This window comes from Nostoc sp., assembly GCF_036917355.1.
GTDB lineage: Bacteria > Cyanobacteriota > Cyanobacteriia > Cyanobacteriales > Nostocaceae > Nostoc.
The window spans coordinates 1-57,671 of the sequence record NZ_JBALDP010000102.1 but is presented as its reverse complement, the minus strand read 5'-3'; the positions used below and the strand labels follow the sequence as shown (position 1 = coordinate 57,671).

General features: G+C 40.5%; 49 protein-coding genes, 1 tRNA gene and 2 pseudogenes (1 of these 52 running past the window's edge). 22 read left to right on the top strand and 30 right to left on the bottom strand.

The features are described from left to right. On the top strand, positions 1 to 113 hold the 3' portion of the coding sequence (locus tag V7K53_RS30275; RefSeq protein ID WP_335201181.1) for a hypothetical protein. The gene continues 82 nt to the left of window position 1, outside the view; only the last 113 of its 195 coding nucleotides appear in the window; its start codon lies off the left edge, out of view; it ends in the stop codon at positions 111 to 113. A gap of 117 nt (positions 114 to 230) precedes the next feature. On the opposite strand, the gene V7K53_RS30270 is transcribed toward V7K53_RS30275, so the two are convergent. After that, positions 231 to 470, bottom strand: coding sequence for a hypothetical protein (locus V7K53_RS30270; RefSeq protein WP_104909601.1), 240 nt, complete (start codon positions 468 to 470; stop codon positions 231 to 233). Positions 471 to 996: 526 nt separating this feature from the next. Then, positions 997 to 1,179: pseudogene (locus tag V7K53_RS34160) on the bottom strand (signal peptide peptidase SppA); the annotation flags it as partial. Positions 1,180 to 1,380: 201 nt separating this feature from the next. Between V7K53_RS34160 and V7K53_RS30265 the strand changes: the two are divergent. Beyond that, the gene (locus V7K53_RS30265; protein ID WP_289799537.1) at positions 1,381 to 1,938 is read left to right on the top strand and encodes an HPP family protein; all 558 of its coding nucleotides are present in this window, start codon (positions 1,381 to 1,383) and stop codon (positions 1,936 to 1,938) included. Between the two features lie 76 nt (positions 1,939 to 2,014). Here the strand turns inward: V7K53_RS30265 and sppA are convergent, their stop codons facing one another. Both sppA and fni read right to left on the bottom strand, forming a co-directional pair. After that, positions 2,015 to 3,850 (bottom strand): signal peptide peptidase SppA, encoded by a 1,836-nt coding sequence (sppA, locus tag V7K53_RS30260; protein ID WP_335194346.1) that lies wholly within the window; start codon positions 3,848 to 3,850, stop codon positions 2,015 to 2,017. Positions 3,851 to 3,976: 126 nt separating this feature from the next. Further along, the gene (gene fni, locus V7K53_RS30255; protein WP_335201179.1) at positions 3,977 to 5,026 is read right to left on the bottom strand and encodes a type 2 isopentenyl-diphosphate Delta-isomerase; all 1,050 of its coding nucleotides are present in this window, start codon (positions 5,024 to 5,026) and stop codon (positions 3,977 to 3,979) included. Between the two features lie 153 nt (positions 5,027 to 5,179). On the opposite strand from fni, the gene V7K53_RS30250 reads away from it, so the two are divergent. Next, positions 5,180 to 5,767 carry a Uma2 family endonuclease gene (locus tag V7K53_RS30250; RefSeq protein ID WP_335201177.1) on the top strand — a complete coding sequence of 196 codons (588 nt, stop codon included), beginning with the start codon at positions 5,180 to 5,182 and terminating at the stop codon, positions 5,765 to 5,767. A gap of 148 nt (positions 5,768 to 5,915) precedes the next feature. Further along, complete coding sequence (locus V7K53_RS30245) at positions 5,916 to 6,092, top strand: hypothetical protein (RefSeq protein WP_335201176.1); 177 nt, start codon at positions 5,916 to 5,918, stop codon at positions 6,090 to 6,092. A gap of 113 nt (positions 6,093 to 6,205) precedes the next feature. On the opposite strand, the gene V7K53_RS30240 is transcribed toward V7K53_RS30245, so the two are convergent. The 3 genes from V7K53_RS30240 to V7K53_RS30230 all read right to left on the bottom strand — a co-directional run bounded on the left by V7K53_RS30240 (position 6,206) and on the right by V7K53_RS30230 (position 8,685). Next, positions 6,206 to 7,057 (bottom strand): abortive infection family protein, encoded by an 852-nt coding sequence (locus V7K53_RS30240; protein ID WP_335201175.1) that lies wholly within the window; start codon positions 7,055 to 7,057, stop codon positions 6,206 to 6,208. A 387-nt stretch (positions 7,058 to 7,444) separates the two neighbouring features. Beyond that, the gene (locus tag V7K53_RS30235; protein WP_335201173.1) at positions 7,445 to 7,837 is read right to left on the bottom strand and encodes a hypothetical protein; all 393 of its coding nucleotides are present in this window, start codon (positions 7,835 to 7,837) and stop codon (positions 7,445 to 7,447) included. 593 nt (positions 7,838 to 8,430) lie between these two features. Beyond that, entirely contained in the window at positions 8,431 to 8,685 is a 255-nt protein-coding gene (locus V7K53_RS30230; RefSeq protein WP_335201172.1) for a hypothetical protein, read from the bottom strand. A 143-nt stretch (positions 8,686 to 8,828) separates the two neighbouring features. Between V7K53_RS30230 and V7K53_RS30225 the strand changes: the two genes are divergently transcribed. Next, positions 8,829 to 11,891, top strand: coding sequence for an NACHT domain-containing protein (locus V7K53_RS30225; RefSeq protein ID WP_335201171.1), 3,063 nt, complete (start codon positions 8,829 to 8,831; stop codon positions 11,889 to 11,891). A 39-nt stretch (positions 11,892 to 11,930) separates the two neighbouring features. Here V7K53_RS30225 and V7K53_RS30220 read toward each other — a convergent pair whose 3' ends face one another. From V7K53_RS30220 to V7K53_RS30210, 3 genes are read right to left on the bottom strand one after another with little or no spacing between them, the layout of a single operon-like run. After that, positions 11,931 to 12,104: a hypothetical protein gene (locus V7K53_RS30220; RefSeq protein ID WP_335201170.1), complete on the bottom strand. Its 174-nt coding sequence runs from the start codon at positions 12,102 to 12,104 to the stop codon at positions 11,931 to 11,933. After that, positions 12,101 to 12,256: a type II toxin-antitoxin system RelE family toxin gene (locus tag V7K53_RS30215; RefSeq protein ID WP_335201168.1), complete on the bottom strand. Its 156-nt coding sequence runs from the start codon at positions 12,254 to 12,256 to the stop codon at positions 12,101 to 12,103. The genes V7K53_RS30220 and V7K53_RS30215 overlap by 4 nt, the downstream gene beginning before the upstream one ends. Then, complete coding sequence (locus V7K53_RS30210) at positions 12,249 to 12,527, bottom strand: hypothetical protein (protein WP_335201167.1); 279 nt, start codon at positions 12,525 to 12,527, stop codon at positions 12,249 to 12,251. The genes V7K53_RS30215 and V7K53_RS30210 overlap by 8 nt, the downstream gene beginning before the upstream one ends. Before the next feature lie 19 nt (positions 12,528 to 12,546). On the opposite strand from V7K53_RS30210, the gene V7K53_RS30205 reads away from it, so the two are divergent. Together V7K53_RS30205 and V7K53_RS30200 are read left to right on the top strand one after the other, a co-directional pair. Beyond that, positions 12,547 to 12,795 (top strand): hypothetical protein, encoded by a 249-nt coding sequence (locus V7K53_RS30205; protein WP_335201166.1) that lies wholly within the window; start codon positions 12,547 to 12,549, stop codon positions 12,793 to 12,795. Positions 12,796 to 12,818: 23 nt separating this feature from the next. Beyond that, complete coding sequence (locus V7K53_RS30200) at positions 12,819 to 13,448, top strand: transposase (protein WP_335201165.1); 630 nt, start codon at positions 12,819 to 12,821, stop codon at positions 13,446 to 13,448. Positions 13,449 to 13,499: 51 nt separating this feature from the next. Here V7K53_RS30200 and V7K53_RS30195 read toward each other — a convergent pair whose 3' ends face one another. Further along, positions 13,500 to 15,014 carry a phenylacetate--CoA ligase family protein gene (locus tag V7K53_RS30195; protein ID WP_335201164.1) on the bottom strand — a complete coding sequence of 505 codons (1,515 nt, stop codon included), beginning with the start codon at positions 15,012 to 15,014 and terminating at the stop codon, positions 13,500 to 13,502. A 135-nt stretch (positions 15,015 to 15,149) separates the two neighbouring features. Between V7K53_RS30195 and V7K53_RS30190 the strand changes: the two genes are divergently transcribed. The 3 genes from V7K53_RS30190 (at position 15,150) to V7K53_RS30180 (ending at position 20,935) form a co-directional block, all read left to right on the top strand. Next, a complete protein-coding gene (locus V7K53_RS30190) occupies positions 15,150 to 16,841 on the top strand; it encodes a serine/threonine-protein kinase (protein WP_335201163.1) in 1,692 nt (563 codons plus the stop codon). 88 nt (positions 16,842 to 16,929) lie between these two features. Beyond that, positions 16,930 to 19,116: a serine/threonine-protein kinase gene (locus tag V7K53_RS30185; RefSeq protein ID WP_335201162.1), complete on the top strand. Its 2,187-nt coding sequence runs from the start codon at positions 16,930 to 16,932 to the stop codon at positions 19,114 to 19,116. Between the two features lie 883 nt (positions 19,117 to 19,999). Next, positions 20,000 to 20,935 carry a DVUA0089 family protein gene (locus V7K53_RS30180; protein ID WP_335201161.1) on the top strand — a complete coding sequence of 312 codons (936 nt, stop codon included), beginning with the start codon at positions 20,000 to 20,002 and terminating at the stop codon, positions 20,933 to 20,935. Between the two features lie 7 nt (positions 20,936 to 20,942). Here V7K53_RS30180 and V7K53_RS30175 read toward each other — a convergent pair. Both V7K53_RS30175 and V7K53_RS30170 read right to left on the bottom strand, forming a co-directional pair. Further along, positions 20,943 to 21,068, bottom strand: a pseudogene (locus V7K53_RS30175) (NUDIX hydrolase N-terminal domain-containing protein); the annotation flags it as partial. An 87-nt stretch (positions 21,069 to 21,155) separates the two neighbouring features. Next, the gene (locus V7K53_RS30170) at positions 21,156 to 22,358 is read right to left on the bottom strand and encodes a phosphoglycerate kinase (protein WP_193948422.1); all 1,203 of its coding nucleotides are present in this window, start codon (positions 22,356 to 22,358) and stop codon (positions 21,156 to 21,158) included. 89 nt (positions 22,359 to 22,447) lie between these two features. Here V7K53_RS30170 and V7K53_RS30165 point away from each other — a divergent pair, with 89 nt between their 5' ends. After that, positions 22,448 to 22,858 (top strand): universal stress protein, encoded by a 411-nt coding sequence (locus V7K53_RS30165; protein ID WP_335201221.1) that lies wholly within the window; start codon positions 22,448 to 22,450, stop codon positions 22,856 to 22,858. A gap of 168 nt (positions 22,859 to 23,026) precedes the next feature. On the opposite strand, the gene V7K53_RS30160 is transcribed toward V7K53_RS30165, so the two are convergent. The 4 genes from V7K53_RS30160 to V7K53_RS30145 all read right to left on the bottom strand — a co-directional run bounded on the left by V7K53_RS30160 (position 23,027) and on the right by V7K53_RS30145 (position 30,576). Next, on the bottom strand, positions 23,027 to 25,567 hold the full coding sequence (locus V7K53_RS30160; RefSeq protein WP_335201160.1) for a CPBP family glutamic-type intramembrane protease: 2,541 nt from the start codon (positions 25,565 to 25,567) through the stop codon (positions 23,027 to 23,029). A gap of 493 nt (positions 25,568 to 26,060) precedes the next feature. Continuing rightward, positions 26,061 to 27,404: a calcium-binding protein gene (locus V7K53_RS30155; RefSeq protein WP_335201159.1), complete on the bottom strand. Its 1,344-nt coding sequence runs from the start codon at positions 27,402 to 27,404 to the stop codon at positions 26,061 to 26,063. 832 nt (positions 27,405 to 28,236) lie between these two features. Next, on the bottom strand, positions 28,237 to 28,947 hold the full coding sequence (locus V7K53_RS30150) for a GDYXXLXY domain-containing protein (RefSeq protein WP_335201158.1): 711 nt from the start codon (positions 28,945 to 28,947) through the stop codon (positions 28,237 to 28,239). A 210-nt stretch (positions 28,948 to 29,157) separates the two neighbouring features. After that, positions 29,158 to 30,576 (bottom strand): DUF2157 domain-containing protein, encoded by a 1,419-nt coding sequence (locus V7K53_RS30145; protein WP_335201156.1) that lies wholly within the window; start codon positions 30,574 to 30,576, stop codon positions 29,158 to 29,160. 163 nt (positions 30,577 to 30,739) lie between these two features. On the opposite strand from V7K53_RS30145, the gene V7K53_RS30140 reads away from it, so the two are divergent. Next, entirely contained in the window at positions 30,740 to 31,726 is a 987-nt protein-coding gene (locus V7K53_RS30140; protein ID WP_335201155.1) for an RsmB/NOP family class I SAM-dependent RNA methyltransferase, read from the top strand. A 4-nt stretch (positions 31,727 to 31,730) separates the two neighbouring features. Here the strand turns inward: V7K53_RS30140 and V7K53_RS30135 are convergent, their stop codons facing one another. The 6 genes from V7K53_RS30135 to V7K53_RS30110 form a co-directional block, all read right to left on the bottom strand. Beyond that, a complete protein-coding gene (locus V7K53_RS30135) occupies positions 31,731 to 33,068 on the bottom strand; it encodes a radical SAM/SPASM domain-containing protein (RefSeq protein ID WP_335201154.1) in 1,338 nt (445 codons plus the stop codon). A gap of 163 nt (positions 33,069 to 33,231) precedes the next feature. After that, a complete protein-coding gene (locus V7K53_RS30130; RefSeq protein ID WP_335201153.1) occupies positions 33,232 to 36,024 on the bottom strand; it encodes a tetratricopeptide repeat protein in 2,793 nt (930 codons plus the stop codon). A gap of 20 nt (positions 36,025 to 36,044) precedes the next feature. After that, the gene (locus tag V7K53_RS30125) at positions 36,045 to 37,703 is read right to left on the bottom strand and encodes a hypothetical protein (RefSeq protein ID WP_335201152.1); all 1,659 of its coding nucleotides are present in this window, start codon (positions 37,701 to 37,703) and stop codon (positions 36,045 to 36,047) included. Positions 37,704 to 37,720: 17 nt separating this feature from the next. After that, positions 37,721 to 38,614: a trypsin-like peptidase domain-containing protein gene (locus V7K53_RS30120; RefSeq protein ID WP_335201151.1), complete on the bottom strand. Its 894-nt coding sequence runs from the start codon at positions 38,612 to 38,614 to the stop codon at positions 37,721 to 37,723. A gap of 1 nt (position 38,615) precedes the next feature. Further along, positions 38,616 to 38,957, bottom strand: a complete 342-nt coding sequence (locus V7K53_RS30115) for a CU044_2847 family protein (RefSeq protein WP_094352373.1) — start codon at positions 38,955 to 38,957, stop codon at positions 38,616 to 38,618. Positions 38,958 to 39,931: 974 nt separating this feature from the next. Further along, entirely contained in the window at positions 39,932 to 40,177 is a 246-nt protein-coding gene (locus tag V7K53_RS30110) for a hypothetical protein (RefSeq protein ID WP_335201150.1), read from the bottom strand. A gap of 229 nt (positions 40,178 to 40,406) precedes the next feature. On the opposite strand from V7K53_RS30110, the gene V7K53_RS30105 reads away from it, so the two are divergent. Both V7K53_RS30105 and V7K53_RS30100 read left to right on the top strand, forming a co-directional pair. Then, positions 40,407 to 42,383, top strand: coding sequence for an AMP-dependent synthetase/ligase (locus V7K53_RS30105; RefSeq protein ID WP_335201149.1), 1,977 nt, complete (start codon positions 40,407 to 40,409; stop codon positions 42,381 to 42,383). 42 nt (positions 42,384 to 42,425) lie between these two features. Then, complete coding sequence (locus V7K53_RS30100) at positions 42,426 to 42,875, top strand: YlqD family protein (RefSeq protein ID WP_012412623.1); 450 nt, start codon at positions 42,426 to 42,428, stop codon at positions 42,873 to 42,875. Between the two features lie 69 nt (positions 42,876 to 42,944). Here the strand turns inward: V7K53_RS30100 and V7K53_RS30095 are convergent, their stop codons facing one another. Next, positions 42,945 to 43,466 (bottom strand): hypothetical protein, encoded by a 522-nt coding sequence (locus tag V7K53_RS30095; protein ID WP_335201147.1) that lies wholly within the window; start codon positions 43,464 to 43,466, stop codon positions 42,945 to 42,947. A 536-nt stretch (positions 43,467 to 44,002) separates the two neighbouring features. Here V7K53_RS30095 and V7K53_RS30090 point away from each other — a divergent pair. Both V7K53_RS30090 and V7K53_RS30085 read left to right on the top strand, forming a co-directional pair. Further along, entirely contained in the window at positions 44,003 to 45,304 is a 1,302-nt protein-coding gene (locus V7K53_RS30090; RefSeq protein WP_335201146.1) for a dihydrolipoamide acetyltransferase family protein, read from the top strand. 161 nt (positions 45,305 to 45,465) lie between these two features. Beyond that, positions 45,466 to 46,380, top strand: a complete 915-nt coding sequence (locus V7K53_RS30085) for a DUF4351 domain-containing protein (RefSeq protein WP_335201144.1) — start codon at positions 45,466 to 45,468, stop codon at positions 46,378 to 46,380. An 8-nt stretch (positions 46,381 to 46,388) separates the two neighbouring features. Here the strand turns inward: V7K53_RS30085 and V7K53_RS30080 are convergent, their stop codons facing one another. Further along, the gene (locus tag V7K53_RS30080; RefSeq protein ID WP_335201142.1) at positions 46,389 to 46,514 is read right to left on the bottom strand and encodes a hypothetical protein; all 126 of its coding nucleotides are present in this window, start codon (positions 46,512 to 46,514) and stop codon (positions 46,389 to 46,391) included. A gap of 193 nt (positions 46,515 to 46,707) precedes the next feature. Here V7K53_RS30080 and V7K53_RS30075 point away from each other — a divergent pair, with 193 nt between their 5' ends. Then, positions 46,708 to 46,902: a hypothetical protein gene (locus V7K53_RS30075; protein WP_335201141.1), complete on the top strand. Its 195-nt coding sequence runs from the start codon at positions 46,708 to 46,710 to the stop codon at positions 46,900 to 46,902. Positions 46,903 to 46,917: 15 nt separating this feature from the next. After that, complete coding sequence (locus V7K53_RS30070) at positions 46,918 to 47,328, top strand: hypothetical protein (protein ID WP_335201140.1); 411 nt, start codon at positions 46,918 to 46,920, stop codon at positions 47,326 to 47,328. Between the two features lie 304 nt (positions 47,329 to 47,632). Here the strand turns inward: V7K53_RS30070 and V7K53_RS30065 are convergent, their stop codons facing one another. Beyond that, the gene (locus V7K53_RS30065; RefSeq protein WP_322670201.1) at positions 47,633 to 48,814 is read right to left on the bottom strand and encodes an RtcB family protein; all 1,182 of its coding nucleotides are present in this window, start codon (positions 48,812 to 48,814) and stop codon (positions 47,633 to 47,635) included. Positions 48,815 to 49,070: 256 nt separating this feature from the next. Between V7K53_RS30065 and V7K53_RS30060 the strand changes: the two genes are divergently transcribed. The 3 genes from V7K53_RS30060 to V7K53_RS30050 all read left to right on the top strand — a co-directional run bounded on the left by V7K53_RS30060 (position 49,071) and on the right by V7K53_RS30050 (position 50,821). Next, a complete protein-coding gene (locus tag V7K53_RS30060) occupies positions 49,071 to 49,958 on the top strand; it encodes a class I SAM-dependent methyltransferase (protein WP_335201139.1) in 888 nt (295 codons plus the stop codon). Further along, a complete protein-coding gene (locus tag V7K53_RS30055) occupies positions 49,955 to 50,683 on the top strand; it encodes an HAD family hydrolase (protein WP_335201138.1) in 729 nt (242 codons plus the stop codon). The genes V7K53_RS30060 and V7K53_RS30055 overlap by 4 nt, the downstream gene beginning before the upstream one ends. Positions 50,684 to 50,748: 65 nt before the next feature. Continuing rightward, positions 50,749 to 50,821 (top strand) — tRNA-Ala (locus V7K53_RS30050). A gap of 1,534 nt (positions 50,822 to 52,355) precedes the next feature. Here the strand turns inward: V7K53_RS30050 and cas12k are convergent. Further along, the gene (gene cas12k / locus V7K53_RS30045; protein WP_335201137.1) at positions 52,356 to 54,500 is read right to left on the bottom strand and encodes a type V CRISPR-associated protein Cas12k; all 2,145 of its coding nucleotides are present in this window, start codon (positions 54,498 to 54,500) and stop codon (positions 52,356 to 52,358) included. 51 nt (positions 54,501 to 54,551) lie between these two features. Next, entirely contained in the window at positions 54,552 to 54,686 is a 135-nt protein-coding gene (locus tag V7K53_RS30040) for a hypothetical protein (RefSeq protein ID WP_334916545.1), read from the bottom strand. A 30-nt stretch (positions 54,687 to 54,716) separates the two neighbouring features. Here V7K53_RS30040 and V7K53_RS30035 point away from each other — a divergent pair, with 30 nt between their 5' ends. Next, positions 54,717 to 54,920: a ribbon-helix-helix domain-containing protein gene (locus V7K53_RS30035; protein WP_208766708.1), complete on the top strand. Its 204-nt coding sequence runs from the start codon at positions 54,717 to 54,719 to the stop codon at positions 54,918 to 54,920. A 53-nt stretch (positions 54,921 to 54,973) separates the two neighbouring features. Here V7K53_RS30035 and V7K53_RS30030 read toward each other — a convergent pair whose 3' ends face one another. Both V7K53_RS30030 and V7K53_RS30025 read right to left on the bottom strand, forming a co-directional pair. Continuing rightward, the gene (locus tag V7K53_RS30030; RefSeq protein ID WP_335201135.1) at positions 54,974 to 55,666 is read right to left on the bottom strand and encodes a M48 family metallopeptidase; all 693 of its coding nucleotides are present in this window, start codon (positions 55,664 to 55,666) and stop codon (positions 54,974 to 54,976) included. 66 nt (positions 55,667 to 55,732) lie between these two features. Beyond that, positions 55,733 to 57,671: type I restriction enzyme subunit R domain-containing protein (locus V7K53_RS30025; RefSeq protein WP_335201134.1), on the bottom strand; the 1,939-nt coding region annotated here is incomplete at its 5' end.

The following is a 57,671-nucleotide window of genomic DNA, read 5'->3' as shown; positions in this document are numbered from 1 at the left end:
GGGTGTACCGCTTCATGGGCAATGCTCAGTTCATCTCTCCTGAATATCTAGCTGAACAACACCAGAAATTTGCTCGTGCATTAATAGATCGCTATTCTTCTAAAGCCATATAAATTAAGATAATTGACCCACATGACTTTAATGCTGGGCGAAAGTCAAAGTGAAGGCACTGGCTAATTAGTACAGAAACCTAATCTAACCCGGAGTTCCGGGTTAGTGGTAGTTCATGCTCAATCTTCATTCCGTAACTGCCAGACTGCACCGAAAGCGGCGCCAGCGCCAGCTAACAATCCAGTACTCATCCCTTGGATAGTTTTTTGGAATGGATCTTGAGTTAGGCACTCACTTGTAACCTTACTGTCTTCCAGGCAGAGACTACTTTCTGCCCAGCCAGCAGTACCTCCTAAAATTACACCAGTGATACTACAAGAAACAATTAGCAGCAAAAGACGTTGTGTTTTTCTAGCCATAGATGGATGTTTTACTCAATTTTGTATTTTAGACTTTAAATTGGGTTGCTATGTAAATACACTTGCTTTGGATAAAAAATTTTAGATTTTTCCATACTTGAGCCACTGTTTAATCGGGCTGCTTCAGCAAAATTCCAAATCCAAAATTCTGTCAAAGGTTGGAAATTGTAGTTGACTTTCAACTACTTTACACATCTGAGCAGCAAATGTCAGCTGGTTTATGGCTGGCGAGGCAAACTCATGGGCTTCGCCGTACTGGTCTGTCTTTAAATTATGGGTAAAGAATTTCGTAGTAAGGACTTTGGTCTTTATTTTCTCAGCACTAAAATACTGACTACAAAGCCTCAAAGCTAGTTTCACAAATTCATTAAATCGCAAAGTTTTGCCTAATACGCTTGGGTAAAGGGCTATTGGTGTAGGTAATTGGTCTTTCAAGACGCGATAAATCGCGTCTCTACAATCTGCGTTTTGGGTTTATCTAAACTGTATTGAGTTTTTGACTACTGATTGATGCTCAAAAAAATATCTACTCAATCTTCAAGTTGAAAGGCAAGCGGGCGTAGACTCCTGTGGATCGTTTATCTTTTGCAGAATCTCTACTTCCTGTTGTAATTTCTGAAATTCAGCGGCGAGGGGATTGTTTGAGTTGCGTCCCCTCAATTCCGAAAGCAGTCCGCGCTTCTTGTGTTGCCAGCCCAAAAAAGCGTTCTCCTGATTACGACCTTGGCAAGGTCAACTCATCCGTCTCGCTATTCAAATTAGCCTATTTAGACAAGAATCCAATAAAACAAAAAAATCTGTGTATTTAGATACTTTTTAGAGATTTTTTTCCTAAATGTCATGTTATTGTAACTTAAGCAAAGCCTTGCTCTGTCAATTCAAGGAGTCATGAGTATCGAGTGGTTGATTCATGATCGATAGTAAAAAAGTTCGGTTGAAGTGGCAAAATTATTGGTTTAAAACCTTTGGTAGATGGCGCTCGTGTCCGCTAACCTGTCCAATAGAAAGACCTCATCATCGGCATGTTTTTTGGAGTTGGATCGGTAGTTTTTTAGCCATCACAGCAACGTCCTACCTTGCTGTCAAAACTAATTCTCCTTTGCTGATGGCTCCTTTTGGTGCTACAAGTGTCTTGATCTTTGGTGTCCCTGACAGCCCTTTGGCTCAACCTCGTAATGTCATTGGGGGTAATCTTTTAGCTGCTATAGTGAGTCTGATAATTCTACATTTTTTCGGTTCCTCTCCCTTGGCAATGGGAATGGCTGTTTCTAGTGCGATCGCAATTATGCAGTTTACCGGAACTGTACACCCACCTTCAGGTGCTGTTGCATTAGTCGTTATGATGACGAAACCGGACTGGCAATTTCTGCTAACACCTGCCTTTGAGGGATCGATGATTCTAGTGCTATGCGCTGTGATCTTTAATAATTTAGCAGCAGAAAGGACGTATCCAAAGCACTGGTTATAACATTAATCTCTAGAGCAAAATTAATCGTATCAAGTACAAAATGTAGGGGCAATTCATGAGTTACCCCTACAAAAAATTACTCAATCTTCAAGTTAAAAGGCAAACGGGCGTAAACTCCTTGCGGATCGTTCATCTTTTGCAGAATCTCTACTTCCTGTTGTAATTTCTGAAATTCAGCGGTGAGGGGATTGGCTGATTTGAGTTGCGCCCCCTCAATTCCGAAAGCAGTCCGCGCCTCTTCTGTTGCACGCCCAAAAAAGCGTTCTCCGAAGCTGCTAGTGCGAGGATATTCTTGCACTTCCCAGTCTTCTCCTAGTTTCGCCTCCTTGGCAGTGTATGCGATCGCAGTATTCAAACCACCAATTTCATCCACCAAACCAATTTCTTTGGCCGCTTCACCCGACCAAACCCTTCCTTGGGCAATTTCTGCTACTTTTTGTTCTGGGAGTTTCCGACCTTGAGAAACTTTATTCAGAAACATATTATAAATTCGGTTAACACTGCGCTGATAAATTTCCAACTCTTGAGGCGATTTCGGACGCGAAACTGTTTGACTATCAGCATAGCGTGCGGTTTTCACTGAATCCCAAGTAATACCATTATTACTGGCCAGCTTTTCTCCATTGAATAAGAGTCCAAACACCCCTATAGAACCTGTAATGGTATTTGGTTCTGCAAAAATGCGATTAGAGTCGCTAGCAATCCAATAACCACCAGAGGCGGCGACATCACCCATTGACACTACAACTGGTTTTACCTCACGAGTTAGTTTCACTTCTCGCTGCATGACTTCGGCTGCGGTAGCACTACCACCAGGACTATTAATTCGTAATACAACAGCCTTCACATCTTTATCTTGTCGCAGCTTGTTGAAGATTTTCGCAAAGCGATCGCCTCCTACTTGCCCATCTTCTCCTTTACCATCGACAATCTCGCCCTCAGCATAAACAACGGCAATTTGATTTTTGGAGTTACGTTCTACACCCAAAGATTTACCAGAAACTTGTGCGTAGCTATTCAGGCTAATTTGTCGGAATGTTTTGTCTTCTTTATCGCTATTTGTCAACTTTTTCAAGTCAGCGACAACTTCATCGGGGTATTGTACTAAATCGACTAAACCGTTAGTTTTAGCTTGTGTGGCTTCTAGTAAAGACTGATTATCTGCGATCGCTTGCAACTTGTTGGGTTCAATTTTCCGACTTGCGCCTATAGCAGTACGCCACTCTCCCCAAACATCATCCAACAATTTCTGAGTTTGTTCGCGGTTTTCTGGACTTAACTTGTTGAGAATAAATGGTTCAACGGCTCCTTTAAATTTGCCGACTCGCACAACTTGAACGCCAATGCCATACTTCTGTAATGCTCCCGCTAAGAACATTGGTTGTGAACTCAAACCGTTGACTTCCATCATTCCTAGAGGATTAAGGACAATGGAATCTGCCACTGAACTAACGTAATATTCCTTTTCACTCCAATCACTGCCATAGGCGACAATCTTTTTCCCCGCAGCGCGAAACTCCTCTAGCGCTTTCCGAATTTCTTTTAGAGAGGCATAACCGACGTTACCAGCTTGGCTAGCATTTGTTGCATCTATATAGATCCCGACAATGCGCGGATCGCGCCGCGCCTTTTCCAAAGTTTCCACAACTTTGCGGAGTGCCATTCTATCTTCATCCACACCTGATATTGTGTTTTGAAACAGTTGCCCTGAACTAGGCTCGCCATCAGTAATTTTCATTGACAAGTCAAAAACCAACACTGACTTATTTTTCACATTTGGCCCAGTATCTTTAGACGAGCTAGCAGCCAATATCAGCAAGAACAGTCCAGTGGTTCCCAGACCAGCGAAAATAATTAGTCCTAGTAAAGTGCCAACTAAACTAGCAAAAGTTTGTTTGATAAAATTACGCATTAGTTATTAGTCATTGGGCATTGGGCATGGGGCATGGGGCATTGGGCATTGGGCATTGGGCATTTATAAATGACAAAGGACAAATGACTAATGACTAATGACCTATTTACCTATTTACCTATTTACCTATTCTATGCGCTGTAAACTGCCAGAGTGCTTTAACTGATACAAGGTAGCATTGCCAGTACAAAATAAGACTGTGGTGATTTCAGCGATTAATACCTCAGCGAGTTCCGCAACTGCTGTCTCTGATATTGCTGCGGCTTGCAAGAAAGGCATTGCTAAACCAGCTATATCTGCTCCCAAAGCGATCGCCGCTGCAACATCCAATCCATGACGCAAACCTCCTGAAGCAATTAAGGGCACATTTGGAGCGATCGCTCTAATAGTTGTAATGCACTCTGCTGTCGGTAAACCCCAATCAGCAAATGTCCTCCCTAAACGACGCTGCAAGGGATTTTCTGCCCGTTCGCTTTCTACTTTTGCCCAAGAAGTACCGCCCGCACCAGCGACATCAATTGCTGCTACCCCAGCGGCGAGAAGTTTCTGTGCGATCGCTGCTGAAATGCCGTTACCAACTTCCTTCGCAATCACTGGTACTGGCAATTTTGAGCATAATATAGAAATCTTGTCAAGCAAACCCCGAAAATTAGTATCACCTTTGGGTTGAATGCACTCTTGTAAAGGGTTAATGTGTAAAATCAAGGCATCAGCTTCTAAAATATCAACTACCCGCAAACATTCATCTAAGCCGTACTTATAGTTAAGTTGCACAGCCCCTAAGTTTGCAAGTAGCAGAACGTCGGGGGCATACTTGCGGACAGCAAAAGTATCAGCCACTTGGGGTTTTTCTACCGCCACTCGCTGGGAACCGACACCCATTGCAATTTTGTAGTGTTGTGCGACTTGAGCCAAACGTTGGTTAATGATTGCGGCTTGTTCTGTTCCGCCAGTCATGGAAGAAATTAACAAGGGTGCGTCAAGGTTTTTTCCCAAGAAAGTTGTACTGATATCAATATCGTCGTGGTTGAGTTCGGGTAAGCAAGAATGGGTGAAACGATAACGTTCCAGTCCATTGGTGATGCGATCGCACTGAACATCTTCTTCTAAGCAGATGCGAATGTGATCGGCTTTGCGATTCTGAGTTTGCGCAGAGATATTGGTAGGGGCGTTCACTGGTGGGTATGGCTAAAAGTATTGGCTTGCGATCGCTATTGTTACATTGTCTGCAACCGTATTTGTATAACAAAAATATTTATTTTCGCTATCTTTCGGGTACGTTACGCTATTGATAACAGAACCATTCCCCCATTTGGTGAGTTAATTAATATGGTTTTACAAACAGAAAAGCGCTACTACACCCCAGAAGAATATTTGGAATTAGAAGAAAAAGCTGAATATAAAAATGAATACAGAGATGGAGAAATTATACCTATGACAGGGGGAACAACCAACCACAACAAAATTGCACTTAATTTTTGTCGCAAGTTTCCCCTGACAGTACAAGGACAAGATTATGAAATTTACATAGGGGATGTGAAATTATCAATCCCCCGTTATCGCCTCTATACTTATCCTGATATTATCGTCATCAAAGGTAAACCTATTTATGAGGGAACAGGTACAACAATTATTACTAATCCCTTATTAATTGTTGAAGTCTTATCAAATTCAACTAAAAATTATGACAAAACAGATAAGTTTAAATATTATCGTTCCATTCCTGGCTTTCAAGAATATATTATGATTGACCAGTATAGTTTTGCTGTAGAACAATTTGCCAAACAAGCAGAAGGTCAATGGATTTTTAAGGAATATGAAGGTGAAGATGCAGTTTTAGTCTTAGATTCTATCGATTTTCAAATTGCCTTGCGTGATATTTACGAGCGAGTTGATTTTGAGTTGATTGAAGAATAAAATTGCGACAACATGGGCATCATTCACTGTGAATGATGCCTACTTGTTGCTCATTATGCCGTCTGTGTAGAAGCCGCTTTTGAGTCTGCGGTGGATTTTAACCGTGTAATGGTAGCTTTGCGAATGCAATCGCTGCCAATGTCAAGGTTTGGGAACCGAGTTACTCAAGAGATTGCTGCAAGTAGGGCGTGATGAACATTTAACGCTAATTAGTGCCAAAATCCTGATTGAAAATTTTGCAATACAAAAACTCTATGAAACATTGGGCTTCTGCCTCTATCCCACTACTGAGACATCAGTTGTGAAAGCAGAAATTATAACTTGACGTGAAGCATAACGAATTCCATTTTTCTTCCAAGCGATAGGGTTACTCGTCAGCTTATAACGTTCTTGGTCGGCGATGGCCGACAACCTTTGCAACACCACAGGCAGCTTCAATCAGTCCGCTGCACTAGGGGTGGTGTTATCTTCCTGCTTTTGCATTTGATACTCCTTCGTTTCAAATAAAAAGTCGCACAGTGTTTTAGCCGAATTAACTGCTAATCTTGCGTGATGCTCCAATGGTTTATACGAAATGACATGAGAATCACTCATCGTATTTCGTAGAGTAGCCAAACCAGAAACTATGCTTGTTAACCCAGAGAGGATTTGCCTCAGACATTCTGCAAGACTTTCTTGCCCTGGAGAAAGATTAAGATGTTTTTGAACCCTTTTATAAAGTTTCGGGAGGTTCCCATCAGACTCCGGTGGATTATGATCAAATTCTTTTTCAATTGCAGACAAAACTGCCTCAACGAGAGATCGTGCGTTAGTAATTGCTCCATCAAAATCGCCTTCAGCAAGTTTCTTGTCACATTTTTTGATTTGCTCATCGATAAAAATGTGTGTTATCTCAACCGAATTTTCATAAGGATGTGACAACTCGATTTGAGAACGGCCTAATTTATAAACTTCCCATTTCTTTCCCGCAGGACGTAATTCATAATTATCAAATTCGAGAAATTGGTTGAGATGTTCAATTGCAACATTAATATCGAGTTCCTTTCCAAGAAAATGACGAGGATCAAGAGCCGAAACCAAGATGTCTTTCATGGTTGGCATATCATTGAATTCACGTAACTTCTCCTCCGCATAATACCAACGTGAAGGAAAACCATTACCGTATGTATCCTCCGAACCAAATTGATTAAAAAATGAAACCAGTTGTAGACCAGTTCGATAAGGTGAACGCTTTCCATCACCTGTAATAACAGAGCCAAGAGCTGATATTGTTTGTTCCGATAATTTCACACTTCAACCAACCTTTATTACCCGACTAACAATTCTAAAGTACTTCCCCCACCAAAGACTAAGCCACCTAACTATTTAGTATACGGAAAGTTTTCATACAATCTTTTTCATAATAAGCGCCATTTTAAAGACATGGAAAGCGCAGAAATTGAAGCATTGATGCGATCGCCAGTCATTTAGTTTCGGGTAAGGCATACACGCAAGCTCCCAAGTAAAGCATTTGATCGCGCTATTTATTATAGTGTATGGTGTGCAATTTATTGTTAGATAACAAGGAAACAAGCAGCAATCGCATCCTGTTTGCTGGTGAGCTAACTACTAAGGTGTGATCGTGCGATCCCCAAACATGGGCATCATTCACAGTGAATGATGCCTACTTGTTGCTCATTACGCCGTCTGTGTAGCAGCCGCTTTTGAGTCTGCGGTCGATTTTAACCGAGTGATAGTGGCTTTACGAATGCGATCGCTCTTGCGTACCCCGCCTATCATCTCGTATTCCCGGCTATCTTTGCCATACTTCAACACTACACCACTAACCAAGCGCTCTGAAGTTTCCCGAATGGTCTTTTCAAGGGTTTCTATTTGTTCCTTTGCTGAGTCAATGGCAGTTAGCATCATATTATACTGGTCAATCTGGTTGCGGAGTTGCCCGGTTAACTCGGTTAAATGGTTTAAGCTGATCGAATCACCAAAGTCGAGGCTGGAATTAATCGATTTAAATCCGATTACTCTCTGTTCGGTTTTTTCTAGCACGGTAGAGCTTCTTTTTTGGCGTGGCATCAATGCACTCTTTTTACTAAACTTATCTTTCTAGAGTGTCTCAATGGAGCAATGTAGTGGTTCAGTAAAGCTTGCAAAAAAACGTGTTTTTTGCAATAAGATTGGAATGCTAGCTCAGTGATTACACAACAATAAACTTGTATTCTGAACGAATAAGCTCGTGTTCTGGACGAATAAGCTCGTGTTCTGGATGAATAAGCTCGTGTTCTGGACAAATAAGCTCGTGATTCTGGACAAATAAGCTCGTGTTCTGGACAAATAAGCTCGTGTTCTGGACGAATAAGCTCGTGTTCTGGACGAATAAGCTCGTGTTCTGGACGAACGAGAGAGACGCGATAAATCGCCGTCTCTACAAGGCGTTTTTGTTATCTAGTCATCTATTATAATTTTTATGAAAAAACCCGATCTCAACCTTGTAGAGACGCGATTCATCGCGTCTTCATGCCACGATTCATCGCGTCTTGAACCAAAGATGTGTTGCAATCATTAATTAAATTGTTATTAGATTTTTTCACGCAATTAAACCGGATTTTTATATAAATCAACCAATATAGCCACAGCCCCTCTTAGCTTGCAGAGAGGGGCTTGTGATATTATTGAGCCTCAGATCGGCGATGTTTGGGTAACAAGCTTTTTTTCTGCTTTTCTTGCAAACTGCTGGCTTGTTTCAGGACTGGGATACACTGGTTAATCATCCAGATTAAAACCTCAATTGTTGAGTCTCCTTGCTGAAGGCGGTTTTCGGCATTTACGCCAATTAGCATTGTTTGCAGAATTAGCAACACTGTAATGATTTGGCGATAAAGCTTTTGACGTGTGTTTTGGGTTTGCTTGCGTTGAGTTTTCATTTACTTGCCTCACCTAGATTACAAATCGAGGTTAAGGTTGGGATTAATTGACAAGTAAATTTCCCAAGCGTTGATTAAAAGCCGTTTAGAATCTACATAAGGTGCTTGGGAAAGATGTCTGGCTTGGGAAAGCACAGAACTTTTTGGAAAATTTTTTTCTTTTCGATGACGGTACTTACATGGAGCGGAAGGGGCGGAATCTTAGCTACGATGCTGGTAAAAAACAAGCAAAGATATTGCTGTCTGCTTTGCTGTCGTTTGTGGAAAATTTGGAAGAATCAAAAGACTGTAAAGCCGATTGGCAAGCGGGTACTGAGTTATGGGTAACGCACTCTACATTAGAAGGACTGGCAGAACTGACGAAGAATTATAACGACAGCCTAGACACTGAAGCAATTAGGAATGCGCTTAACTGTCTGATAAGTCTGAAAATTATTAAGGATAAACGCGGACAAACCAACGCCAAAACTAGAACAAACTCAAAAGTTTGGCTTTTCGCGCTCAAGTTTCCCAGCATCGATAAAAAAGAAAACCTCAATTGGTTGTTTAAGCAAGGCGGGGAATGGGATAAATGCCGAGAAGCTCAAAAAAACAACTCTGCTAAAGTTCCCAAGACTCCGAAAGAAAAATCTCAGGGTGTTGACTGGCAAGAAATCTGCAACGCTATGCTGGAAAAGCACAAGCGTCTCACCACAAATGAGTTGCTGTTTGCTGATGATGAGATGAAATTTGAGCTAGAGGCAATTCATGTCCCTTTAGCATTGGTGGAACGTAAAAAACCGCAGAAGTACAGCGAGGATATTTCCGCAGAGCAAGGTTCGCAACTTTACGAACCGAGTTATGAAGAGAAGCAGCGATTTGAACATGAGGCTTTTTTAGAGAAAATTATCCGTGATGGTGTTGGTAAAACTCAAGGACACCGCATCGCTTTAATTGGAGAACCGGGTGCGGGAAAAACTACTCAGTTGCAAACTATAGCTTTTTGGATATTAAACAACAATCTGGGTTTACCAATTTGGATTTCTTTGGCAGACTTGCAAGGAAAGAGTGTAGAAAATTATCTGCTGCAAGATTGGCTGAAGAATGCTTTAGAAGTGGTGCGTGTAAAAGAAGAACAGGAAAATGCTTTCGCAGATTTATTCAAGAATAATCGTGTGTGGTTGTTGTTGGATGCAGCAGATGAAATGTCTTCACCCCAACCATTAACTGAGATTTCTCAGCAGTTGACGGGATGGGTGAAAAATGCGCGGGTTGTGCTTACTTGTCGGGTGAATGTTTGGGAAGCAAACGCCAACGCTTTAGAAAATTTTGAGACGTATCGGTTACTCAATTTTGAATATCCGCAACAAGTGCGAGAGTTTATTGGGCGTTGGTTTCACAACAAGGATGCAGACAAAGGGGAAAGATTATGGCAGGAATTAGATAAAGCTGAACGTCAGCGCATCCAAGATTTAGTTAAAAATCCTTTGCGGTTAGCGCTGTTGTGTAGCACTTGGCAAGGTTCCGATAAAGGTTTACCGGAAACTAAAGCCGGACTTTATCAGCAGTTTGTGGAAGAGGTTTACAAGTGGAAAGAAAACCGCTTCCCTACCACCGAACAGCAGCAAGAAGAATTAAACGCTGCGCTGGGAAGTTTGGCAAAACGGGCAATCGACCAAGAAACGTCACGGTTTCGGCTACGACATAAGTTTGTGCGTGAGGAATTAGGTGATGCAAAACAGCAAAATTCTTTATTTTGGTTAGTGTTAAAGTTGGGATGGCTAAATGAAGTTGGACTGGCTGCGGAATCACCAAAAGAGAAAGTTTACGCTTTCTACCATCCCACATTTGAGGAATATTTTGCAGCGTTGGCGATCGCAGATTGGCGCGAGTTTTTGAATCATGTTCCCGACAACCCCGCGCAAGGGGTTTATCGCATTTTTGCCCCGCAGTGGAAGGAGTTGATTTTGCTGTGGTTGGGACGTGAGGATGTGGAGAGGAAGGAAAAGGAAGAGTTTATTCAGGCGTTGGTGGAATTTGATGATGGTTTCTGCAAACTTTATTGGTTTCAAGCCTACTTTTTGGCAGCCAATGGTATTGTAGAATTTAGGGATTGTAGTCGTGCTGATGAAATAGTAGCACAGATAGTTCAATGGGCTTTTGGTTGCTTTGATAGTACTAAACAAGGGTGGCAGTCTTTCTTTCCACTTGATAAAAAAGCTCGAACAATAATTCGAGATACTGACCGCAGTAAAGTTGTTATTGAACTTACTAAATTGTTGCATTTATGTCAAGATAAAAAAATTCGCAGACAACTTACTGATAAAAATGGTAATAAATTCGATGAAATAATTCTTGGACAAGTTGCATTAACTTTATTAGATTTTTCTCCTGATAACTTTGAAGCTTGCGAAGTTCTGAAGGAACTAATTAATAATAGCGATGATTACTTTGTTCCACCTTTTTGGTTGAATAAGCTTCAATTTGATGAACAAGTTGAAGCTATAAGACGGCGTGTATTTTCGGATTCACGACCTATTGAGGTATCCTCTGAGACACTTGAAGAAGAGAATCATAGTAGTAGAGAAGAAATAATAGATTTGATTTACTCTCTCAACAATATTGATGATGCTAATCCTCAAAAGGTTGAGACCATGTTGAGATTAGAAAAAATCATTACTGGCAATCCAGAGGCTATTGCTCCCATTATTGATGTTATTAAGCGATCGCTGCATTCCAACGAAGATTGTGATCGCTACCTTTTGTTTAAGACTCTTAAATATGTCCAGAGAATTGGAAGCGGTAATCTAGAATTAATAAATCTTCTAATATCAATAATCAATAATCATACATATTATGAAAACTATGCAATTAAAGAACATGCTATCTCGGCTTTAACAGCTATTGGTATTGGCAATGAGAATGTATTTAATTTTATTATTAATTTAATAGACAATGATGGTTTAGTTGGATTTGTTAGTCCTGTTGCATGTTTAGGAATAATCCTTAGAGATAATCTATTTTATTTAGCAGTTGCCAAGTTAAGTTGCTACTTACAAGATTCAGTTTGTCAAAATAATCGTGCTTTCTACTTTGATTGCTATTGGACACTCTACTATTGCGCCGAAAATATGATCTATCCAGCTTTTTATCAAGCTTGGCATCAACCAGAGAAAGTGAAAGATGGAGAGAAGGAAAGAAAAATACTTCCTCCAGCCAAAACATAAGCGAAATGTAGAAGCAGTAATCCCTTGTAAAGACGCGATTCATCGCATCTCGTCAGCCTCTTGTAAATCTATCGTGTCCGATCTTTCCGCAATCCAGGGAATGCGATCGCACCTAATAAAACAGATATTGTAAACAGAATGGGAATGCGATCGTTTTTGCGATCGCTGCGATGAATTGATTAAGCGATCGCCTTTACAGTTTATATACCTCACTGCGATGAGCGATCCTTCAGGGCTTTAATGTTGGAGTGCGATCGAGGAGTTTGTTCTAGCTGCTGCAAACATCGGGCAATTTTTTTAGCAAAAGCTTTGTCAGCATTGACATAAACTTCTTGGACATCGGGATGAAGAATAACTTCATACATCAGAGCGAAGAGTTCTCCAGGCGGTGTATTCGGCTTTAGGCGTTGCTTGATTTTGCTTAACTCGCTCTAACAATCCAGGAATTGCCAAAAGTTCTTGGGTTGCAGCTTCGCTTTCAGCATTTGCCAAATAAGCAGCAAAATCAGTCAGCACCTGTAATCGTTCTGGAGATAATTGCTGGAGTAAGTCATTAAGCTGTTGCTGTAACTCTGCGACAGAAATCAAATCTGCTGATGACCCATCATCCATCGGAGAATTATCGGTAGTATTCATTGCCTACTTCAGAATTTCAATGTTTAGTTTTTATTATGCATCAAATTTTCCAAGTGCTTTGGTTATTTTAGGGGAAACTGTGGCAGACGCGATCGCACCTAATAAAACAGACATTGTACACAGAATGGGAATGCGATTGTTTTTGCGATCGCCCCTTGTAGAGACGCGATTCATCGCGTCTTCTTCCTATCCCATCATTTACATAGCGCGAATAATTCCGAGTTTTTTGGGTTGGCAATTACATCAATGCAAAGCAATAATTGCATAAATTTTTGTATCAAAGATGTAATCATGAATAATCATGAGCCTCAACCAGAAAACAAGCAACCCAAATACAAAGGTAAATATCGAGTTGATTCAATCCGTTTGCCAGCATGGAGTTATGCTAGCAATGCCGGATATTTCGTTACTATTTGTACCTACGGTAAAAAATGCTTTTTTGGTGAGATTGTGCAGGGTGAAATGCAGCGATCGCCAATTGGGGAAATTGCTCAGAAATTGTGGTACGAAATTCCTAATCATTTTTCTAATTGCCAGATAGATTCGTTTTGCGTTATGCCTAATCATATTCATGGGATTTTGGTTATTAATCAAACACAAGAAGACGCGATGAATCCACGAACACGGGAAGAAGACGCGATTCATCGCGTCTCTACAAGGGGGGACGAGCAACGGGGTGGGGTTACTGGGTTATTTAATCCGATGTTGTCTAAAAATTCCCTTTCTAAAATTATTAGATGGTACAAAGGACGATGTTCATTTGAAATTAATCAAATATATGAAGGTTTTGGATGGCAAGAAAGGTTTCATGACAACATAATTCGTAATGAATTCGCCCGCGATAAAATTAGACAATATATTATCAATAACCCAATCAATTGGGAATGCGATTGTGAACAACCACCCCATCCCCCCTTGTAGAGACGCGATGAATCGCGTCTTCTTCCTGTGTTTGATTCATCGCGTCGTGTACTATTGACGCGTATAACGATGTTTCACCCCTATAGGAAAATATTCAAAATCACCCATAGGTGCTAATGTAACCTGTGGTGTTTGATATTCTGCGGGAACATAATTAGCAAACTCGCTATTTAAACGTAGCAGTTGTGAAAGAATAGAAAATGCGATCGCTTCTCTTCGATCTTCACTACCCTCTACCCCTACTGCTAATTCCACAACTACAGATAAAAATCGATTTTTGTCAGCATCTTCCTTCACCTGCAATACGAATTTACCCGTCACCCATTCTTGAATTCCTGGTTGTTCTAATCCCACCGTCACATTTTCGGGATAGATATTCGCACCAAAGTAAGAAACTGTAAAATTAGAACGACCGAAGACATACACAAAAGGTAGCTGATGAATACCTCTTGGTAATTCTTGAGTATCAGAACGGAGATTTTCAAGCGGGTTAAATCCCCATTCAGCTAAAAATTGCAACATGGCGTCATAACTAATTATCCCGCCAGTATCTAAAATGTCATAACGTACTAAGGGAATACCGTTATCTCCCGAAAACAGCAATCCGCCATCGTGAACTTCAAAAAAGCGAGTGAAGGGATCGTATTGTACTAGTGTGGGTAAACGCGATTCCCCAAATAAAGCTCTCGCTGCATCGGGATTTATTGCCAAAAAGCGGCGGATACAAATACTTAACGGTGTTTCATTACCCAAAACTCCTGCATCCGCAGTACCGTAGAGTGATGCAAAATCATAGCAAGGATTTCGCGAACCAACTCTTTCGCCAACTAAACTCCGCCATTCTTCACTAAATACTTCTCCCGCCATCACTAATTTAATCTGATATTGCTGCCACTCCACACCACGAGCGATACCAGTATCAATCACATCTTTTAAAAATGGCGGGTATCCCAGTAACACCACTTGTTCAAATGCTGAACCTAATTCTTCGACAACTCGCAAGATTTCTTCTTTGTTGTTACCAGGAGTAATTACAGTGATGAGATAACCTTTGCTAGCAAGATAACGACAGCAATTAGTTGTAAACATTCCACCTACCCAAGTGCCTAAAGTGAAACAAATCACTGCTAGGGTACGTCTGCTATCTGTATAGAAACTATCGTGAAAAATCTGTTCAAAGCGTGTGGCGATTTGGAGTTCATCTGTGAAAAAACGAGGCCAAAATGTCGGTTTACCACTAGAACCTGATGAAGCAGCTATCATGTCGCACTCTTGGAGTTGTCCGTTACGGCACAAGTCAGCTAGAGGATAACGCAGTATATAATTTTGTTTAGCGATCGCTGGTAGTTTTTGAAACTCCTCTAAGGTTTGAATAGTCGCGGGATTAATTTCCCTTTCTGCTAAAAACGCCTTGTAGGCAGGTACATTCGCCGCCACATCGTGAAATAAACTCAAAGCTGCCGAAGTTTGAGTGTTGAGATGCCTTTGCAGTATAGTTTCTAGGGGGGTAGACAAAAAGTCTTCAAATGCTTTAATTACTTGCTGATGTCGTGATTTGCCGTTCATGACGCTTGTTGTTTATCTTGAAGTAGAATCAACACCGTTTAAAATAATTCGTAATTCGTAATTCGTAGAATATCCGAAAATGAGGGTATGCGCGTTGTAGTCATTCAATAAAACCTTAATTTATCCTTCAGCACCATGCAGCTCTATTGCAGTAAACAACACACAAATAATGGTAGTAACCGCTTTTGCACCCATTGTGGTGAACCATTACCTCTTGCTGTGGGACAGGTTGTGGATAATCGCTATCAAATTATCCGTCATCTAGGACAAGGCGGCTTTGGACGCACCTATTTGGCGGAAGATATCAATAAATCCCATCAAACCTGTGTGCTGAAGGAATTTGCACCCCAAGTACAAGAAAATCAAGATTTACAAAAAGCTAAAGAGTTATTTGAGAGAGAAGCGAATGTCCTAAAAAAACTCCAGCATCCACAGATTCCGCGTTTTCACGCCTCGCTACAAGTGAAAATAGGCGCTAAAGATTTTTTCTTTTTAGTGCAAGATTATGTGGATGGTGATAATTACTACCAGTTATTAGAACAGCGTGAAAGTCAAGGAAAAACCTTTAGTGAAGAGGAAGTAATCACCCTTCTACAACAGATTTTACCTGTGTTATCCTACATCCACTCACGAGATGTAATTCACCGGGATATTTCTCCCGATAATCTAATCTGGCGGCGTTCTGATAATTTGCCAGTGCTAATTGATTTTGGTGGTGTCAAACAATTGCCAGCTTCTCAAGGTTTTTGGCGCACCAAGTTGGTTGGAAATAACACTTTGCTGGGTAAAAAAGGTTACGCTCCAGAAGAACAGCTACGGCAGGGAAAGGCATTTTTTAGTAGCGATCTATACTCTTTGGCGGTGACAACATTAGTGTTGCTCACAGGTCAAGAACCACAAAAATTATACGACAGCTATCAGGGAATTTGGGGATGGGGTAAGGAAATCCAAGTTAGCCCCCAACTGGAAACAGTGTTAAAAAAGATGCTGGCTTATCGACCGAGCGATCGCTACCAACGAGCCGAGCAAATTCTTAGAGATTTACCATCGCCAACTGCAACTAAATCTCCAGGTAATTATATTACTACCAAGATTAAAACAATGGTAGTTGCTCCGGGAAGACAACGCGCTAGCGCTGTTATAAGCAGATTTCAGAGGCAAACGCAAGCAATTGCTAAACCAGCATCTTTCCCTGTTTGGATTCGCCCTTTTGTGATGAGTTTAGGGGGGACGGCTTTAGTTGGATTAACTATAGCGGCGGGAAATGCAGCCATTCGGGCCGTCACTTCAATCACTATCCCATCAATTTCATTACCTTCATTACCGCAAATCCCACACTTTCCAACTGGAAAACCAGCCGGCGACAAAGGAAAAAATAGCGACCTCCAGAAAATTATCAGTCGTCGTCAAGAGTTAGAAATTACTGAAGGATTTTTTATTCGCACAGTAGACGATTTATTTTATACAAAAAAACCAGAATTAAAGGGACGTAGCCTGACATCTAAACCTGAAGATGCTGGTTTACGAGATGAATGGTCTGATATCGCCGATAATTTATTGGATAAACTAGAACAGGCTGACCTCAGTACAGCAGCTCGTCGGAAACTGGGGAACTATAGTCAAAAAGATTACGATACATGGAGACAACAAGCACGATCGGGACAGTTTGGGAACTATACAATCGATCAATTGACCAAAGACACCAATGAAAAATTCGATCGCTTGTTTCCCGATCAGCAGCGTAGGAAACTCAATCAACAGACTTTTGGTCAAATTTGGTATGCGATCGCAGCCGAGCAAGTCAGTAAAGTACAATCTGGCAAATAAGGCGACTGGGGACACTTCGACAAGCTCAGTGCATCGCTGGGGAAGAGTAATTAATAACAAATAACAAATGACAAATGACAAATGACAAATGACAAAAATATATTGTTCTAAAGGACATGAAAATTCCCCAGGTAGCCGCTTTTGTCTCCAGTGTGGCGAAAATTTGTTGGATACACCTATGAGTTATAGTATCCAACCAGGAATGACTTTAGGCGATCGCTATGCGATCGTGCGTCAAATTGGCCAAGGTGGCTTCGGACGCACTTATTTAGCTGAAGATGTCAACCGTTTCCGCGAACTTTGCGTTTTAAAAGAATTTTCTCCCCAAGTTCAAACCGCTTACGTTGTCCAAAAAGCTGAAGAACTTTTCGAGAGAGAAGCGAGTGTTCTTTATAAATTGCAACATCCCCAAATTCCCCGCTTCCGAGAACTGCTGCGGCTAAATTTAGGGGGCAAAGAATATCTATTTTTGGTGCAAGATTATGTAGAAGGGGAAACTTACAATTCTTTGTTAAATGCCCGAATAAAACAGAGTTTGCGCTTTACAGAAGTAGAAATACGCCAATTATTCCAGCAAATTTTGCCAGTGTTGGAATACATCCACTCATTAGGAGTAATTCATCGAGATATTTCTCCAGATAATTTAATGCTTCGCACTGTTGACAAACTGCCAGTTTTAATTGATTTTGGCGGTGTCAAACAAGTAGTAGCAACTGTGGCTTCCGAATATTACCAACCCGGTATGGCTGCACCTCCGCCAGCACCAACCTTATTAGGTAAAATCGGATTTGCGCCCCCAGAACAAATGCAAACTGGGTTAGTATCTCCCCACAGCGACTTGTATGCTTTGGCTGCAACAATGTTGGTTTTACTGACAGGGAAACAACCCCAAGAATTAATTGATACCTATACTCTCAGTTGGCAATGGCGACGGGAAGTTAATCTGAGTCAAGATTTGGCACAGGTATTAGATAAAATGCTATCTGCTAGACCAAGCGATCGCTATCAATCAGCCCGTCAAGTACTCCAAGCCCTCAACTCACCCCCAGCGAACTATCCGCCAACTCAATATCCCACTCCACCACAACCCACATCCGCCACCGTCGCCGTCTCCCCACCTCCTCCATCTTCTCCAACCCCTCCATATCCCTCATATCCCTCATCTTCCCCCTCTTCCCCCTCTTCCTCTTGGTGGACACCAACAAAAACCTTCATTGTGGCGGCGCTAGTTGTTGGTAGTGTGGGATTAATTTGGTGGGGATTGAATGGCAGACGAGATGTCGGGCAAGTCGACCCTAATCCTACAGCCAGCCCTATTCCAACTAGCGAACAACCAACCGATCCTTTAGCGCAATATTCGCCAGCAGAACGAGAACGCAAAGAAAGATTAAGCGATCGCCGTCAACAATTGGGTATTGACTCTAACTTCTACGTGAACTTGGTAAATCAAGTTTTTTGGGACAGAAATCCCAGTTTACGGGGACGCACTCTCAGCAATGGCCCTGAAGATGAGAGTTTGCGCGCAGAGTGGGATAAAACAGCCTCGGAATTACTAGAAAAGCTTGCACCACTGAGTAATAATGCACGCCAAAAACTAGGAACTTATACAACTGCTGAACGCGATCGCTGGAAAGTGGCAGTCAACAAAATCAACGTTGGTAGTCGTTCTTTGTATGATTTGGGAGATACTGCATTCTTACGTGTATTTCCTGAGCAGCGTGGTAAAAGTTTTCAAGGCCAGCCCATTGGACAAGTTTGGTACGGATTTGTTAGCGATCGACTCAGTGCAATCCTTGACGGTAGCGCTTTCCAGAAACTTGTCTTCGATCCTGGGGCTACTGGCAAAACAGTCAGCAGTACTCTCCAACCTGGTGGTGGTAAAGTATTCATCGCTGGACTTGCGAAAGACCAATCTCTGGACTTGAAGCTAGAAGCAAATTCCCAAGTCTTATTATCAGTCTATTCACCCTCTGGCAAAATTAGATTTTTAGAAGATTCTACCAAGCGTAGTTTGTCAACTAAATTACCAGAAAATGGATTTTATGAGTTTGTTGTAGTTTCCACAGCAACGAAACCAGTAGATTATCAACTCACTATTACAGCGGAAAATCCCACCGCTCCCCCATTACCAATACCAACGCCCACGGAAACATCCACGCCTACACCAACTCCCACGCCCACGCCCACGCCAACTCCTACACCAACTCCTACACCAACTCCCACAGAAACCGCCACTCCTACACCGACACCAACGCAGGAGACAACGCCTCAGTAGAGAGTCGTCCTCTGCGTCTATCTGGAGTGGAGTGTCTCTACGTGAATTGAAGAAGAATGGAGAATTCAGCAATCTTTGAGTGAGGGATTCAGACCCGCCACTCAATTGTTGCACCACCAAATCGTAGATTTGGTGGGGGTCTTAAACCCATCTATTCAGCGTTCGATTGAGCGCTCACGCCGAAGTCCGCTAGTCGCACAGAATTCATGCTGTTAGCGGTAGCGGGGCGTTTAGCCCATTCTGACTTCTGACTCCTGAATTCTGTTTCGATAAAATTTATGGGAAGCATCCCAATACAAGCAAAAATACACAGGACTGGCACAAAAACCTAATTTTCCGATCCCAAATAACTATATAAAATCTGATGTTGAAATTTAACTTAACAACGATACCACCTTAAAATCTCGCAACGTTCACCAAAAAGAACAGTAGTTTTAAACAATATTTAATTAAGTTTTACACCTATTTTTTCATGTCTTAATCAATCGCATTTATTGCCTTTTTAAGATTTGTTAAAGATATTGATGTAACCTTGTACTTCATGATATGCATGTAAGTACAACGTGGGTTCAAAAAGATTAAAAAAAAGAACCAAAATATTTCAGCTAATTACTTTACCATTTGGGTAATCATCAATTAAGGAATTTTCAGGAAATTGATTATCTAATTTTGTGGAGTAAGCGTCTCGTTCGCCCACAACCAAAGATGGGCTTTTCGGGTCAGCCTACAACAAATAGTTGGATATTTTTTTCTTTAGAAGTTCCTAACCAAATAATTAATGTTTTCTAACTTAGAGATTACTTAAATGGCAAGTAATCTACAATGAATAGTTCTTTGACTGAGGCTGAACTTACGTATTAGTGAGAAACTCAGGAGAGATAATATGGCATTTAAATTCGGCACTCCAGGTTCTGAAACGATAAATGGGACTCCGGCAAATGACACGCTAGACGGTGGTTTCGGCAATGATATCCTCAATGGTGGCAACGGCGATGATAGTCTACAAGGCGGACCCGGCAATGACGTACTCAATGGCGGGTCTGGAAACGATATCCTCATCGGTGTTTGGCCTGGTAGTCCGCTTCCACCTGGATTAGGGGAAACCGATCAGTTGGCTGGCGGGGCTGGGGTAGATAGATTTATCCTGGGCGACGCTGAAAATGTTTTCTACGACGATACCAACAATACAAGTCCTGGTTTTGGGGACTTGGCTACTATTATTGACTTCGACTCTAGCCAAGATCGAATTGAACTCAAAGGACCTCCACAGGACTACCGCCTGCAAGTTGCTGGAAGCAGCACACGAATATTCTTAGACAAACCGACAGGAGAGCAAGATGAGATCATAGGTGTTGTGCAAGGGAGAAAAAATCTCAGACTTGATAGTGATGACTTCTTGTTCTATGAGCGGGAAAATGCTGGAGAAGGTACAAACAACACACTGGGCAGCGCTGAAGGGTTAGGTTCCTTATCATCAGGCTCAAACGTTAATCTTTCAGCCCAGTTAACAACAGTTCAACCGGGGGATAATCCTGATTTCGACTTTTTTACATTTTCTTTAGCAAATCCAGGAACTGTCACTATCAGGACAGTGACATCGGGAGATACGGTTCTCGGACTGTTTAACGGTGCTGGGAAGTTAGTGACCAGTAACGACGATGGTGGCGGTGGCAATTCGTCATTAATCACCAGTTCTCTGGGTGCAGGTACGTACTCCATCTCAGTGAGTGACTTTGCTTTCTTGCCTCAAGATGGCGGAAGTTTCTCTGGTAGCGGCTTTAACCCTCTTTCTTATACGTTACAAGTCAGTTTGGCATAAGAACATTGATTTCCGTGGCGATCGCTCGTAATTGTTTGTAACGTTCTATATCATAGACACCCTCAGAATAAGTCAAACCATTTTGAGCGATCGCTTGTAACTTCTGTGCCCATTCCAGCCATTTGGTTTCCACAGTTTTTTCTCTTATCTACAGTAGAGGCGCACATCTGTGCGCCCCTAACGATGGTTTAATTAACTGAAAATTGCTGTAACGTCTGTATTAAGCATCATCTAAAGCTGCAATTCCAGGCAACACCTTGCCTTCAAGTAACTCCAAGCTAGCGCCGCCGCCGGTGGAGATGTGGCTCATTTGGTCGGCTAAACCAACTTTTTCCACAGCCGCTACTGAGTCACCACCGCCGATAATGGTAGTTGTGCCAGTTTTGCCAATTTCAGCGAGAGTATGAGCGATCGCTTCCGTACCTGCTGCAAACTTATCAAACTCAAACACACCCATTGGCCCGTTCCAAATTACCGTTTTGGTGTCTGCAAGAGCTTCTTGGAAAAATTTCACCGAGTCTGGCCCAATATCCAAACCCATCCAACCATCGGGGATGTTTTCAATGCTAACGGTTTGAGAATTGGCATCTGGGGCAAAGTTATCTGCCAATACCACATCTGTGGGAAGCAATAAAGCAACGCCACGTTCTTTAGCCTTAGCTTCCAAAGATTTCGCTAGTTCCAGCTTGTCTTCTTCCACCAACGACTTACCAACATTCAAACCACGGGCTTTGTAGAAGGTGAAGATCATCCCACCGCCAATGATCAGCTTGTCGCACTTCTCCAGCAGTGTTTCAATTACGCCAATTTTGCTAGAAACTTTGGAACCGCCAATAATTGCCGCTAAAGGACGTTGGGGATTTTCAATGGCGTTTTGCAGATATTGCAATTCCTTCTCAACCAAATATCCAGCCACAGAAGGGCTGAGGAATTTAGTCACACCTTCAGTAGAAGCATGGGCGCGGTGTGCTGTACCAAAAGCATCATTTACATAAAAATCAGCATTAGCTGCCAATTTTTTCGCAAATTCTGGGTCGTTTTTCTCTTCTTCTTTGTAAAAACGGACATTTTCGAGTAACAGCACTTGGCCATTTTGCAATGCGCCAACTTTAGCTGCAACTTCATCACCAATGGAATCATCAGTTTTAATGACTTCTTGCCCCAGTAACTCAGACAGACGCTTGGCAACGGGAGTTAGGCGTAATTTGTCATCCACACCCTTGGGACGGCCAAAATGGCTGGCGAGAATGACCTTAGCTCCCTTCTGCGTCAAATCTTGGATGGTTGGTAGAGCGGCGCGAATGCGAGTATCGTCAGTAATGTTGCCTTGGTCGTCCACAGGCACATTAAAGTCAACCCGCACTAAGGCACGTTTCCCAGAGATATCAGCCGAAGATAAACTTGCTAAACTTTTTTTGGACACACCAAACTCTCCTGATTGCCTTTTTGTTATTGTTTTGAAAGTAGAACCATCAAGATTTTACCGGAGTCAGGGGTACCCAAGTGACAGATATATTTAAGACGGTATTATTTCCTATCGATCAAAGCCGGGAAACGCGGGAAGCTGCTGATGTTGTCACCAACGTAGTCAAAAAGTACGGCAGTCGCTTGGTGCTGCTGTCTGTGGTCGAAGAACCACCTCCAGACGCGCCTAGCGCCGACGATCCGATGGTGTCACCAGAGGTAGTTGCGAAACTGCTGGAAAATGCCCAATCTTTATTTTCTGGGCAAGGAATTCAATCTGAAACCTTAGAAAGGAAAGGCAAACCAGCTTTTACGATCTGCGATGTCGCTGATGAAATTGGGGCAGATTTAATTATCATGGGCTGTCGGGGGCTAGGCTTGACTGAAGAGGGAGCGGATGATAGCGTTACCACTCGCGTAATTAACCTTTCCCCTTGCCCAGTGTTGATTGTGCCTTAGCAGTGTGTTGCTTAATACTAGTTGTAGTGCGATCGCTAATAAAAAGTTCTGCGGTTGCTATAAAAAGGGGGCTGAGGAAGGTTGTCCTAGATTTATTGGTGCTAAATAAAGGCATCAAATTTTAGCCTTAACCAAGCATTATTCTCCTACATCCTGCCCCCTGCCTCCTTAAACCTTAGCGTTCTGAATTTTTTGATTATTATCTAATTTTCTGATTCCTCCAAAAACAATTAACCAAACTACTACAACGATCCAGTGAATTAAAACAATCGCAAATAAAGATCCTGTTAGGGTATATGCAACAGTACATATAATTCCTAAAAATGCAGCTAAAGCCAGAAAAACAGGATTATAAAATGTGGGAATTCCAGCTTTAAAAAATGTTTTAGCATTCAATGGATGATACAAAATAAATAATAATAAACTCACTATTGCCCAGAAAGCCCATTGGAACCAATTGATGATTTCGCTAGGATGAGGAAGCAAAAAAACGCGAAACAAAAGTTCTTCAATAATTGCAGGTAAAAATAAACAACGCAATATTAACAAGCATTTATCAATCCAACTTGCAGACCAAATTCTTATCTCTAAAAATCCAAACTTCCAACCATAAGGTAGAGCAAGAATACTATAAATTATCAGCAGTACAACAACAACTAACCAATCTTTGAACCTCGGAAATACTAAGGACGCTAAAGTGCGATTTAAAAGAATTGAAAGTAGTGAAATATTTGTAAAAGGAATCTTGATTTGCCCTAAAAGTACTGTTGGGGCAATGGGTGTAATATTAGATTCCCAACCACCGACTTGATTGGTTCGCAATACTTGCATAGTTGCACCATGTTTTAAAAATATTGCAGCAAGGTCGTCGTGTGCAAGTCTAGGCATGATTGTTCGCCATGTTGTCAAACCAGCCCAAATACTACGATCTTGAAATGGTTGCGTCGTTTTTCCTATGCCCGTACCTGCGAGTATACCTGCTTGACTTTGCCAATCAGCGCGAACTATACCCAAGGGTGCTAATTGTTGTTCTAAAGATTGACCTAATTTAACTAGCTGCTGAAAGCGTAATGTTTGCGGGTGATTGGGGTTGGCGCGTATCCAAGTTTGAATTTGAGGAGTTGTAGTAACTTGGTTTTTAATTGCCAGTATTGCCGCATAAAGTGCTTGGCTTGCGTCTTGGATGCATGAGGTAGCAGGTGATACCATTGCGCCACCAGTTCCATCACCAACTCGATAACGTGCCATTGTTACCTGTAATTGTTGCTGAAATTGTTCTAAAGGCGAAAGTTTGACACCATCAAAATCATAATCCTGCGTTACAGGGTCGAATTTAATTAGAATATCTGATACTGGACGTGTTGCTAGCCAGCCACGTTGTAAATTCCCCATATAATCAGCCCATGTATGCGTTCCGGCAATAATTCCATCGGGGTTATGGGCATAAATTTGGTGGTATTTAGTCTCGAAGCGTAATTCCTTAGTAAACTCGTCGCGGACAACTTCTGCAATTCCAAAAGCGAAATGTCCGGTGATAGTATAAGGTACTCCCAATGGTTCAGCTTTACGTCCGCCAATTCCACCAAATAGGTGTAGGACAATAGCTTTATTGCCTTCTTGCCATGTTGATATAGATTGATTAAGTGAATTTTGTATTTCTCCAGGTGTTAATAATACAGTATTGAATTTACCTTTATTTTTCTCAGTATTTTGCCAATTTACCTCTTGGATGTAATTTAGACCTAATTCCTTACCAGTAATAATTTGACGGGGTTGAATTTGCAACAGAGAACGAGGTGCAAGTGCGCGTACCGTAAATACGCTCTTTGCATCGGCAGCGCCATAAATATACCACCCATCTTCACCCGCAGGCGATCGCTCGATTTGCTGCGAACTTGAAGGAGCAAAATTTCGCGAATCTATTACTTGTTGGGGAATGCGAATAGTTTCTTCAATACCATCAAAGTTATTTGAATTAGGATTATAATGCTGTACCAAAAAATAATCGTTATATTGCTTTTCCTTTAAAAATAAACTAGTTTTATATTGAGATTTAATCGGTTTAATTATTTTTACCAACCCATAAAATCTACCAGTTGCCAAAACAGGTTCGCGTTCAATTTGCAAAATAGATTTTTCTTGACTAGCATCAATGATTGTAGTTGAATCTAAAACAACAATTGTTTCATCATCAGGATTTGCACCAGCCAAAGAGCGTAAAATGCCTACATGACGAACTCCATTTAGTCGAAAAGGATGAATATTTCCTTGTTTCCGACTTTCAATCACTTCAGGAGTAAAGTTCACATCTCGCGTTACGCTTCGTTCTAAAGCAAACAATTTTTTATTATTTTTCCACTCCAAACGCACAATATTCCCTACCAATTCTTGTGCGTTGGGTGGTGCATATTGCACTTCCATCAATACCCAATCCAAACCATCTTGTAATTGCTGTTTTGTAGGTAAAATTAACCTTCCTACCCAATCGCTAATAGGTTTATAAAGGTTTGTAGATGGAATTTTTGAAATAGGGTAAAAACTAGATTGATTAAAGTTTTGTTGAATATGGCTCGCGTAATTACTTTCTTGTTGTACTAACTGGGTTTGACTTGGGAAGAGTTGCCACACTGCAATTACTACTACGATCGCTAGCAGTAAAAATCTCGTAAATAGTAGCCTTGCTTTTTGACTCAATCCACCAAAAATCATATATTACCAGTAAGTTTTAGTTGCCGATCATCTTACTATAAATACACTGTTTTGAGTCTCTGCTGTAATCCAGGGCTATTTTATTTCATTCTAAATGTAGGCGATATATAAGATATCTGGTGAAATTAAATATGCTTTACCTAGAACCTTTTTAGAGACATAATAATGCTATGTCTCTATATTCTTTTTCACTAAATATCTAATAAAAGATTGCTATTTACTCGTAACAGTCTTCAAGCTCTAGGAACACCGTGACTAGAGGATAGTTGCTCTTGTAAAATCACGTAGATGTTACTTTCTTCAGGCAATCTTTTGCCCCCCGCCTTAAAATCCGTAGCTTTATGCAAAATAAAAATGCTGTATTTTAGCCATGAGCGTAGTCGTAAAAAGCAGAGGTCTAAAGTAACGAGAATAAGACTTCTGTGTAGCTATAGGTTTTTTGTTCTAGATGCCTCTCCCTAGCTTTTTCAATCAGGTAATTACCAAACACAGTTTACAGTGGAGCAGTGCCAAAAAAGACGATTTCCTCAACATTCAAGACATTAAGGGTGAACTCATCACGTTTAATGGTGTAATTATTGGAGCTGCCTAGAATGGTGTAATCAGTTTTTAAATCAGACAGAATTAGTTTGTCCCATCCCGATCCACCATCAATCTTGGCATTACCGTAACCAACATCAAATGTGTCGGCTCCACATCCACCCTTAATCAAGACATTGGCGATCGCGCCCCCTTGGTTTGAAACGGCTTTACCGCTATCATCAATTCGACGGGCTTTGAAGTAATCGTTACCGTTTCCGCCATCAATAGTGCCACCTTGGATGCCAATGCTGCTACCATACCCAGTAAGGGTATCATCTCCTGCCCCTCCACAGATAATGCCATTAGTATTAACAATACCTATGCCTTTACTAATGCCAGTACCGATAAGGGTATCCTTGCCATCGCCTAAACTGATGCTGCCACTGTTAACAATGCCTGTACCTACACCGGGTTCATAATCCCCAAAAGGGGTATCGTAGCTCCCTCCACCACCGGTGCCTGTGCCAGAGATGAAGTCGTTTCCCTGCCCTACATCGATCGTGCTACCCTTACTGTTGGAGATGCCTATACCGTTACCCGAAGGGCTATCTCTAGAGGGCGCTGGTAACGCATTACCGCCCTTACCGATACCAGTAATAGAATCGTTTCCTTTCCCTCCACTAATAACGCTACCATCACTGTTGAAGATGCCTGTACCATCTCCTCCAATATAACTAGTTCCAGTTCCGGAGATGGAATCCTTCCCTTCTCCTCCATTAACATCGCTGCCACCACTGTTGAAGATTCCTATACCAGCACCTCCAAATTCTCCATTTCCAGTTCCCTTGATAGAGTCGTCCCCTTTTCCTCCATCAATGTGGCTATCCTGAGTATTATTGATGCCTGAAGCAAAGTCTCTTCCAAAATCGTTGCTTCTGTTTCCGGTTCCGGAGATCAAATCTTTTCCGTCTCCTCCATTAATGTAGCCGCCTTGAGTGTTAGAGATACCTGTACCAGGTTCAGAGCCTCGATACTGGAAACCGCCAGTGCCTGTGCCAGAGACACTATCATCTCCTTTCCCTGCATTGATGATGCCACTGTTAACAATGCCTGTGCCTGTGCCTATGCCCTCACTGGTGGATTCTCCACCAGTGGCACTACCCTTGATAGTGTCGTTACCTCCTCTAGTATCAATGACTCCGTTTTTTAGAACCTCAATTCCAATTGCTGGGGATGCATTATCCTCTTGACCCACCACTAGATCCAAAGCAGAGGTGCCTATGATCGGGGGAAAAGAAACAATTAGTCTGGGCATAATATAACTTTCCTCAATTGAGTGTGATAGAGTTTTAACCCCTGACAGTCTTGCTCTTTCAATAAGAATTCTTTAAGTCAGAATTCACAGAGAACTCTGAGATCGGGCTTTCTTCGATCAGAAGTTCATAGAGTCAGAACTAGAAAGTTTCAGACTTGACAAGTATTGATTAACGAATTCTCTGTCGTGATTCTAACGACCTCTACGGGTGTTAATGACGAGAAATAATGTGTTATTCGACACTTGAAAATAGTAAGCAGCTTATAAGCTGATAGTACTTACATAGCGGAAATTTACTTAGATTTATCTCATCTCATACCAATCTTTGCATAATCTTCATGTTTTTTGCTTAAAAATGTATATGAGAGTACTGTTTTTATCTATCCTTTATATTTTCATCTCACCGTTCGCGTAATAACCCAATTTGCGGGTTATAAAATTCTGGATGCTTTGTAACCCTCGGTTCAAGCAATTGCACATGACAAGTTGAAAATTGTTTCAGTGCAACCGTAACTTATAATCAACTCAATACTAAAAGTGTTAAGTTGTCTTCGAGTACTAAAATTAACTTATTAAATAAATATTTTTGGGAGAGCGAAAGCCTTACGAAAGCCAGTCTAAAAGTTTGATTTTTCGCCTTGCAATGCACCCTCTATACATTACTACAATTACCTTAACCTCTCACAAATTGTGCTAAATCGTGGCATCAACATTTACTTGTCTGTTTGTCATTTATAAATAAAAATGACAAACAGAAAATTCTGAGCGCCGGAAGTCATTGCTCAGAATTGTGAAGACAAACCTTGCATCTTTACACACTTTGCCTAACAGCTTAAAAGCGATAGTTGCGATCGCGCACCCACATACTAAGTGGCACTGCCTTTCCTTGTGGATCTACTTTCGCCTTGACCACAATAGGTGGTACTTGTCCTCTGCGGGCGCGTTGGGCTTGTAAGTCGTTCCGAATCTGCTGCCGTTGGTTTTCTGGGATGTAATATGTTTCTAAACCATAGTTAACGGAACCATCCTGATAAACACCTTTTAAGGCTACTTGGTTAGCTCTTAGAGTTGTGGGGCGATCGCTACTTACTCGTAACGGTCTCCAAGCTCTCGGAACACCGCGCCCAGAAGATAATTGCTCTTGCAAAGTCACGTAGATATTAGTTCCTTCAGGCAATCTTCTGCCACTTCCACGACCTTTGCTGACTAATGTTTGCCAACCAGGTAATCTGCTCAAATTTGAGGTACGGGAGATGTTGTAATCTAAGGCTAAGGTGTTACCTTCGATCGCATTGTTAGGGTCTACAGGTACGGTTTGCAAAATCACCGTCTTACCTGTTACGTCTGTATAAACTGCTTGGGCTGGTACTGCCATAATTAGCCCTGTTTGCAGCGCCAGGGGAGCAAGTAACCGCCAAAAAGGCAAGGGCTTATTCGATTTTTGTTCAGTAGCAATTAAGTAATCCCGAAAAGTCACCTTACTGGAAAATTCGGCTTCAGGAGACAAGGGTTTATTCTTAGATTCAGAAGAAGTATTATTCATGAGCGTAGTCCTAAAAAGCAGAGGTCTTGAAGAGGTTAAAAGTAACGAGATTAGGACTAACGCAGAGAAACTTTAAAAACTTTGACGCACAGAGATTTTTAGTTAGGAGTTAAGAGTTAGGAGTTAGGAATCATTCAATTTTAGATTTAGTGAACTTTTCCTGAATTCTGACTCCTAAATTCTGACTCCTGAATTCTTTCATCTTTTGCACTACTTTTTACTTGTAGAGCTACCACCAGGTAGGCGGCGTTCAAACCAGAGTCCAGCGCTAATTAAAGCAGAACCGCACAGGACATAGACTAGCGACTTAAAAAGTAAGTCGGTGTCGTACTCCTGCACGCGACTGACAATTTGCAGTGTTACTAACAGCATACCGCCCCAAAAGGAACTTCTGTTGCTTAATTTCAATCCTTCTTGAATTAGTCCCCAGGCTAATGTTGCAAGAAGTACATTGAAAATAAAAATGCCAAGTTCATCAATCCGGCTAATAGTTTGATGCCAAAAAGGTACTATTGCAATAAAGACAAGAAATGTACTAATGACAGCAGTTGTGAAAATAACTTCGCGGCGCGGAGGATTATTTCTTTGACGCAGTAGAAACAACCATTGTAAAACCGCCAAGCCGCTGAGAATCCCCAAATCGATGATCGGCAGAGACTCGAATAAGTTTGTCAAATTCGTTGGCTGATTGTAACTATAATCAGGAGATTCCCAGACCCAACGAAAAGACAAAACGTAAAAGACGATGCCAAAGCTTAACAACGCTAAATTACGGGCTAGAGATTGAAACAATCTGTAATTTATGGTTGGAAACAGTAAATCATCATAACTCCAGAATAATGCAGGTGGCAGTGTAAAAGCAAAAGATGCCACCCAAGGGGCTATATCAGCATAATTTAGCAGTGGCAGTGGATTAAGGTTAGCTTGTAAGGAGCTAGCAAAAACGAAGGCTGCTAGACCAAAAATCCAACGGGATCGACAGAAGTAGGCTAAGGGTACAAATACCAGCCATGCTAACAAAGGCATATGCTGCACTACTAGCCGCGACCAAGTTAACTCACCTGAAGCGTACCATAAGTCTTCTAGTCCAGTCCAGTAGCCGATTTCCACGAGGACAATTGACAGAATTCCTAAAGAATTTAAGGACAAACTGAAGGCCATGACCACAACACCGAATCCCCAAGCGAGAAACAGTTGGGAAGCAGAACCGATGATATTAAACATCTGGGCCATCAACAGTAAATTTGCACCGAAGATAAAGGCGCTTAAAATTAGCAAACCCTCTCCTAGTAGGCGTTTGCTTCGTTCTGGTTTCTTTCCTTCAGGTGGCCTCCAGGTGTAAAATCCAGTGATGGCGATCGCAAAAAACAAACTCATCATCAAAATAAATTTGATTTCTCGCGATCCTCCCTGCCAGTTTCCTGATACAAAGGTAATTATGCCTAAGCATAAAAGGATGCTACCGATAGCGATCGCGATCGCTTTATTGCGATCGCGTGCAGCAGCTTCCAGGTTTTTAAATTGATAACGTTCTGCTATCTGCTCATACTGTGAAGAACTAATTAATCCTTCATCCCTCCATAATTGTGCTTGTTTGCGTAATTTGTCCTGAAAACTATCTAAAAACATGACCTTCTCCGGTGCAGTGGGGTAGCTTGGCCATTGCGTTCCCAATGGCGGTCATTATATTTTGAGTATGAAGCCAAAAGCCTTAATTACATTGTTCTTGTGTAACAGTTTTATTTTGATTCAGATACAACATACTTTTATTAATTCCTAATTCATAATCTTGATGGAAAAACCTTCTAATTTATTACTTAAAGTCTCGCGGCGTTTGTTCGACAATGTAGACGAGCAAGAAAAATTTATCGAGGCTTTAATGAATCCTCAGCCTTTTTCACCTAGTATTCTTTGGTGTCAAGAAAAGCCAGATATTGCACCCTTGGCAGTGGAAACACCAACCTTTTGGCAACCACAATTTATAGACCGCTTATCTCTGGGAGAAAAACCTGGTAAGCATCCCTTGCATGAAAAAGGATATTTCTATTGTTTAGATTTTTCTTCGGTGTTTGCAGCTACTACTTTGTTAGCTATTCCTGAGTCAGTGCGTTTAATTTTTGATATGTGTGCCGCACCGGGAGGTAAAAGCATCTTCGCTTGGAGAGCTTTAAAACCTGAATTGCTCATCAGTAATGAAGTAATTGGCAAACGTCTAGGAATGCTAATTTCTAATTTGAAGCGTTGCCAGGTTAGCCCTAGTGCAGTGGTTAATCGAGATTCGAGTATATTTGCCGAAATGTTTCCTATTTCTAGCAATCTAGTCATCGTAGATGCTCCGTGTACTGGACAATCTTTACTTGCCAAAGGTGAAAAAGCACCCGGATGTTTTCACCCAACTGCTATTAACAAGAGTGCAAATCGGCAAAAACGTATTATAGCTAACTCAGCTAAAATTGTTTCACCACAAGGCTATCTGGCTTATATGACTTGCACATATTCGCCCGAAGAGAATGAGCAAGTTTGTGAATGGTTTCTGGAACGCTTTCCTCAGTTTAAAGCCATAGGAATTAGTAATTTAGCCAAATATCAATCGCATTTAACGACGATGCCTTGTTATCGGATATTTCCTCAAGATAGGTTAGGTGCTGGTGCATTTACAGTCCTGTTTAAAAATACTAATGCGAATGAAGATGAGCCTAAAGAAGTCGATTTAAATACAATTTCTTCGCTGTATATCTACCAAAATTTTAAAAATTCAAGTTATATCATACCCGTATAATTAGTTATGACTTAGTTGGGGAACTATATTTGATTAAGCGTAACCCTTCTAGTCTGAGAGCTTCAGGATAGAGAGCTTTGTAAATATTGCAATTTGGAGATTGAATATCGTAACGACCTGTAGCTTTAAAGGTTGCTAGAGAACAACCACCCGTACACCAATATTTCCACTCACATGTACGACAGCCTTCTTTTTCTTCAACTGACAAATTCTGAATACCTGCTTTATCTTGTCGCACAAGAGTTAAAGGATCTTGAGTTTTAGAGGCAGATATAGTTTTATGTAGCTGCATCTGGCATTTAGCAATTTGCCCTTTGTAATCAAATACGAGATAGCTTTGCCCAACTCCACAAGTTCGTTTATGAGGAGATGCTAAATTAGCACGATCGATCAATGAACCTAGTAAACTCCGATTAGGTAATTTCAATTCGATAACTTTGAATGCTGCCAACATTCCCTCAATTAACCGAGATTCTTCTAATTGCAAGTCTTCATAAGAAGCTGACAGTTCATTTTCTCGATAGAAATTTAAACTAAAGGGCAGATTATATTCTAATATCCATTCCAGAAGAGCGGGTAATCCTTCTGCATTTCGCCCACTAACTGTAATAGAAATATCTGGAATAATACCATTTTTCAAGGCAATCTTAATACCTCGTTCCACATCTTGAAACGATCCCTTTCCGCTTGCATAAGAACGTTGAAGATCGTGGAAATTTGATAATCCATCTAGTGAAATCATGAGACGCAGATTCAATATTTGTAGCATCTCAATAATTTCAGGCGTAATCAATGTTCCATTACTGAGAACCACTCCATCTAATATAATGTCTGTTTCTTTGCTAAGATATTGAGCGTACAAATGGAGATCCTTAATTAAAGGAGAGCAGAGTAATGCCTCTCCTCCGGCATATTTCAGTTTGACGCGACGGTAATTATTTAAGGTTGCAGAGCGAAATGTAGATTCAATAGCTGCTTTACCTATATCGATTGACATATCTTTTGCTTCGTGCGGAAGATAGCAATAGTCACATCTTAAATTACAGCGATCGGTGATATGCAACCATGCTGTTAAAGTTTCTGGTATTTCATTTAAGTTAAATGAGGAATAATTATTGGGTGCAATTAAACGTGCTTGATATAGTTCCTGAATAGCTTCTTGTAAATTTATTGGGTCAATCTCAGGATGCTCTATTGCAATATCATCTAATTTATGAGGATTTGTAAATTGTTCGAGTAAATATATCGCTGATTTATTCAAAACTGCTACTTGATGATAAGTACCATAACACATAGAATAAGTATCATCTAAATTCATCATCTGTGAGTTGGGAACTCTCACAAACTCTGTGTCCAATATCCCCAGAGATAATCGGATATTTGAACTTAATTTTGTTAAAGGGGATAAGTCACAGGCACAATCCCCTCCATCACAATCGCATTGCCCAGTTGGTATATAAGTAGAGTTAAGAGAAACTAAAATTTGGGGTCGATCAATTTTTTTACTAAGCATGAGAAGATGGCTGTTTTGTGGCACGTATTCTAGTCAAAAACATTTGTTGATCGCACCATTCCTTGAGAGCTTTATGATCTTTCCACTGAGATTTTAGTTGTTGAATCAGAGTTTTAGAAAGTTCTATAGGCAACCGTTCAATTTTCTTTTGGAGCAGATTTAGCTCATGTTTAATCGAATACGGGCCGAAACCTCCATGTTGAAAGATTTGAGGTATTCCTTGAGCATATTTACTAAAAGCAAAATTGTAGTTAGCTTGTTGAAATGCAACATCACCTTCTATGCGTAACATGCGGCCAAAGTATAGTGTATGGATATTTTGATATGATTGGAAGCGATCGCTAAGTTCTTGTGCATAATCGGAAATATGCTCGTAGGCTTTTGCATAATAATCAAACTCTGCTTTACCCACCAGGCTATCGATGGCATACCGCATGTCATTGTACTCTAAACTAGTCTGATAAGAGCGATCGTTGAGTTTTAAAGCTTGGTTTTGTAGCGTGCGATCGCCTGTTTGAAACCCAAGATGCCAATAGACACTAGCAATTTGGTGCAAAATTCCAGGTAATTCCTCTTCAAGTCCATATTTTTCTGCGAGTTTCAGGCTTTTTTCTAAAGCATTTTGAGCACAACTTAGTACATTGAGATCCCACTGTACCTGTGTCACATCCCAAACAGCTTCATTTTCTACCTCAGCACTAAACCACCGATTTAAGCCTAACTGAAAATATGCCCTACACAATATTTGATTATCGTTTTCTTCATTGTCACAACGACTTAACGCTCGTTCAAGTAGTTGTTTAGCTTTAACATAATTACCATTATCTACCAAAATAGTAGCAGAGGCAATTTCGGCATTGGCTATTTCACGTTCACTCTCAACACTCGACCACATATCAATAGCAGCCTTAAAACACTGTTCAGCTTTTACATAATCCTTTTGCTGTCCATACAAAAATCCCAAATTATTCTGAATACTAGCCATAACTTGAGTTAAGCCTTTGTCAGGATTATCAATTTCCATAGCAGCCTCCCAACCTAGTTTGTAATATTTCTCTGCTTCCTGAAAGTTGTTGAGTTGTCGATGCAGATAACCAACTAAGTTAGCCACAGCAGGAATAGCGTATGATAGCTTTTTGCCTTGAACTAGGGATAAACACTCTTGTTGATATTTTAAAGCTTCTTCATAAAGGTGTAACTTGGTATTTAGCATTCCCAAGACATTGTAAATATCCGCTTGATGAGAAGAATTAGAAGATTGAGCAGATAGCATTCCCTCCAGCTTTACTAGTTCATTTTCTTTTGTACTTTTATCTTTAAGAGCGTGAACAATCTTTGACTCAAAAATAATTAGTTTGAATTTTTGATCTGAATTTATTTCTGTTTCAAACTGTTTGGCAATTGCCAACAATTGATTTACAAAACCAAATTTTTTCGATTGGCGGCGTATCCTATCAGTAACTTCGTGCCAAGTTTCAAAGCCGATTATCGGATCGGCATATAAAGCATTCCACAGCCATCGCGTAGTATTGAATTCTCGCAGTTGCTTAACTTCTTCAATCATAAACTCGATATTAGCAACTTTATGAGAATCATCAGAGTAACGTTGAACCTCCAATATCCTTTTTTGTGGGCCTAAATCATAATCTTTTTGCTCGAAATATTTGGCAGCAATCCGACTATCTCGTTTTCTCCATTCCAAATCTGGGTCAATATCTGCCCATACATATTTCTCAACTAAGTCTCGGACAATATCATGTAATGATATTTGAGAGCCACCAATTACTGGCTTGATAAAAAAGTAGCTTTGTGCATCAATAAATAATCTTTGAGCATCTTCTGTAGATAGTTCTAATAAATTAGCAATATCAGAGCTATCTAATGGGTATATACGTGAAAGTAATAGAGTTAACCGATCCATTGATGTCCGAAGCTGCGTAATATGCCGAACCATCTCAGCTTCAAATCCACCAGTTTTTTCTAACCTGCTGGGAATAGTTTCTATATCTTCACTCTCTAACCAATCTGGTATGACTTCCCGATAAGCATACTCTACTCCAAATTCAATCATGATCGGGCTACCACCAGAAAGAACTATGATCTTTTTAACCAATTCTTGTCCGAGAGTAAAGTGAAGCTGCTCCTCTTTGCAACGAATGTATGTTTGTACATCTTCATGGGTAAATTCATTTAATTCCAAATAAGTTAATTCTTCTTCTTTGAATGATTTTTCTAGAATTTGATGAGCAATACTAGGACGACCTGCTAAAATAAATACGGCATTCTCTAGTTGATGGCATAAATCGCCAATACACTCCCAAACTTGCTCTCTGACATCTGCTTGTCCTAATTTCTCAACCGTATCAATTAGAAATACTAATCTCTGTTGGCTGGATTTTCGATTAATTTCATCGACCAAGAACTTTTCAAGTTGTCTGCGTTCTTGTTCGTATGCAAGTTGACTGAGGCGGTTTTCATCTTCTCGCAGTTGTCGTAACCGGAGCAACCATTCTTTATATGTATAGTAGTATAATTGTTTAGCGATTTGAGTGTATAAATCTTCTGCATCATTAAAAACAGGGATATCGCAATCAATAATTTCACTGGTGCCAATTTGAACTTGGTTTAGACCGGATTTTAATGCATGAAGTAACCAAGTTTTGCCAATTCCACCTCTACCCTCTACTAAAACTACACGCAGTTTATTAGACTCCTGAACAAGGGAAATAATTCGATTTAGATGTTCTGCACGACCAACAAACTCTAATTTATTTAGTTCAGACATAATAGACTCCTATTTAATTGTTAGTTATTTTGAATAGCTTCATCAAGCTTATGAATTAAATCTCGATAGGGTGCGTCATTATATTCATCATTGTGTAGATAGTAATTGACAAGAAACTGAAATTCCCAGTCATTTTCTACTTCAGATTTAAGCGTATAAATAAATTCATGAAATTGCTCTCGATCTGTATCGCGAAATATTCCCAGAGTTTCCTCAACGGTTTTATCAAAGAAATCATTACGGAGTTCTTGTCGATAAGCCAGACTATTTGGGCCATAATTGATAAATCCAGCGTGTTTCTGAAGACTTTGAAAAAAATATTGCATAGACCAAGTACCCGCAACAGCAGAATTATTCTTTGATTTCAGTTCGTGAATATATTCCCAACAGATTTGAGCCGCTTCACTACAAAGCTCTTGAAAATTATCAGGCGAGGTTTCTCGGAGCAGACCAATAACTAACAGCCGCCGTGTCATTCCATCTTTAATAATCGTTTTATCACGAGTAAAAATAGATGTCTTTGTCAGTTCAGCATTTAATTTAAAACTATCGTCACTGAAAGGTAAGTTAAATCTCCGAACAGCTTCCTTTAATATCCAAGTCCCATTGAGTATAGGAAATATACTCAATTTTTCAATAGATTCGTATAGATGATTATTTTCTTTTGTCAAGCTTTCTTTAATCTGATCTCTACACTTTTTGAGGTTTTTTTCCCATAATTGGTTGCCATAACTGTTTAAAAGCCAACTAACTGTGTAACAACCATCTCGATAAACTTTTAGTGCTTCAGCAATTCCCCCTGGATGTCCACCAGTTAAATACAATAAGTGTCCTGCTAGTAAAGCAAGACTTTCAGAAGTCATCTCTATAGGCTTGAGATATTTTGTTGCTGTATCCTGAATTACTTCCCAGTTAAAAGGAGAGAGTATTAGTTTAGGAAAAGTCCGATCTAATGGGAGATCGATCAAACAACGAGCTGCAATCACGACTCGAAGTCTTCGCGAATTATCTTTAAAAAACTGTAATTCTTTCAAACATTTTTCAATTCTCCAAGCAAATTCCTTAAAGTCATTAAAAAGTTCATTTAAACGTTGCTTTTGTGGGGCACAGCCATCTAGATCGATTAGCAGCACAATACCTTTTTTGCCCTGTGATTGCCATTTAGCCCAATTTCTATGTAATAGTGAGCCTAAACGTTCTCCCCAACTTAAATCATGTCCTTCAGGGAGCGTAAGTTGCAGAGAATTTGCTAATCGTTTTTCTAAGTTTTCAATAGTTTCATAACCAGAGATGGGAGCGTAAGCACAACACCATTGCAATTCTTGAAATCTTCCCAGGATCTGTTTGAGAAATTCTGTTTTTCCATAACCTTCAGGTGCTGTTACCAGGCGATAAGGAGGAGAATTAATTGCTGTAATTTCATTAATTGCAGCATCACGATTAGTAAATGGGATTTTATCAGATTCAACTTGCACTAAAGATTGTTGATTTAGCTGATTTAACTCTGATTCGATTTTATACATTTCCTCGAATTTATCATCAACTTGCCGTTGTAATTTATTTTTCTCTACATCATTATTCGTCCGAACCATTTGCTTACTGAGACTTTCAACCTCAGTTTTTAAATTGGCTATTAACTGTTCTAGATAGTTTTTTCGTAAATCTACAGAGCTGCTCATTTTATTTAGGTATTAAATTAATTGTTTATAGTATTAAGTTCGCTTTCTACTCGCTCAAGTTCTTCTAAGATGCTATCAATTTGGCGTTGGATGATATTGCGATCGCTCGCACTAAGTGTATAGTTGAGTTGATTGTAAGCCACCTCATAATCACTACTGAGAACGTCAAAGCGTTGTTGCAAAGTTTTGATTTTGAGTTGTTGAACTCTACTAGGAATATTTTGGATATGTGCATTTGAGGAAACAGACAAGCCTATTTCACCCCATGCTTCAATCAATACATCCGCAGGAATCATAAAAGCAGTTTTGATATCTTCTCGCCGCTTCTCTGCTGCTACTGCCATCCCAACCACTCCTACAAGGGTTTCATCCCATATCGGCGCACCACTAAAACCCGCTTCTATTCTGTAGCCAGTTACTTTACTGTCTTCCAGTTGCACCCATCCCTTTCCTTGTCCATCTCGCAACACCCCTGTGGCCCAAACGCCATCATTATGTCCGTTAGGAAAACCGAATATGCGGAAAGGATGCTGCCAAATATTGTTAGCTTTTATTAGTTGGATAGCTTGGGTTTCTTTAGGCAACTGCCCTTCGATTTGCAACCCAGCAATATCTTCAGGCTCAGAGGTTGATGAATTACTGACAACGGGTTGCCAAAAAACAACTTTAGCTTTTAGTCTTTGTCCTGATGCAATTAGGGGGAAATCTAAATAAATATCATTATTAGGAGCTTCAACTATATCTTCTGGTAAAGATAGGGCTGAGGTAACAACGTGAGCGCACGTTAGGATGTAATTTCCAGTTCGCCCAGAGACTAAAAAACCTACACCAACCACCGCACCATTAGCATGAAACATCCGAGCGATCGCTGACCTAAAAGTTTGAATATAATTATCTGTATTCGCTACCATACTATGCCTTGTCTTGCTTCCATTTCAAGGTAATTTCGTAGTTAGCTTCACCACTTACAGAGGTAAAAATTGCACCCGCTGCCGCATTTAACTTAATACCAAACTTAACCTCTACCTCATTGGCAGGTGTATTCAGTTGACTCAGTTTGGTGATAATTGCTGAAGCGACAGGTTGTATTTGATCTAATACATCTTCAAATTTCTTTTTAGCTTCAACTACCATTTGCCCTGTGTCTGGTCTAGCAACACGTACAAGAGCATTGCTATTTTCTGGTTCATCAACTTCAGCTAAAAACTTCGTGCCATCTTTGAGAGAAAACTCTGCGATCTGCTTCTGATTCATAGTGAAACCTGTGATTTGAAACTAATAGTTTAATGTGTTGACCATCAAAAGAGGTTGCCGTAAATTTTGTAATCTTATTTTCATTTAATGGTTAACTCGTTAAATACTTCTCTAGCAATTCTTTACTTTTTTCTCCCATTTCATTAAGCTTCTGCCAAAACTTTTCTCACCGATAATTTATTGATTTACAGCTTACTAGAGTCTGTCTCATTAATTTTGCGGGGTTGCAAAATCCCCAACTTCTTTTAGAAGTCGAGGATTTCGTAGCCCTTATCTATCAGAATTAATAACATGAACTTTAGTAATCCATTAAGCTAACTTTGCCTGCTACGTAGTAAACACTTAAGTGATTAACACAGGACTAAGGTCTTGATTACAAACTAATTTATCCAGCATCGTTGACTTGATAGCCTACTAGAAATTTGTGAAGTTTCTAAATAAACTGGTCAACTTCCTGCTAATTGGGCATTACAGGCTGCTTGACTGTAATGTAATAGATTTAACAATTGTTATATTAGTTATATATGTAGCTTTAGTTCAATTAGTAATTATACTGACTAAGCTGGAAAATTGCTTGAATCTAACTAAGTAAGCAAGAATAATACAATATATATTACAAAATGTAAATTTAATTAAACTTTCTCGTAGTAACGCTATGTAAACCCTGAAAATCTTAATACCTTCGATCCATGAGCGTCTTATGGTTATCGACTCATGCCATGTCCGGCTAGTGTTTGATGCTGAAGCAGATCGTCGCTGCAAGTTTCCTCAAGAGCCTACTACAGAGACAAGTTTAACTATGAATATGGACGAAGTTTAGGAATCCTTGCAGGAGTTACGAACAAAAATATCCCCGACTTTTTCAATCAGTTGGGGATTTCAAGCTGTCGAAATGAGAATGAATATGTGTTGAAGGATTAATTGAATTGCTGGTTTTCGGAAGTACCGAAGAATTTTTCCTGGCGAATAGTCTATCAATTTGGAGAACAATTGGCACAAAAATCAGGACTGAATTTACAGTATTGGCTACCTGTCAATTGGTAAGCTGTACAATAAGGGAAACTTGTAAGTTGAATTTTGGCTGCTTGTAATTTGGAACCATTTGCCAATGTTTCAGTAACTTTGGTTTTATCAGCCAGAAGAATAGCCAAAAGCTTAGGCAACGCTATGCAAGCAGCAATATTGAGCAGCGTTAGCATTATGGCGTCGATAAAATTCATAGGTAATCATCTCCTGTGAAACATAGGCGATCGCTGTTCTTAGATGCAAACACAATCATTGCTTGCACTCTATGTAAATTAACTTTAACATAAATTTTTGTAAATACAAACGTGGAATTCCTGGAATTATCGTACACAGAAGAGTATGTGGATAATAAGGATGGTTATTGTAGCGGAATAACAAAATAAGCTGGAAAATAATCAGTTTAAAATCTTTAAGTAAGGTGTTATGTCAACAACCCAAACCGCGTCTTCTTTTTTATCTAACATCAGCGAGCAAGAACGGCAGGCATTAAAGCGGTTGGTAGATTACACAAATGTGGAATCGCTACCAGAAATTTGGCCTTTGGCAGCTCAACGATTTGGTGATGTTGTCGCTCTCCGCAACCCTCACGCTAAAACAGAAGTAGCGATCACTTATACTCAGTTGGTAGAGAAAATACAATTATTTGCTGCTGGGTTACAAGCGTTGGGAGTAAAGTTAGGCGATCGCATTTCCCTAATTGCTGACAATAGTCCTCGCTGGTTTATTGCCGATCAAGGCATAATGACTGCTGGAGGCGTTGATGCGGTGCGTAGTTCCCAAGCGGAAAAAGAAGAACTGTTGTTTATCATCGCGAATAGCGGCAGTACAGCGATCGTCGTTGAAGATTTAAAAACACTTAAAAAACTCCAAGACCGCCTCAAAGATTTACCAATTCAAGTAGTCATCTTACTTTCCGATGAAGCACCACCAACAAACGAAACCCTAAAGGTACTCAACTTTTCACAGTTGCTCGAAATCGGGAAAAGTCATAATTTTGTGCCAGTCAAGCAAAATCGTGACGCGCTGGCAACTCTAATTTATACCTCTGGTACTACGGGTAAACCCAAGGGTGTAATGCTGTCTTATAGTAACTTGATGCACCAAGTGATCAGTTTTGGCACAGTATTGCAACCAAATGCGGGTGATATAGTTCTCAGTATTTTGCCTTCGTGGCACAGCTACGAACGAACTGTTGAATATTACCTACTATCTCAAGGTTGTACGCAAGTTTATACCAACTTACGCTCTGTAAAAGGGGATTTGAGACAATTTAAACCCAATTACATGGTCGGTGTACCCCGCCTGTGGGAGTCGATTTATGAAGGAGTGCAAAAGCAGTTTCGCGAACAACCAGCCAACAAGCAACGCCTAATTAAATTTTTGTTGGGCATTAGCGACAAATATATCAAAGCCCGGCGAACTGCTCAGGGATTGGATTTAAATAATCTTCATGCTTCAGCCGCCGAACGATTAGCAGCTAAGATCCAAGCATCAGCTTTATTACCCCTTCATGCCTTGGGAGAACGACTGGTTTACGCCAAAGTTCGGGAAGCCACAGGGGGACAAGTTAAGCAGATGATTAGCGGTGGCGGTGCGCTTCCCAGACACATAGATAATTTCTTTGAAATTATTGGCGTGCAGATTTTACAAGGCTATGGCTTGACAGAAACTTCTCCTGTCACCCATGTACGGCGTCCTTGGCGGAATTTGATTGGCGCATCAGGGCTACCACTCCCGGCTACAGAAGCTAAAATCGTCGATCCTGAGACAAAAGCGCCTTTACCAATAGAGAAGCGAGGCTTAGTATTGTTGAGAGGCCCGCAGATTATGCAAGGCTATTACCAAAATCCCGAAGCGACAGCGAAAGCAATTGATGCGGAAGGTTGGTTTGATAGCGGCGATTTGGGTTGGCTGACACCACAAGACGACTTAGTGCTGACTGGCAGGGCTAAAGATACGATTGTATTGACTAACGGGGAAAACATCGAGCCACAGCCGATCGAAGATGCGTGTTTGCGATCGCCATACATCGATCAGATTATGCTCATCGGTCAAGATCGGCGCAGCCTGGGAGCCTTAATTGTCCCCAATGTCGAAGCCTTAGAAAAATGGGCAGCAAGTCAGAATCTAACGCTGGATACGCCCAACGCCGAGGTGACTTCCTCAGATAGTCAAAAAATTGACTTGGAGAGTAGAATGATCCAGGATTTATTTCGCCAAGAATTGAATCGGGAAGTCCAAAATCGTCCAGGCTATCGACCGGATGACCGCATCGGAACGTTTAAACTCATCCTGGAACCGTTTTCCATCGAAAATGGCTTGATGACACAAACACTAAAAGTTCGCCGACATGTCGTCACGGAACGCTATCGCGATATTATTGACGGCATGTTTGCCTGATCATTCCACCTGCTAACTGTAAAGAGTGAACGTGAAATATTTATGGATGTCTCCAAATCTAATTTGCTTCTGAAACGCGTCGTTAATGTCAAAGTTATTGTGACTCCTCTGTGGAAAGAGGAAGTACAACAGCAGCTGCAAACCCAGATCAATCAACTCGATCAGCAACTGCAACAGCTAGACGTTGAAGGACAAAGAGCGATCGCGGCAATTCAAAAGCAGAGTCTGCAACCACCTGGTCCCCAGACCCTCCAACAAATTGACAATATCCAACTCCAAGTCAATCAAAAGAAAAGTGAATTTTTGGAGCAAAAAAATCAGTTGCTACAAAATCTCCAGCAAGTGCAGTTTCTCCAGCAAGATCAGGAAGTCAACCAATTCCAAATGGAAGGCTTTTTCCGGGTAGAAATCGGTGATAACCTGATTAGCAAAATGCAGGTTGAAATCGTTCTGCGCGATGGCGTTGTAGAAGAAATTCGCGGCGACATTTAAATTTGTCATTTGTCATTTGTCATTTGTCCGTTGTCATTTGTTTTGTGAGCAGTGACTAATGACCAATGACTAATGACAGATGTGATTTAACTTAGTTTGAGAGCGGTTCCCAGCCCAACATTCCACCTGGGAGCCAGCCCAAACAATTTGCCACACTGGAGGCGAGCTAATAAAAAGCGATCGGCCAAAGGTTGTCATCTCCGCTCGATATTTAACCGTCCCAACTGAATTATTACCCCGCTTGATTTGCGTAATCGTCACTAACGCCTGATTTGGTTGGGGATAAACTACCTCTATCTTTCGCGTTCCTCCCACTGCTATCTCCTCAAAGGCATTCAGGGCGAGGGTAGTAGGATTACTGCCTTGGAGAGATGAGTTAAGTTTTTCTAAAGGTATAGTTTGATAATCAGAACGCTCTGAGAATTCTACAACTTCCTGAGACTGATGTATTGCTCCCATCTGCTGGGTTTGCTCATCACTAGTCTCAACAATCGGTGCAGATTGCTGGTGCTGGATAATATAAACTCCAGCACCAGCCGTGGCAGAGATACTTAATATCACAATCAAAAAGAATTTTAGCTTTGCCGACATAAAAGTAAACAGGAATTTCAAATAGGTTTATTACCAATTTTGAATTCTAGATTGAACTACATCCTATATCCTCTATCCGTGAGAAGCTCTTGTATCTTAAGTAGTGGTTATGAGGAATATTAAATAGCAATCCCATTTAATCTGTGAGAAACTCGTGGTGATTTTTGCAAGTCAATGACTAAAACGAGAGCGAGCAAGATATTGGCTAACCATTGAGGATAGTTCTGTATTATAGACCTCTAAACTATATTTAGGTTCCTAGTAGTTCGCCAAGGAAACTTGGCGGGGTAAAGGGCAAGGGGGAAAGGGAAAAGATGTTTACTCCTTTAACCTTTAACCTTTCCCCTTTTCCCAGCCCTCACCTAACAATTTTGGGTTGGCAGACTACTAGAGTCATTAGTCATTAGTGAATAACCAATGCCCCATGCCCAATCCCCAACCTAAAATATAAACAGTCTAAAACTCTCCCATCAAGATACAATTCGATCTGATAAAAACTGTTAAAGTCCATAAACCATTGATTTCCAAACCACCCTATGAGCATTCACGAAGTATTTATGCCGGCGCTGAGTTCCACCATGACGGAAGGCAAAATCGTTTCCTGGGTGAAATCGCCTGGGGACAAAGTGGAAAAAGGCGAAACAGTGGTGGTTGTAGAGTCAGATAAGGCAGATATGGATGTAGAAACCTTTTATGAGGGATTTCTTGCCCATATCATAGTTGAAGCTGGTGAAACTGCCCCGGTAGGATCTGCGATCGCCTTCATCGCTGAAACGGAAGCTGAAATTGAACAGGCGAAATCTCTTGCCAATTCTGGCGGCGCAGCTGCTACTCCTACCTCTTCCCCAGAACCAGTTGCTGCCACAGCCTCAGCCGCAACACCTGCCTTAGCGTCTCAAAACGGGTCTAACCACAAAGAAGGAAGGCTAGTAGCTTCACCCCGTGCTCGCAAGTTAGCCAAAGAACTCAAAGTTGATTTAACTACACTTCAAGGTAGTGGCCCCCACGGACGCATTGTCGCCGAAGATGTAGAAGCATTGTCTAATAAAGGCAAGCAATCTGCACCTGCCCCAGTTGCTCCAGCAGCACCTGTACCAACCACCGCCCCAGTTGCACCCCCAGCACCTCGCACACCAACGTCCGCGCCAGCAGTAGCGGCTGTTCCTGGTCAAACCGTACCTTTAACTACCTTCCAAAATGCCGTAGTGCGGAACATGGTAGCTACCATATCCGTGCCCGTCTTCCGTGTCGGTTATACAATTACCACCGATGGATTAGACAAACTTTATAAACAAATTAAATCCAAAGGCGTGACAATGACAGCGCTACTGGCGAAAGCTGTAGCAGTGACATTGCAAAAACACCCATTGTTAAATGCTAGTTATTCAGACCAGGGAATTGTTTATCATTCTGATATCAACATTTCCGTAGCAGTAGCGATGGATGATGGCGGATTGATTACACCTGTGCTGCAAAATGCAGATGCAGTGGATATATATTCTCTATCGCGTACTTGGAAGTCTTTGGTAGAACGTGCCAGGACAAAACAACTACAGCCCCAAGAATACAACAGTGGTACTTTTACCCTATCCAATTTGGGGATGTTTGGCGTAGATAAATTTGATGCGATTTTACCGCCTGGACAAGGTTCAATTTTAGCGATCGGGGCATCGCGTCCGCAAGTAGTAGCAACACCTGACGGTTTATTTGGCGTGCGTCAACAAATGCAGGTGAATATTACTTCTGACCATCGGATTATTTACGGCGCCCATGCTGCGGCGTTCTTGCAAGATTTAGCAAAATTGATTGAGACGAATCCTCAATCTTTGACACTATAATTTTGAAAAGACACCAAATTTAAATGTTAGCGCTATCAGCGAACAGCAGTTTGTCGTAAAGTAGCGCTAACAACAAACAATACTTAAATTTAAATTTTGATGGACAAACTATGTAGCGATATCACGTCTCTACATAAGTTTATGTCCAAACTGATATCAAAGTGACATACGACAATACCCTAAAATATCTGGTTGAGCAGTATCCAGAAGATTTTATCCGCTACTTACTCGCATCTGAGGCAACGGATATCCAGATTCTCAAAACAGAATTAAATCAAGAACCAATCCGTGCCGACTCTGTAACCTTTTTGCAAACTGCTAATCAAATACTGCATTTAGAGTTTCAAACCTTACCAGCATCGACTCCACCCTTACCACTGCGGATGTTGGACTATTGGGTGCGGCTATATCGACAATACAATTGTGATATCGAGCAGGTAGTGATTTTTCTTAAACCGACAACTTCAGAAGCTGTCTTTGTAGATCAATTTACTGCCCGTAATACTACCCACCGTTACCGCATCATCCGAATTTGGGAACAAGATCCAGAACCTTTATTGTTATCTCCTGGTTTATTACCTCTGGCAACTTTGGCGCGAACAGATTCTCCTCAAAACTTACTTCAACAGGTAGCAGTTCAGGTGAGTATGATTGAAGAAGAAGCCACCAAGCAAAGTATCTCGGTATGTACCCAACTTCTTGCTGGGTTGGTATTCGAGCCAGAACTAATTCGTCAGTTTTTGAGGAGAGAAGATATGAGAGAATCTAGCATTTATCAAGAAATTCTCGAAGAAGGACTGCAAGAAGGGAGACAACGAGGCATTGAACAAGGTCTTGAACAAGGTCTTGAACAAGGTCTTGAACAAGGTCTTGAACAAGGTCTTGAACAAGGAAGGCAATCAGAACTAAGGCTAGTGATACGTCTATTAACTCGTCGGCTTGGTTCAATTAATTCTCAGTTACAATCTCGGTTGCAAGAGTTGTCCTTGACTCAGTTAGAGGACTTGGGTGAAGTATTACTAGATTTTGTAAGTGAAGCTGATTTGATGAATTGGCTAAATTCAATAGAAAATTAGAGTTTGCTTTAAACTTTTCGACCAGTTACAAAAAAAGTCAGATTTTCATACCAAGCACCTTGCTCAGTTGCTTCGGCTTCAAGTTTTTGATGATACTCTGCTTTTAATTCTGCCATTTGCTCTGATGAAACCATCCTCTAGCTTGCTCTAGATTGCCGTATAAACTTAGTTGTTGAGTCTTCACTTCAATTAGACCAACGATTCGGAATAATGACATTTTTGTTATAACCTAGTTAAAATTTAAATAAAGTTTTTAGTCAGACACTCTGGTCATCGAGTGCTTGACTAGAAACTATTTATCTCTACTTTTGTTAGTAATTACTTTTTATGGCTAAGAAAGAAATTATTTATTCGCCTTGTAAATTATTAATTTTTAGTATTGCTTTAGTGAGCTTGTTCTTGACTGGATGCCCAAGTAAAGACGGTGGAAATAAAGCGATGAGTGAAAAGATAGACAGAATAACTATCAACGCTAAAAAAAAGTTAATATCAATGATTACTACTCAAGAAGCTGTTTTTTAAAAGCAGAAAAGTTTTGTGATAATTACCGATCAAAAAGGACAAGAACCATCATTGAAAGATTGGGTTATTGGCAATCCACAAAGCTGTTACGGATACTACACTAGATCGGAAAATATTAATACTAACACTAATACTAACATTAATAATATTGCTGATAGTATTTACGTCTATGCATTTCAAGATGCTTGTAAAGGTCATTGGGGCTTTCCGGGCTTTACACTTAATTTATATGTTGGTGCTGTTTTTGCCGTTAAACTTCCTGATAGCAAGCAACTTAAAATGGTGAGTGTTATTTGCAAAGAGAATAATACGGCCTATCTTTCTAGAAAAAGTTTATCTTTACCAGAGTACACAAGCGGTGTATTAAAGTGCCCTTTAAAAACAACAAAAGTGTATTTCAAGGATTCAAATAATTCTCCAAAATGAAAAGAATATAAGACTTTAATAAAGATGTAATTTGATAATATTTTTAGTTTACCATAAACACTAGTAATTTATCATCTACTTATACTTTGATATTCAAGCAATATCACCCAACAATCTCTACATCAAGTAATAATTGGGCAGCTTCAGTCATTAATTTATTTTCGCTAGCGCTAGCAGATGACTCTATTTGTTCAGTCGATTCACTTAAAACAATCATTTATTCCTCAGCGTACCTCTGCGCTTACCTCAGCGTGCCTTTGCGTTTAAAAAAATAAAAAAGGTGGGCATTACCCACCCGACAAACTTATCCCTTCACACAAAGAACTTGCTTGAGAGTCGCTACAACCTCAACCAAATCCGCTTGATTTGCCATAACTTGTTCTATCGGCTTATAAGCACCAGGAATTTCATCTAATACACCCTCATCTTTGCGGCATTCTACGCCATTTGTTTGCTCAATTAAATCATCAAGCGTATAGACATTTTTTGCCTTATTTCTAGACATCAAACGTCCTGCACCGTGAGAGCAAGAACAAAAGCTATGAGCATTACCTTTACCCTTAACAATGAAAGACTTTGCCCCCATAGAACCAGGAATAATCCCATAATCTTCAGTCTGGGCGCGGACTGCACCTTTACGAGTAACGTAAACATCCTCGTCAAAATGCACTTCTTTTTCGGCGTAATTATGATGACAATTAACCTGCAATAAAGGTTTAGTTGCCTTCCCACCTGCCAGATGCTTCTCAACTATGTGCTTAAAACGCGCCATCATCACATCGCGATTGACACGCGCATAGTTTTGTGACCATTGCAAATCGTGCCAATATGCTTTAAATTCTGGCGTACCCGCGACAAAGTGAGCCAAATCTGGGTCAGGTAGTTTATTACCTGCCATTTTTGCTAATTCTCTAGCTGTGTGAATATGACACTGAGCGAGTTTATTGCCGATGTTACGCGAACCAGAATGCAGCATCAGCCAAACTTGATTCTCTGTATCGAGGCACACTTCAATAAAGTGATTTCCTCCACCCAGAGAACCCATCTGTTTCATTGCTTTACCTTGTAGGTCTTGCACGCCGCGATGCAAGTCTTTAAAATCATCCCAGTGTTGCCAATTGCTGACAGATTTTTCAACATCTTTATTTTCGTTAAATCCAGTCGGAATTGCTGCTTCAATATCCAAGCGGATTTTCTTTAGTTTACCTTCTAGTTGTTCGGCGGTAAATGCTGTTTTGATCGCGCTCATACCGCAACCAATATCCACACCAACAGCAGCTGGGATAATTGCCTCTTTGGTTGCAATTACAGAACCCACTAAAGCACCTTTTCCTAAGTGAACATCTGGCATTAATGCCACGTGTTTAAATACAAATGGTAATGATGCCACATTCTTGGCCATCTTGGTTTCTTCTGGTCCCAAAGAGTGATTTGCCCAAGATAAGACGGGTGCTGGTGTGGTAATTTCTAATTTTTCGTAGGGCATATTTTTTTCTATTTTGGATTATTACCTAGTTAGTTGTAGCAATTTATATGTTGTATTGTCTTTCATTTGGCTCCCTGAATTTTCGTGAAGCTGAAGAACTACTTTTAGGAGTTACGTCTTTGTATTACAAATGTAACAATATTGATTACAATCGTCAATCTATCACCACAGGGAGAAAGCAAATGTTTTCCCAATGTATTAAAATTTGTAAAGAAAATCACTGTATTTAAATAACTCCTTAAAGTTCTGACACAATATGGCAGTGCGTCAAGATACAATCTGGGAACGTTTTTTATCCCCTGTAGTGCGTCTTTTGATTGATGAAGATGGGTTACGGCGTTACGCTGATAGTATTGATTGGGAAAAAGAGAGCGATCGCTATCGACGAGATGATGTCATAATTCCGTCGTACTACAGCAATCAAAACTTTCACGGGATTGCTGGCGGATATCTCAATTCCGATGCAGCAGTTACTTACGATCCGATTACTCAATACGTTCTACCGCCTAATGAAAGTATTGTCCGTCAAGCTTTAGTTGATGCCGTTCAGGTGAAACCACGACGCATACTCGATTTGGGCTGCGGTACTGGTTCCACTACTTTAATGTTAAAGCAGGCTTTCCCGGATGCGGAAGTTATTGGTTTGGATTTATCACCTTATATGCTGGTAAGGGCGGAAGATAAAGCTAGAAATGCGGGCTTGGAGATAGTCTGGCGACACGGAAATGCTGAAAAAACTGGTTTGAGAGATGCAACATTTGACTTAGTAACAGCTTCTTTGCTATTTCACGAAACACCAGATGCAGTGTCTCTAGCAATTTTACGAGAAAGCTTCCGTTTACTGGTAACTGGAGGACAAGTATTAATTCTAGATGGGAATCAGAAGACTCTGCGTCAGTTAGAATGGCTCAATGACGTTTTTGAGGAGCCATATATTCGTGAGTATGCTGCTAGTAGTACAGAAGCGAATATGGGTGCAGCCGGATTTGAAGCAGTGCGATCGCAGGATGTATGGTGGATAAATCAGGTAACTAGCGGCATTAAACCAATAGCAACCGAAAATGTCCGTCATTATACTCCCACATCAGTAGATAATAATGATTTGGAGGGACTTGGTTCTCCAGCGTTTGGCATAATGGCATGAGTTTAAAGGCAGTTCTCTTTGATTTTAATGGTGTCATCATTAACGATGAGCCAATCCACCTGCAACTGATAGATGAGATTCTCATTCAAGAAAATCTCCAACCCCAAAAGGTGAGCGAGCGTCAAGCTTCTTTAGGACGCAGCGATCGCGCTTGTTTTCAGCAGCTACTCGCTAATCGTGGTAGAGTCGCCAATGAAAACTATCTAACTCAGTTGCTATACCGCAAAGCCCAAGCTTATACGGTGGAACTAGAGAAAATAAAGAAACTGCCTTTATATCCAGGCGTAGAAGACTTAATATTTCAGGTGCGATCGCGCAATCTGAAACTAGGATTAGTTAGTGGCGCGATTCGCACAGAAATAGAACTGGTACTTAATCGCGCTAAACTAGCTGAATATTTTAAAATTATTGTTGCGGGTGATGACATCACTACCAGTAAACCAGAACCCGATGGTTATTTACTGGCAGTAAAACGCCTGAATCAAGAATATCCCGAATTGAATCTTCAACCACACGAGTGTTTGGCAATAGAAGATACTCCAGCAGGTATTGAAGCCGCGAAGCGATCGCAAATGCAAGTTGTTGGTGTAGCGAATACTTACCCATTCCACATGCTTCAGCGCTGCTGTAACTGGACTGTTGATTATCTTAGTGATTTGGAACTCGAACGGGTGCAAAAAGTTTATTCCCAAAAACAGCCTCAACCATCGGTAACTGAATGTTAGAATAATCTATGGTGATAATGTTTTGAGTTAACGAGTAATAGTACTCTTGACTTAGCACCGATTAAGGGGAATTAGCTCAGTTGGTAGAGTGCTGCGATCGCACCGCAGAGGTCATCGGTTCGAATCCGTTATTCTCCATGTGTCCATTAAATAATTATTGTCAGTTTTAAAGAATTACTGTCCATTTTTTCCAAGTACAGGGGCAGAAGTTACGTATTTTCGCGGCTTTCAGCAATTAAATCAGTTTTAAAGAATTATTGTCCAGAGTTGAAACCAGTTTTAAAGAATTATTGTCCAAAATCAGCCTGTAAAACTCGGCTAAATATATGTTTTCTGATTTAATTTATTAAAGCAAGCCGAAGACTCTTGAATTACAAGAATAGCTTTAAAGCACTTTATTTGCAGTCTAATTAAAAAAATCTACTACCTCTTGTTTTGCTGTTTTCACCAAAACAGAGGCTCCGCTAGTATATAGCTGCGTTTTTACGTGCGATCGCAGCACTCCTTTCAAACCACCCTAATAAAGAATTATATAGCCAAAGTCGCATCTTCAATGATAAAAAATTTCTGCCTACCACCTAAAGCTCGACTTTATCCATTTTTGAGCAACGCTCAAGCTGACGCTGAAAGCTTTGTGGGACGGTAGTTTTACTTTTCCGACTTCACCGAAAATCAGTGATATGAAAAAAGTTTTTGCCAAAAAGCTAGGGTTTTGCCGTATCAAGAGAACCAAGTTCTTAATTTTGGATAAAATCGAGCTAAAGGTAGGGCTTTAGAATGGGAAGGCTAGGTTGAGCTTTGGCATTTAATTCAATCTTTAAACCCACCACCTAGCAGGAGGGCTTTAGAAACACTACCAACCGCAGTATGGCAAAATATATCGGCTACTGCTTTCAACCCACCACCTAGCGGCAGGGCTTTAGAAACCTGGCAGTGCTGAAGATGCCAAACGAACTAACGCCACTTTCAACCCACCACCTAGCGGCAGGGCTTTAGAAACCCCACCCGTGAAAGCTCCTGCTAACAATGGTTTTTGAAGGCAAATTTGGCAAGCCTTCTTTAATTCCTATTTTCTACAGCCAATGAATAAAATTTTATTCATGACTAAAACAGTAATACCCAGTGTAGACAAGAGTTTTAGACATTTGGCGGCACTCCAGGGATTTTGCCCCCGCTTTGGCTTGCCAAAAATAAAAATTAGGGGGTGGTAGTTCGGTAGCCACCGTGACGGTATACCCGTACCCTTACTTTGTTGTAAAGTAAGAGGTAATGATCCTCCTCGTAAAACCAAAATCTAAGATTTCAGTAGTACAGGCCGCTCTGTCACCCAACACCAAGCTAAAAGAGTTTGATGTCAAGAGCTAAGGTTCTGGGCTGTTTGGAACCCTAACACCTTATACTTCCCATGCGCCTCGGTGCGAGTTCTTTCTCATCTAACAGCAGTATTACCTTACCCAAGCAATTACCACTACAAACCTTAGATGATCGCACAGGTAGAGTTGGCAGCTACCAGGGTCAGAAAGAATACGCTTTTCCAAGCGTTAAACTAACCCATTCCACAGTATCTACACAAAGGGGTTAATACTGTAGCATCATACAGTTAAGGCTCAAAAGAGCATGTATGACGGCACCGATTTAATTTCCCTAAGACTATATTATTCGGATAGAAATTTTATCTACCAAAAGTATTAATCCGGCATTGGTAAGCGTAAAATGCTAAATCTCTCGCTTGTTCTTCCAGCGTACCATAATGGGGTTGGATACCAAATTCAATACTAATTTTTAACTCAGCAGCTTTCGACTTTATGAATTCTTGGAGTCTGTTATAACTCCAATTATGTATCTGACGGTTATATTCTTTTACGTATAATTTTTGAGCATTTACATCACCTGGAATTTTAGTCTCAGCTTTCGCTTGAATTGCACTGGTGCGAATTTCCCTGATGTCTTTTAATCTAGGTAATACAATGCAACCTGCCTGATATTGCCTGACGACTTCTACTATTTTCTTCGCTAATAATTTATCAACATATTCTCCTAATTGTGATTCTCCAGTATTACACGGTGAATCTTTTTTCTGAGCTTGTTCTCTCTCTTTACGAAAATGAACTTGTTGTCGTCGTCTGCGGCTTAACAGGTGAAAAGCATCGCCTAGTAACTGTTTGGCTGTTTTATTGAGGATAAATTCTTTAGTATTTATATCCACCACCGCAAGTGTTACTAATTCAACAGGATGAAAGCTTACGCCAACAATTATGTTAGATTGACCTTGATAAATTGGCTTACTGGGACGAAGGAAAGAATTATTCAGTCGAGATAAGGAAGATTTATTTTTCTTTAATTGTTTTTTTGGCTGTTCATCTAAATTTTTATTTTCTTCTGCTTTATTGATTTCTTTTTGTGTCTTTTCAACGTTTTGCTTTCTTGCTTCTTCAGTACCTTCTGCTGTCCATAAACGAGCATCATAGGTGCAATGTAAGGCTAATTTATAAACTTTCCAGGGTTCACCCTCAATATGGTTAGGATCAGAATTCTTCACCTCACTTGTGGTCTGGGACTTGGGTTTGGGGGAAGGGGATGCATATTTGAATTTCACCTTTTCACTTTTCTCTTTCCTCCTTAAGCGAACTTTATTAGGTTCCTTTTGTTGCCATAGTAACTGTACAGAACGTAGTGTAAACAAGCTTGCTGAAAGTTTTTCTCCACTTTTTTCGCTTTTTTTAAAAACTTTGTGGTCTTCAAGAAACCGTTCAAAAAAATGACGTTGACGTTTATTACAGCAAATTTGAAATTTATAATCTTTCCAACCATTGAAGTAAACCATAATATTTCCTTCTTCGGTTTTATCCCAAGTTAAATCACTATATACATAATGTATAGGGTATGGCAAAGATGATATTTTTTTTAACAAATTAGCTATCCAAATTGCACACTCATCATTATCTTTAGGCACTTGATTAATTAGATTGTCAAATGCCTTAGTATATGTTTCTCCAGTTATATCTCTACCATTAGGTAATCGAGTATTTTGAATTTGCTTTTCCAAACGTTTAATCTCGACTTCTTTCTCAGTACGACGTTTTTCTAAGCTTTTGGTATTTTCCTCTTCTAGGTTGCTAATTTTATTGTTATTCTTTATCAGGTAAGTGACTGCACAGCGTGTTAGAATATTTTCTGTTTCTCTGTGAATTTCGTATAATGTATCGGTCAATGATTTTGAATCATCTTTAGTCAAACTTGCTTTAATATTGGATTTTTCAATATTTTTATTTTGGTCTTTTGGTTGGTGTTGCTCTTTGCGTGCTTTCTGACTTGATTTTATATCTTTATTATTCTGATTTTTAGTAGTAATTTCCTTTGAAAATTCTTCTGGATTACTAAGAATTTCTTGTGCTTTTGAACGGATAGTCAATAAATCAAAATTACTTTCTTCTACAAGCTGAATATCACTTTTAAGTATATGGTTTAAAAAATACTCTTTCCCCTCTTTCTGCTTTTTTCGTTTTTGATATAAAGTCAGCCATGAAGAATATACTTGTTGCACTAAATAATCTACTGATGAGTAAGGACGGCCTGAATCTTCTGTCAGACATCTACGTAATTTTGTGATTTCTTTTTTAGTTATTTTTCCGCTTTCTTTATTGGCTTCAAATTCTGGTTGCTCACTCACACTCTTCAGCAATTGAACAATCAGAGGAGTGTTTTTTTTGGTCATTTCTTCCCATACTTTACGAAGTACATCCTCGCTAGTATAAAGATCGCATCGTATAGTTCTTAAAATTTGACTGTTGGAATCCTTCTTACTATTGCGGCTCATGGTGACAACATCTCCACCAAATCAATAATTTTTTGTTTGTGTAATTTAGAACTAACTACTTATTCGTCTTCGCCAGATAACGATCGCCACTTGACCCGATCGCCATCCAAAAACCTCGGCATTGTCGCACTTGTTCAGTAATGGTTTTAATCTACCATAAAAACATTGCCACACATTGTTAAACATTATTGAGCCTTGTTCCAAGGTTACGGGAGTATGATGAACTGGCAACAAATCTTTGTAGTGTTGATGAGTCAGAGCGATCGCGTACAAACTTCCATATATTTCCCCAAAGATATCCACGAGGCTTTGGTGAGATGGGCTGAGGAAGAAGACCGTCCCATCAGTAATCTTGTTGTGCGGCTTGTGAGTAAGGCAGTTGAAGAGCGACAAAACAAGCAGAATCCACCGCAACAATAAGCCAGCCATCGGGAAATGATTTTCCTTGACAGGCTGCTACCCCTCATCGCAATTTATAAGCTAAAAATTGCGCCGTTTTTTGCTAACCAATCTTTTCTTTCCACGCAGTCAGGTAAGATTCGCTCTACCCTGTCCCAAAAATCTCTATTGTGGTTGGGTTGAACTAAGTGAACCATTTCATGAACTACGACATATTCAATCATCGCATTAGGAAGCAAAGCAACACGCCAGTGGAAATAAATATCACCTTTCGGGTTACATGAACCCCAACGATTACCGAGTTCGCGCACTTGGATAGAAGTAGGTTTTGCACCGATTCTGTTAGCGATAGATGTAGTAATTGATTCTAAATGCTCTTGAATATGACCGCGATACCACTGAATAAATAAATCTCGACCTTGCTCTTGATGCGATCGCAAAAGTTCAAAGCGTCCTTGGTAAAGTCTAAGTGGGTTGTTTGCGCTGTCTACTAATTTCAGGCGATAGCTGCGTCCTAAATAGTGGAAGCCTTCGCCAGGTAAATAAGTTTTTTGGGCGGCTGGCGGTTTGATTGCTGATTTTTTCAGCAGTTTGCTGTAAATCCAGAAGCGGCGTTGTTCGATAATTTGTCCTAGTTTTTCTACTGGGACTTGAGGTGGTGTAGTTATGATTAGTTGACCGTCGCGTTCGATGGTAATTTCAACTGTGCGACGACGGGGACTTTCGCGCAGTTCAAAGGAAAGTTCTCCAACATTAATGGTTTTCATCGCCCTCGATTTGCATCGTGTCGCTCGGCTAATTGGGTGATTTGATCTGCTAAACCATCCAGTTTACTATCTGGGAAGACATTTAAATCTTCTAATTTCAGCCAGATATTCTTGCAGAGGTTTTCTCTGGCTACCAATCGCATTCCAATCTGCACCCAAACGTTGTAAAATCCCTTCTAGTTTATCGCTCAGGTTGCGATAATAAACTGGGTCATCGTCTAGATGGGTGCGGATGTGGTAACGGATGGCGTGTTCCATTTCAGCCGCACGAGTTTGCACGGAATGCCTTTGTTGTACCCGTTGCTCAAAGTCAAGGTCTAAAATATTTACTGGTGAGACTTTAAGGTTAATACCCTGAGATTGAATATGTTGGTCTATCAGCGCTTGAACTTTTTCTTTAGCGTCTTCTGGGTGTTCATCTCGGAAAATATCATCGACTAATTTCTTTAATTCTCCCAATTTTTTCGCATCTTCTAGGTAGCGCAAAGCTTGGGGACGAGGTAAAAAGGCATCCATTGCTTGCAGAAATTCCCGCAGCAGTTGATAAAATTCTGCACGCGATCGCTCGTCATGATTTAGGATATTTACACAAGCTTCTTTGTCATCGTCAATATTTAAGTTGCGTTCTTGCCAAAAGTTGATTACCCGGCGGTGGGCTTCATCTAATTTGGGTAATTCTTCTTGGATATCAAACCAAGCGCCATCCACATCTTCTTGATCGTAGACACTCATGGCGGCGGCGATATCGATACCGTAATAGTCTACAATTAAACCGTAGTCTTTACCTTCGGCAGTGCGGTTAGTACGAGCGATCGCTTGTAATAAATCATGTTCTACTAAGCTGCGGTCTACATATAACACTTGTTCTAAAGGTGCGTCGAAGCCCACCAGCAATTTATTATTCACAATTAAAAAAGCTAAACCGTCTTCATCTAAGTTTTTCCAGAAGCGGTTTTTGTAGGTGGTGTGGTTGTTTTCATCAGTCCATTGTTTCCAGGCTTGGGGGTCTTGTTTGCTGTTGGCGGAGATAATCGCCGCAAATTCTAGGCGCTTGATGGTATCTAGGTAAGGATAAGCTTGTACGAGGGTGCGGTATTCTGTTGGTGCTAATTCTAATGTCAGACTTTGCAAAATAACGGCTTTTGATTCTAATTCTTGAATAAGTTCGTCTTTGGCTGCGGTAAGATATTGCTGGTACAAAACACAAGCTTGGCGATCGCTTGCTGCTACCTGAGCTTTAAATTTACCCTGCATGATCCGGGTGACATAGTGGCGTAAGATATGTCTAGCCTTGTCCTTCATCAATTCTTTAGCGTTGAGGACGTTCTTTTTTCCGGCGTATTTGGATTTAATCGCTGCCCGTTCTTCTGCGGTATAGTCTTGAAATAGCACCTCAAAAAGTTGGTCTAGAGTAGTGGCTCCTTTGACTGCTCCCATTGTTTCCAGACCTTCGTAGAAAATAGGAACGGTGACATTATCTTTTTGGGAATCGCGGATACTGTAGATATCAATATAAGGATTTTTGTCATTAGCAAAGATTTCGGCGGTTTTCTTTTTCTGCGCGGAGATTATAGGAGTTCCTGTAAAACCAATTTTGGCGCAGTTGGGTAAAGCTGCTGATAAATATGCGTGGAGAGTTTTATTATGAGAGCGGTGTGCTTCGTCGATTAATAGTAAAATGTCTTCCGAGGGATTGAGAGCATTGTTTAGTTCATCAATATCAGCGTATTCTTTGGGGTTATTAATTTTGTTAAATTTCTGAACCATCCCAAAAACAATACCCGGCCCTGTTTGTCGCAGTTTGTTCGCTAAGTCTTTGATGTTTTGGGCGACTTGCAAAGTTTGACCGGAAAGGGTTGCTGTTTCTGATAGTTGGTCTTCTAAATCTGTGCGATCGGTAACGATAACCGCTTTATACCAATTTAATATGAAGCTGCATATAATAGAGGGAAGCAAACTTGATAAATTTGAATACTCATGAGCCGTCCTTTTGAGATTGAAATCG

What these genes read in the sequence shown, in the direction of transcription:
- V7K53_RS30265 (WP_289799537.1), top strand. Translation starts at nt 1,381, where the DNA reads ATGATCGATAGTAAAAAAGTTCGGTTGAAGTGGCAAAATTATTGGTTT.
- V7K53_RS30250 (WP_335201177.1), top strand. Translation starts at nt 5,180, where the DNA reads ATGGTTTTACAAACAGAAAAGCGCTACTACACCCCAGAAGAATATTTG.
- V7K53_RS30065 (WP_322670201.1), bottom strand. Translation starts at nt 48,814, where the DNA reads ATGCCCTACGAAAAATTAGAAATTACCACACCAGCACCCGTCTTATCT.
- V7K53_RS30055 (WP_335201138.1), top strand. Translation starts at nt 49,955, where the DNA reads ATGAGTTTAAAGGCAGTTCTCTTTGATTTTAATGGTGTCATCATTAAC.
- V7K53_RS30195 (WP_335201164.1), bottom strand. Translation starts at nt 15,014, where the DNA reads ATGAACGGCAAATCACGACATCAGCAAGTAATTAAAGCATTTGAAGAC.
- V7K53_RS30155 (WP_335201159.1), bottom strand. Translation starts at nt 27,404, where the DNA reads ATGCCCAGACTAATTGTTTCTTTTCCCCCGATCATAGGCACCTCTGCT.
- V7K53_RS30190 (WP_335201163.1), top strand. Translation starts at nt 15,150, where the DNA reads ATGCAGCTCTATTGCAGTAAACAACACACAAATAATGGTAGTAACCGC.
- V7K53_RS30160 (WP_335201160.1), bottom strand. Translation starts at nt 25,567, where the DNA reads ATGATTTTTGGTGGATTGAGTCAAAAAGCAAGGCTACTATTTACGAGA.
- V7K53_RS30130 (WP_335201153.1), bottom strand. Translation starts at nt 36,024, where the DNA reads ATGTCTGAACTAAATAAATTAGAGTTTGTTGGTCGTGCAGAACATCTA.
- V7K53_RS30100 (WP_012412623.1), top strand. Translation starts at nt 42,426, where the DNA reads ATGGATGTCTCCAAATCTAATTTGCTTCTGAAACGCGTCGTTAATGTC.
- V7K53_RS30030 (WP_335201135.1), bottom strand. Translation starts at nt 55,666, where the DNA reads ATGAAAACCATTAATGTTGGAGAACTTTCCTTTGAACTGCGCGAAAGT.
- V7K53_RS30150 (WP_335201158.1), bottom strand. Translation starts at nt 28,947, where the DNA reads ATGAATAATACTTCTTCTGAATCTAAGAATAAACCCTTGTCTCCTGAA.
- V7K53_RS30205 (WP_335201166.1), top strand. Translation starts at nt 12,547, where the DNA reads ATGTTTAGTTTTTATTATGCATCAAATTTTCCAAGTGCTTTGGTTATT.
- V7K53_RS30200 (WP_335201165.1), top strand. Translation starts at nt 12,819, where the DNA reads ATGAATAATCATGAGCCTCAACCAGAAAACAAGCAACCCAAATACAAA.
- V7K53_RS30040 (WP_334916545.1), bottom strand. Translation starts at nt 54,686, where the DNA reads ATGTTTAACAATGTGTGGCAATGTTTTTATGGTAGATTAAAACCATTA.
- V7K53_RS30180 (WP_335201161.1), top strand. Translation starts at nt 20,000, where the DNA reads ATGGCATTTAAATTCGGCACTCCAGGTTCTGAAACGATAAATGGGACT.
- V7K53_RS30120 (WP_335201151.1), bottom strand. Translation starts at nt 38,614, where the DNA reads ATGGTAGCGAATACAGATAATTATATTCAAACTTTTAGGTCAGCGATC.
- V7K53_RS30075 (WP_335201141.1), top strand. Translation starts at nt 46,708, where the DNA reads ATGGCTAAGAAAGAAATTATTTATTCGCCTTGTAAATTATTAATTTTT.
- V7K53_RS30185 (WP_335201162.1), top strand. Translation starts at nt 16,930, where the DNA reads ATGACAAAAATATATTGTTCTAAAGGACATGAAAATTCCCCAGGTAGC.
- V7K53_RS30145 (WP_335201156.1), bottom strand. Translation starts at nt 30,576, where the DNA reads ATGTTTTTAGATAGTTTTCAGGACAAATTACGCAAACAAGCACAATTA.
- V7K53_RS30060 (WP_335201139.1), top strand. Translation starts at nt 49,071, where the DNA reads ATGGCAGTGCGTCAAGATACAATCTGGGAACGTTTTTTATCCCCTGTA.
- V7K53_RS30210 (WP_335201167.1), bottom strand. Translation starts at nt 12,527, where the DNA reads ATGAATACTACCGATAATTCTCCGATGGATGATGGGTCATCAGCAGAT.
- V7K53_RS30090 (WP_335201146.1), top strand. Translation starts at nt 44,003, where the DNA reads ATGAGCATTCACGAAGTATTTATGCCGGCGCTGAGTTCCACCATGACG.
- V7K53_RS30215 (WP_335201168.1), bottom strand. Translation starts at nt 12,256, where the DNA reads ATGTATGAAGTTATTCTTCATCCCGATGTCCAAGAAGTTTATGTCAAT.
- V7K53_RS30235 (WP_335201173.1), bottom strand. Translation starts at nt 7,837, where the DNA reads ATGCCACGCCAAAAAAGAAGCTCTACCGTGCTAGAAAAAACCGAACAG.
- sppA (WP_335194346.1), bottom strand. Translation starts at nt 3,850, where the DNA reads ATGCGTAATTTTATCAAACAAACTTTTGCTAGTTTAGTTGGCACTTTA.
- V7K53_RS30095 (WP_335201147.1), bottom strand. Translation starts at nt 43,466, where the DNA reads ATGTCGGCAAAGCTAAAATTCTTTTTGATTGTGATATTAAGTATCTCT.
- V7K53_RS30270 (WP_104909601.1), bottom strand. Translation starts at nt 470, where the DNA reads ATGGCTAGAAAAACACAACGTCTTTTGCTGCTAATTGTTTCTTGTAGT.
- V7K53_RS30105 (WP_335201149.1), top strand. Translation starts at nt 40,407, where the DNA reads ATGTCAACAACCCAAACCGCGTCTTCTTTTTTATCTAACATCAGCGAG.
- cas12k (WP_335201137.1), bottom strand. Translation starts at nt 54,500, where the DNA reads ATGAGCCGCAATAGTAAGAAGGATTCCAACAGTCAAATTTTAAGAACT.
- V7K53_RS30115 (WP_094352373.1), bottom strand. Translation starts at nt 38,957, where the DNA reads ATGAATCAGAAGCAGATCGCAGAGTTTTCTCTCAAAGATGGCACGAAG.
- V7K53_RS30125 (WP_335201152.1), bottom strand. Translation starts at nt 37,703, where the DNA reads ATGAGCAGCTCTGTAGATTTACGAAAAAACTATCTAGAACAGTTAATA.
- V7K53_RS30035 (WP_208766708.1), top strand. Translation starts at nt 54,717, where the DNA reads ATGATGAACTGGCAACAAATCTTTGTAGTGTTGATGAGTCAGAGCGAT.
- V7K53_RS30110 (WP_335201150.1), bottom strand. Translation starts at nt 40,177, where the DNA reads ATGAATTTTATCGACGCCATAATGCTAACGCTGCTCAATATTGCTGCT.
- V7K53_RS30140 (WP_335201155.1), top strand. Translation starts at nt 30,740, where the DNA reads ATGGAAAAACCTTCTAATTTATTACTTAAAGTCTCGCGGCGTTTGTTC.
- V7K53_RS30230 (WP_335201172.1), bottom strand. Translation starts at nt 8,685, where the DNA reads ATGAAAACTCAACGCAAGCAAACCCAAAACACACGTCAAAAGCTTTAT.
- V7K53_RS30080 (WP_335201142.1), bottom strand. Translation starts at nt 46,514, where the DNA reads ATGGTTTCATCAGAGCAAATGGCAGAATTAAAAGCAGAGTATCATCAA.